55 protein-coding genes and 1 other RNA gene (2 of these 56 only partly in view) are annotated in these 56,715 nt (G+C 62.0%); 34 read left to right on the top strand and 22 right to left on the bottom strand.

Translation table 11 applies throughout. The features are described 5' to 3' along the window. The 9 genes from B5T_RS19475 to uraH form a co-directional block, all read right to left on the bottom strand. Window positions 1-401, bottom strand: the 5' portion of a protein-coding gene (locus tag B5T_RS19475) for an alpha/beta fold hydrolase (RefSeq protein ID WP_014996236.1). The gene continues 379 nt to the left of window position 1, outside the view; only the first 401 of its 780 coding nucleotides appear in the window; the start codon lies at window positions 399-401; its stop codon lies beyond the left edge, outside the window. A gap of 13 nt (window positions 402-414) precedes the next feature. Beyond that, on the bottom strand, window positions 415-1,392 hold the full coding sequence (locus tag B5T_RS19470; protein WP_014996235.1) for an isopenicillin N synthase family dioxygenase: 978 nt from the start codon (window positions 1,390-1,392) through the stop codon (window positions 415-417). Between the two features lie 114 nt (window positions 1,393-1,506). Beyond that, entirely contained in the window at window positions 1,507-2,460 is a 954-nt protein-coding gene (locus B5T_RS19465; protein ID WP_014996234.1) for a LysR family transcriptional regulator, read from the bottom strand. 41 nt (window positions 2,461-2,501) lie between these two features. Further along, window positions 2,502-3,866, bottom strand: coding sequence for an 8-oxoguanine deaminase (locus B5T_RS19460; RefSeq protein WP_014996233.1), 1,365 nt, complete (start codon window positions 3,864-3,866; stop codon window positions 2,502-2,504). Window positions 3,867-4,028: 162 nt separating this feature from the next. Then, window positions 4,029-4,778 (bottom strand): GntR family transcriptional regulator, encoded by a 750-nt coding sequence (locus tag B5T_RS19455; RefSeq protein WP_014996232.1) that lies wholly within the window; start codon window positions 4,776-4,778, stop codon window positions 4,029-4,031. A gap of 48 nt (window positions 4,779-4,826) precedes the next feature. Continuing rightward, complete coding sequence (locus tag B5T_RS19450) at window positions 4,827-5,327, bottom strand: ureidoglycolate lyase (protein ID WP_014996231.1); 501 nt, start codon at window positions 5,325-5,327, stop codon at window positions 4,827-4,829. After that, window positions 5,324-6,310, bottom strand: coding sequence for an allantoicase (alc, locus tag B5T_RS19445; protein ID WP_014996230.1), 987 nt, complete (start codon window positions 6,308-6,310; stop codon window positions 5,324-5,326). The genes B5T_RS19450 and alc overlap by 4 nt, the downstream gene beginning before the upstream one ends. A 31-nt stretch (window positions 6,311-6,341) precedes the next feature. Beyond that, window positions 6,342-7,556, bottom strand: coding sequence for a urate hydroxylase PuuD (locus tag B5T_RS19440; RefSeq protein ID WP_014996229.1), 1,215 nt, complete (start codon window positions 7,554-7,556; stop codon window positions 6,342-6,344). A gap of 13 nt (window positions 7,557-7,569) precedes the next feature. Then, a complete protein-coding gene (uraH, locus tag B5T_RS19435) occupies window positions 7,570-7,923 on the bottom strand; it encodes a hydroxyisourate hydrolase (protein WP_014996228.1) in 354 nt (117 codons plus the stop codon). A gap of 85 nt (window positions 7,924-8,008) precedes the next feature. On the opposite strand from uraH, the gene puuE reads away from it, so the two are divergent. After that, window positions 8,009-8,914 carry an allantoinase PuuE gene (gene puuE / locus B5T_RS19430; protein WP_014996227.1) on the top strand — a complete coding sequence of 302 codons (906 nt, stop codon included), beginning with the start codon at window positions 8,009-8,011 and terminating at the stop codon, window positions 8,912-8,914. Further along, window positions 8,907-9,437: a 2-oxo-4-hydroxy-4-carboxy-5-ureidoimidazoline decarboxylase gene (uraD, locus tag B5T_RS19425; RefSeq protein WP_014996226.1), complete on the top strand. Its 531-nt coding sequence runs from the start codon at window positions 8,907-8,909 to the stop codon at window positions 9,435-9,437. The genes puuE and uraD overlap by 8 nt, the downstream gene beginning before the upstream one ends. On the opposite strand, the gene B5T_RS19420 is transcribed toward uraD, so the two are convergent. Beyond that, window positions 9,417-10,658, bottom strand: coding sequence for an amidohydrolase family protein (locus B5T_RS19420; protein WP_014996225.1), 1,242 nt, complete (start codon window positions 10,656-10,658; stop codon window positions 9,417-9,419). The genes uraD and B5T_RS19420 overlap by 21 nt on opposite strands. A gap of 223 nt (window positions 10,659-10,881) precedes the next feature. On the opposite strand from B5T_RS19420, the gene wrbA reads away from it, so the two are divergent. The 16 genes from wrbA (at window position 10,882) to B5T_RS19340 (ending at window position 28,032) form a co-directional block, all read left to right on the top strand. Next, window positions 10,882-11,556, top strand: a complete 675-nt coding sequence (gene wrbA / locus B5T_RS19415; protein ID WP_014996224.1) for an NAD(P)H:quinone oxidoreductase — start codon at window positions 10,882-10,884, stop codon at window positions 11,554-11,556. Between the two features lie 107 nt (window positions 11,557-11,663). Next, window positions 11,664-12,671 (top strand): ABC transporter substrate-binding protein, encoded by a 1,008-nt coding sequence (locus B5T_RS19410; RefSeq protein ID WP_014996223.1) that lies wholly within the window; start codon window positions 11,664-11,666, stop codon window positions 12,669-12,671. A 35-nt stretch (window positions 12,672-12,706) separates the two neighbouring features. Continuing rightward, window positions 12,707-13,720 (top strand): ABC transporter substrate-binding protein, encoded by a 1,014-nt coding sequence (locus tag B5T_RS19405; RefSeq protein ID WP_148279304.1) that lies wholly within the window; start codon window positions 12,707-12,709, stop codon window positions 13,718-13,720. A 222-nt stretch (window positions 13,721-13,942) separates the two neighbouring features. Beyond that, window positions 13,943-14,989, top strand: coding sequence for an aromatic ring-hydroxylating dioxygenase subunit alpha (locus B5T_RS19400; protein WP_014996221.1), 1,047 nt, complete (start codon window positions 13,943-13,945; stop codon window positions 14,987-14,989). Further along, on the top strand, window positions 14,986-16,347 hold the full coding sequence (locus B5T_RS19395; protein ID WP_014996220.1) for an amidohydrolase family protein: 1,362 nt from the start codon (window positions 14,986-14,988) through the stop codon (window positions 16,345-16,347). The genes B5T_RS19400 and B5T_RS19395 overlap by 4 nt, the downstream gene beginning before the upstream one ends. After that, complete coding sequence (locus B5T_RS19390) at window positions 16,347-17,564, top strand: MFS transporter (protein ID WP_014996219.1); 1,218 nt, start codon at window positions 16,347-16,349, stop codon at window positions 17,562-17,564. The genes B5T_RS19395 and B5T_RS19390 overlap by 1 nt, the downstream gene beginning before the upstream one ends. A 5-nt stretch (window positions 17,565-17,569) precedes the next feature. Further along, a complete protein-coding gene (locus B5T_RS19385; protein ID WP_041717140.1) occupies window positions 17,570-18,553 on the top strand; it encodes a Rieske 2Fe-2S domain-containing protein in 984 nt (327 codons plus the stop codon). Window positions 18,554-19,112: 559 nt separating this feature from the next. After that, complete coding sequence (locus B5T_RS19380) at window positions 19,113-20,171, top strand: porin (protein WP_014996217.1); 1,059 nt, start codon at window positions 19,113-19,115, stop codon at window positions 20,169-20,171. Between the two features lie 93 nt (window positions 20,172-20,264). After that, a complete protein-coding gene (locus tag B5T_RS19375; RefSeq protein ID WP_014996216.1) occupies window positions 20,265-21,059 on the top strand; it encodes a cysteine hydrolase family protein in 795 nt (264 codons plus the stop codon). After that, complete coding sequence (locus B5T_RS19370) at window positions 21,056-21,481, top strand: cupin domain-containing protein (protein ID WP_014996215.1); 426 nt, start codon at window positions 21,056-21,058, stop codon at window positions 21,479-21,481. Before B5T_RS19375 ends, B5T_RS19370 begins: the two co-directional genes overlap by 4 nt. Further along, window positions 21,478-23,106 (top strand): CocE/NonD family hydrolase, encoded by a 1,629-nt coding sequence (locus B5T_RS19365; RefSeq protein WP_014996214.1) that lies wholly within the window; start codon window positions 21,478-21,480, stop codon window positions 23,104-23,106. Before B5T_RS19370 ends, B5T_RS19365 begins: the two co-directional genes overlap by 4 nt. A 19-nt stretch (window positions 23,107-23,125) precedes the next feature. Further along, on the top strand, window positions 23,126-23,998 hold the full coding sequence (locus B5T_RS19360; protein ID WP_014996213.1) for an ABC transporter ATP-binding protein: 873 nt from the start codon (window positions 23,126-23,128) through the stop codon (window positions 23,996-23,998). Continuing rightward, a complete protein-coding gene (locus B5T_RS19355) occupies window positions 23,998-24,801 on the top strand; it encodes an ABC transporter permease (RefSeq protein ID WP_014996212.1) in 804 nt (267 codons plus the stop codon). Before B5T_RS19360 ends, B5T_RS19355 begins: the two co-directional genes overlap by 1 nt. 23 nt (window positions 24,802-24,824) lie before the next feature. Further along, a complete protein-coding gene (locus B5T_RS19350; RefSeq protein WP_014996211.1) occupies window positions 24,825-26,177 on the top strand; it encodes an FAD-binding oxidoreductase in 1,353 nt (450 codons plus the stop codon). Next, window positions 26,174-26,989 carry a creatininase family protein gene (locus B5T_RS19345; protein WP_014996210.1) on the top strand — a complete coding sequence of 272 codons (816 nt, stop codon included), beginning with the start codon at window positions 26,174-26,176 and terminating at the stop codon, window positions 26,987-26,989. The genes B5T_RS19350 and B5T_RS19345 overlap by 4 nt, the downstream gene beginning before the upstream one ends. Window positions 26,990-27,003: 14 nt before the next feature. Beyond that, a complete protein-coding gene (locus B5T_RS19340) occupies window positions 27,004-28,032 on the top strand; it encodes an ABC transporter substrate-binding protein (protein ID WP_014996209.1) in 1,029 nt (342 codons plus the stop codon). On the opposite strand, the gene B5T_RS19335 is transcribed toward B5T_RS19340, so the two are convergent. The 5 genes from B5T_RS19335 to B5T_RS19315 form a co-directional block, all read right to left on the bottom strand. After that, on the bottom strand, window positions 28,017-28,721 hold the full coding sequence (locus B5T_RS19335) for a GntR family transcriptional regulator (RefSeq protein WP_014996208.1): 705 nt from the start codon (window positions 28,719-28,721) through the stop codon (window positions 28,017-28,019). The genes B5T_RS19340 and B5T_RS19335 overlap by 16 nt on opposite strands. A 5-nt stretch (window positions 28,722-28,726) precedes the next feature. After that, on the bottom strand, window positions 28,727-29,110 hold the full coding sequence (gene hpxZ / locus B5T_RS19330; RefSeq protein WP_014996207.1) for an oxalurate catabolism protein HpxZ: 384 nt from the start codon (window positions 29,108-29,110) through the stop codon (window positions 28,727-28,729). A 39-nt stretch (window positions 29,111-29,149) separates the two neighbouring features. After that, on the bottom strand, window positions 29,150-30,319 hold the full coding sequence (locus tag B5T_RS19325; RefSeq protein ID WP_014996206.1) for an amidase: 1,170 nt from the start codon (window positions 30,317-30,319) through the stop codon (window positions 29,150-29,152). Window positions 30,320-30,698: 379 nt separating this feature from the next. Beyond that, a complete protein-coding gene (locus B5T_RS19320; RefSeq protein ID WP_014996205.1) occupies window positions 30,699-32,291 on the bottom strand; it encodes a gamma-glutamyltransferase family protein in 1,593 nt (530 codons plus the stop codon). A gap of 24 nt (window positions 32,292-32,315) precedes the next feature. Next, a complete protein-coding gene (locus B5T_RS19315; protein WP_202803019.1) occupies window positions 32,316-33,155 on the bottom strand; it encodes a sulfite exporter TauE/SafE family protein in 840 nt (279 codons plus the stop codon). 338 nt (window positions 33,156-33,493) lie between these two features. Between B5T_RS19315 and B5T_RS19310 the strand changes: the two genes are divergently transcribed. Both B5T_RS19310 and B5T_RS19305 read left to right on the top strand, forming a co-directional pair. Then, window positions 33,494-33,874, top strand: coding sequence for a VOC family protein (locus B5T_RS19310; RefSeq protein WP_014996203.1), 381 nt, complete (start codon window positions 33,494-33,496; stop codon window positions 33,872-33,874). A gap of 91 nt (window positions 33,875-33,965) precedes the next feature. After that, the gene (locus B5T_RS19305; RefSeq protein WP_041717139.1) at window positions 33,966-34,511 is read left to right on the top strand and encodes a nucleotidyltransferase family protein; all 546 of its coding nucleotides are present in this window, start codon (window positions 33,966-33,968) and stop codon (window positions 34,509-34,511) included. A 65-nt stretch (window positions 34,512-34,576) separates the two neighbouring features. On the opposite strand, the gene B5T_RS19300 is transcribed toward B5T_RS19305, so the two are convergent. Both B5T_RS19300 and B5T_RS19295 read right to left on the bottom strand, forming a co-directional pair. Continuing rightward, window positions 34,577-35,539, bottom strand: a complete 963-nt coding sequence (locus B5T_RS19300) for an isopenicillin N synthase family dioxygenase (protein ID WP_014996201.1) — start codon at window positions 35,537-35,539, stop codon at window positions 34,577-34,579. A 121-nt stretch (window positions 35,540-35,660) separates the two neighbouring features. After that, window positions 35,661-36,569: a LysR family transcriptional regulator gene (locus B5T_RS19295; protein ID WP_014996200.1), complete on the bottom strand. Its 909-nt coding sequence runs from the start codon at window positions 36,567-36,569 to the stop codon at window positions 35,661-35,663. 125 nt (window positions 36,570-36,694) lie between these two features. Between B5T_RS19295 and B5T_RS19290 the strand changes: the two genes are divergently transcribed. Genes B5T_RS19290 through B5T_RS19280 form a run of 3 tightly spaced genes read left to right on the top strand, consistent with a single transcriptional unit; the run spans window position 36,695 to window position 39,763 of the window. Further along, window positions 36,695-37,489, top strand: coding sequence for an SDR family NAD(P)-dependent oxidoreductase (locus B5T_RS19290; RefSeq protein ID WP_014996199.1), 795 nt, complete (start codon window positions 36,695-36,697; stop codon window positions 37,487-37,489). A gap of 49 nt (window positions 37,490-37,538) precedes the next feature. Then, window positions 37,539-38,453, top strand: coding sequence for an aldo/keto reductase (locus B5T_RS19285; protein ID WP_014996198.1), 915 nt, complete (start codon window positions 37,539-37,541; stop codon window positions 38,451-38,453). Window positions 38,454-38,455: 2 nt separating this feature from the next. After that, complete coding sequence (locus B5T_RS19280) at window positions 38,456-39,763, top strand: NTP/NDP exchange transporter (RefSeq protein WP_014996197.1); 1,308 nt, start codon at window positions 38,456-38,458, stop codon at window positions 39,761-39,763. Here the strand turns inward: B5T_RS19280 and B5T_RS19275 are convergent. Both B5T_RS19275 and ssrA read right to left on the bottom strand, forming a co-directional pair. Then, window positions 39,760-40,866: a hypothetical protein gene (locus tag B5T_RS19275; protein ID WP_014996196.1), complete on the bottom strand. Its 1,107-nt coding sequence runs from the start codon at window positions 40,864-40,866 to the stop codon at window positions 39,760-39,762. The genes B5T_RS19280 and B5T_RS19275 overlap by 4 nt on opposite strands. Window positions 40,867-41,128: 262 nt before the next feature. Next, window positions 41,129-41,486, bottom strand: a transfer-messenger RNA (tmRNA) gene (gene ssrA / locus B5T_RS22845). Between the two features lie 300 nt (window positions 41,487-41,786). Here ssrA and B5T_RS19270 point away from each other — a divergent pair. Further along, window positions 41,787-42,071, top strand: a complete 285-nt coding sequence (locus B5T_RS19270) for a hypothetical protein (protein ID WP_014996195.1) — start codon at window positions 41,787-41,789, stop codon at window positions 42,069-42,071. A gap of 35 nt (window positions 42,072-42,106) precedes the next feature. Here the strand turns inward: B5T_RS19270 and smpB are convergent, their stop codons facing one another. After that, entirely contained in the window at window positions 42,107-42,583 is a 477-nt protein-coding gene (gene smpB, locus B5T_RS19265) for an SsrA-binding protein SmpB (RefSeq protein ID WP_014996194.1), read from the bottom strand. A gap of 140 nt (window positions 42,584-42,723) precedes the next feature. Here smpB and B5T_RS19260 point away from each other — a divergent pair, with 140 nt between their 5' ends. Then, a complete protein-coding gene (locus B5T_RS19260) occupies window positions 42,724-44,124 on the top strand; it encodes a sodium-dependent transporter (RefSeq protein WP_014996193.1) in 1,401 nt (466 codons plus the stop codon). Between the two features lie 4 nt (window positions 44,125-44,128). Further along, window positions 44,129-44,425, top strand: coding sequence for an RnfH family protein (locus tag B5T_RS19255; RefSeq protein ID WP_014996192.1), 297 nt, complete (start codon window positions 44,129-44,131; stop codon window positions 44,423-44,425). Window positions 44,426-44,432: 7 nt separating this feature from the next. Here B5T_RS19255 and B5T_RS19250 read toward each other — a convergent pair whose 3' ends face one another. Beyond that, entirely contained in the window at window positions 44,433-44,840 is a 408-nt protein-coding gene (locus tag B5T_RS19250) for an outer membrane protein assembly factor BamE (RefSeq protein WP_014996191.1), read from the bottom strand. 109 nt (window positions 44,841-44,949) lie between these two features. Here B5T_RS19250 and fur point away from each other — a divergent pair, with 109 nt between their 5' ends. Continuing rightward, window positions 44,950-45,354: a ferric iron uptake transcriptional regulator gene (gene fur / locus B5T_RS19245; protein WP_014996190.1), complete on the top strand. Its 405-nt coding sequence runs from the start codon at window positions 44,950-44,952 to the stop codon at window positions 45,352-45,354. A gap of 117 nt (window positions 45,355-45,471) precedes the next feature. On the opposite strand, the gene recN is transcribed toward fur, so the two are convergent. Then, window positions 45,472-47,142, bottom strand: coding sequence for a DNA repair protein RecN (gene recN / locus B5T_RS19240; RefSeq protein WP_014996189.1), 1,671 nt, complete (start codon window positions 47,140-47,142; stop codon window positions 45,472-45,474). A gap of 277 nt (window positions 47,143-47,419) precedes the next feature. Between recN and hrcA the strand changes: the two genes are divergently transcribed. From hrcA to carB, 7 genes are all read left to right on the top strand, one after another. Then, on the top strand, window positions 47,420-48,463 hold the full coding sequence (gene hrcA, locus B5T_RS19235; RefSeq protein ID WP_014996188.1) for a heat-inducible transcriptional repressor HrcA: 1,044 nt from the start codon (window positions 47,420-47,422) through the stop codon (window positions 48,461-48,463). 285 nt (window positions 48,464-48,748) lie between these two features. Beyond that, a complete protein-coding gene (gene grpE / locus B5T_RS19230; RefSeq protein WP_014996187.1) occupies window positions 48,749-49,342 on the top strand; it encodes a nucleotide exchange factor GrpE in 594 nt (197 codons plus the stop codon). A 113-nt stretch (window positions 49,343-49,455) separates the two neighbouring features. Then, entirely contained in the window at window positions 49,456-51,378 is a 1,923-nt protein-coding gene (dnaK, locus tag B5T_RS19225) for a molecular chaperone DnaK (protein ID WP_014996186.1), read from the top strand. A gap of 145 nt (window positions 51,379-51,523) precedes the next feature. After that, window positions 51,524-52,657, top strand: coding sequence for a molecular chaperone DnaJ (gene dnaJ, locus B5T_RS19220; RefSeq protein ID WP_014996185.1), 1,134 nt, complete (start codon window positions 51,524-51,526; stop codon window positions 52,655-52,657). A 31-nt stretch (window positions 52,658-52,688) separates the two neighbouring features. After that, window positions 52,689-53,516: a 4-hydroxy-tetrahydrodipicolinate reductase gene (gene dapB / locus B5T_RS19215; protein ID WP_014996184.1), complete on the top strand. Its 828-nt coding sequence runs from the start codon at window positions 52,689-52,691 to the stop codon at window positions 53,514-53,516. Between the two features lie 266 nt (window positions 53,517-53,782). Beyond that, window positions 53,783-54,913: a glutamine-hydrolyzing carbamoyl-phosphate synthase small subunit gene (gene carA / locus B5T_RS19210; RefSeq protein ID WP_041717137.1), complete on the top strand. Its 1,131-nt coding sequence runs from the start codon at window positions 53,783-53,785 to the stop codon at window positions 54,911-54,913. An 88-nt stretch (window positions 54,914-55,001) separates the two neighbouring features. Then, window positions 55,002-56,715, top strand: the 5' portion of a protein-coding gene (gene carB, locus B5T_RS19205; protein WP_014996182.1) for a carbamoyl-phosphate synthase large subunit. 1,502 nt of this gene lie beyond the right edge of the window; 1,714 of the gene's 3,216 nt are visible here — the first part of the coding sequence; its start codon is at window positions 55,002-55,004; its stop codon lies off the right edge, out of view.

The raw sequence follows: 56,715 nt of genomic DNA, 5'->3' as shown, positions 1-56,715 counted from the left end.
TCGTCCCAGATCAAGTGTGGGCCGATGCCGGCGGCGGCGGGATTCCGCTGGACCAGATGCCGGGTCAGGTCGGCGAACCCAGTGCCCGTGGGCAACATCATTCCGGCCACGTAGGCGACGCCGGCAATGCGGTCAGGGCGATTCTCCGCCGCCTGCGTGGCGATCACGCCACCGCCCGAGTGCGCCACCAGAAAGGTCGGGCCGTCGAGCTGATCGAGGGCCGTTTCCACACAGGCGACACAGTCCGCGAAATCGGCCTGCTCCGGAGTGCCGGTACCGTGGCCATTGCCGGGCAGATTCAGCGCGTGGGGGCGGAATCCTTGCCGGCGCAACAGTGGTGCCAGGGCGTCCCAAACCCAGGCACCGGCCCAGGCGCCGTGAATCAGAATGACATCGTTCATCGAGTTACTTGAGTTACTTATAGGTGCGTTGATACATGTCGATCATGTGTTGCTCGACAGTGACCGGCGGATACTTCGGCGAGGCGCCGGGGGCCAGACAACTGGGCAGGCATTGCACCTGATGATCCGGATTTCCGGAATGGAAGAACGGCACGGAGAAACGTTCCCGGCCGGACAGGTTGACCACGCGATGCAGGGTCGAGCGATAACGGTCATTGGTCCAGCGGGCGATCATGTCGCCCAGGTTCACCACATAGGTGCCGGGAACGGGATCGGCGTGAATCCAGCCCTGACTGGCCTGGTCCCAGACCTGCAGACCGGGATTGTCATCCTGCAGCAGCAAGGTGATGCCGCCAAAATCGGTGTGGGCGCCGCAGCCTTTTTCGCCGGGCTCGGGATTGCCCGGTTGCGGCGGGTAGTGCAACAAACGCAGGACCGCCATCGGCTCACGGCAAAAATCAGCAAAATAGTCTTCTGGCAAGGACAGTGATAGCGCCAACCCTTGCATGATTCGCGCACTCAGCGCGTTCATGGCTTCGAAGTAGGCTTCCATTGCTTCACGAAAGCCGGCCTGTCGTGGCCACTGGTTGGCGCCGTGGTTGAACTTACCGGCGCGTACCGCTGGATGGTCGTCGGGCAGGTCACGGCCAATATAGTAGCCTTCCTTGAGATCCGGTGGGGCATCCGCTTCCAGGGTCTGGCCGCGCAGTGGTTCATAGCCCCGGTTGGCTGGCGACAGCGCTTTGTCGACTTGCTTTTTCATCTCCGGTGGCTGTGCGAAGAACGCCTTGGCGGCAGCAAACACCTGGGCCTGCAGGCGCGCTTCGATACCATGGTTACGAATGTAGAAGAAGCCCTTGTCACGGCAGGCGGCGCTGAGTTGTTCGGCAACCGCCCGGCGTTGTTTCTCGTCGCCGTCGATCAAGGCCCCGATATCGATGATCGGCAGCGACTGTTGATTGACCTTTTGCGCTTGCAGGGTGCTCGTCATGGAACCTCTCTCGCTGGCGGACGATCCTCACCAACCAGTGTGCGCGGAGCCGCGGCGGTGCCAAAGAAGAGAATATCGACCGTGCTGATGCCGATCCGGCAGCGGTGCCGGTGATCAATCGGTCAATGGCTCGCCGATGTCTCTGGCCTCGCGGAGTTCCCGCTCCGCCAGTTCATCGGCCAGCAATCTTGCCACCGCGTCGGCCGCCACCGGCAGGGAACGGCCGGTACGGGTGTAGATGCCGAGGTCGCTGAAAACCGGGCCGTTGTCGTTGAGAGGGATATGCCGGAGTGTGCCAGCACTTAATTCCGCTTCCAGACCGATACGGGTCTGAAAGGTGACGCCAACACCGCGTCGTGCCAGCTCCTTGCCCAGCTCCACCGAGTTGGATTGCACCACCCCCTTGTCGCCGACACCGGCGCGTTCGATGGCCGGTTTGAGCAGGTGGTATACCGATAGATCGGTCTTCGCCAGGATCAGAGGGTACTCGGCACAGGTGGCGAAGCTGACTTCGCGCCGCTGTGCCAGGGGGTGTTCCGCCGGCACCAGGGCGCCGAGCCGGAACCGCCCCACCATGATCTGTCGCAGGCCGGTGCTGCGTTGCAGGGCGAAGGCCATGCCCAGGTCGGCGGCGCCGCTGGTTACCGCTTCGGGAATGTCGCGGGAGCCGAGGGTGACCACGCCCAGGGTCACTTTCGGGAAGTGCTCCCGGGCCCGTTCAATGATGGTGGGCATGAAATCCGAGGTGACCCCTTCCACGGTGGCGATTTCCACGTGACCGGTGCGCAGACCCTTGAGCGCGTCCAGCTCCGAGCGCGCCCGTTCCGCGTCCTGCAATACCACCAGGGCATGACGGGCGAAGATCTCACCGGCGGTGGTCAGCCTCAGTCCACCGGGCAGCCGCTCGAACAGCGGCGTACCCACTTCGTCCTCGAGTTTCAGGATCTGTCGGTTGACCGCGGAGGACGCCACGAACAGGCGTCGTGCCGCTTCACGTATGGAGCCGGCGCGGCGTACCGCGTCGAAGTACACCACCGCCGGAGAATGAACGCGCAACCGTGTGCTCATCGGGAGCCTCTCTAACCGTGGATCAATCACCGTCGATCAATCTAGCCGTCGATCAATATCCGCGACAACTGATTGTGCCGTTCCACCAGGCGTGGCAGTTCCACGGTGGTGAGTTGTCCGTCACGCACCACCGTCTTGCCATTGACGATACTCAGCGAAACTCGTCGGGGCGCACAGAACAACAGGGCCGCCAGCGGATCGGACAAGCCGCCGGCGAAGGCGATGTCGTCCAGTTTCCAGGCCACCAGATCAGCGCAGTAGCCGGCCTGAATACGCCCCAGATGATCACCGCGCCCCAGCACTTCGGCGCCGCCACGGGTGGCCAGCCGCAGGGCTTCGCGGGCCGACAGGGCTGCTGGATCTTCGTCACGGACCCGCGCCACCAGCATGGCCTGGCGGGCCTCTCCCAACAGATCGTTGCCGTCGTTGGAAGCGGAGCCGTCCACGCCCAGGCCGACACGGACACCGTTATCCAGCATGCGACGGATCGGGGCGTGGCCCGATGCCAGGCGCATATTGGAACAGGGGCAGTGGGCCACGCCGGTGCCGGTGCGGCCGAACAGCTGAATGCCGTGATCGTCCAGGTGCACACAGTGAGCGTGCCAGACGTCATCGCCGACCCAGTTCATTTCCTCGGCGAACTGTGCCGGTGTCATGCCATACCGCTGCTGGCTGAACGCCAGATCCTTGCCGTTTTCGGCGGTATGGGTATGCAGTCGCACGCCGAGATCGCGCGCCAGAACCGCGCTCTGGCGCATCAGATCCGGTGTTACCGTGAACGGCGACGATGGTCCCAGCGCTACCTGCAGCATGGCGTCGCTACTGGCGTCGTGGTGCGCTTCCACCACTCGCTGCATTTCCTTGAGTACCGCGTCCTCATTCTTCTCCACCACCAGATCCGGCGGCAGCCCGCCCTGGCTTTTGCCCAGCGTAATGGCGCCACGGACACCGTGATACCGCAGGCCCATGATCGAAGCCGCCTCGATGTTGTCCTCCAGGCGGCCGCCATTGACATAGAAGTAAGCGTGGTCGGCGGCGGTGGTGCACCCGGAAAGCATCAATTCCGCCATGGCGGTTTGCGCCGACACCGTCATCATTTCCGGAGTGATATTGGCCCAGACCGGAAACAGGGCGTCGAGCCAGTCGAACAGCTCGGCGTTCTGCGCCGCCGGTAAGGCCCGGGTCAGGCTCTGGAACATATGGTGATGGGTGTTGACCAGACCGGGTATCAGCACATGGCCACTGAGGTCGATGGTTTCGTCCGCCTCCCGGGACAGGGTGTGGCTCGGGCCCACCGCGCGAATGCGGTTGCCTTCGATCAGAACGGCGCCGTCACGGATCTCGGTACCGTGATCGTCCATGGTCGCCACGACCGTGGCGTTGTTCAGTAACAGAGTGCGGCTCATCGCCCGGGCTCCTTTTATCTAAAAAAACAGAAAAGCAAACGCGAAATAGCGCGACCCAAGGGCGGCGCGGAAGAACGTACACTGACCTGTATACCGCCACCGGTGGCGCACACTCAAACCCGGCCGAGAGGGCCGTCGCCAGGACCAGCGGTCCGTTTTACCTCAGGTGTAACGCAAGATGCTTGCCAGATCGATGTCGCCGGAGGGCTCATCCAGATCCAGCAGGCCTTCAAGGGTGTCCAGGTGTTCCCGCGCCAGTTGCGCGGCCTGGTCTGCCTCGCCCTTGATAATCAGATCGGCCAGGCGACCGTGATCATTACCAAGAAAGCAGGCGGTGATGCCCGGGGCTTTGTATAGCGCGATGACAATGGAGGTGCGCAATACCAGTTCCAGCATCATCTTGCCGAGCACCTGATTGGGGCACTGACGAGCCAGATACTGGTGAATTGCCATGGAGCAGTGCACGCGGTGTTGGTCCTGGCCACGCTCGTGGGCGCTCTTTTCTTCCTTGATCAGTTTGCGCAGGGTTTGTGCCTCGGATTTGCCCAGGGTGCCGGCCACCAGGCGGGTGACCTCCCCTTCCACCAGGCGGCGGGCGGCGAAAATTTGTCGGGTTTCCTCGATGCCGGGTCTGGCCACCACCGCCATTTGATTGGGGCTTTGTTCGGTGACGTGATCGGATGCCAACCGGGTCAGTGCCTTGCGCACGATGGACCGGCTCACTCCGAACAGTTCGCTTAACGCCACTTCCGGCAGCTTCGAACCGGGAGGCAGCCGCTGGGTCAGTACCGCCTGATAGATGGAATCGTAGATGGTCTGGTCGGTGGCTTTGCGCGAGCCCCGGCTGCCATTGGTGTGCATGGCGTCCAGCGACGCGGCGGTCTGTTTGTCCGTGCGGGGATCGACAGCCATGGGTACCGTTATTCCTTTTTTTGGGACTACCGGAATGTATACAGACCTTTATACGGGTGCAACCGGGAGGCGGATACCCTCCAGAAGATGTTCCTCGCAATTGCTGCCCGGGCCTTCCCGGTCCACTACCAGAAAGTCGCCGTCAGGCGAAAGGGCCAGCAGGGGATGATGCCAGGTGCCCGCGTGATAATTGACGCCGGTGCCATCGGTGATCAAAAAAGCGCGCAGGTCCGCCACCGCCGGCGGTGGTCCGGGAGGGGCGACCACCACGATGTAAGGCTGACCGGCCAGCGGCACGAACGCCTGGCTGCCGAGGGGGTGGCGTTCCATCAGCACCAGAGTGTGCGGTAGTGAGATCGGTCGCGGCCGGAACAGACTGAGAATGGCGCCGCCGTCGGTGCCGGTTTCCACTTTGGCCAGCCGGTGGTAACGCCGGCATTGGCCATCGTTGATCAGGAAGTAGTCCCGCTCATGGCTGTGGATGAGGTCGCCGAAGGGGGTGAACGCCTCCGCCGTCAACGGCTCCAGTGTCAGCTCTTGAGTGGTCATTGTATCTGGCCGAACACGCGGAAGCGGCTGATGCCGCCATCCGGGTGCATGTTAAGACGAACATGGGTCACCGCATCCAGGGTTTCCAACTGGTCCTGGAAATGGTGTATGGCATCCGGGCCCAGCGGTTGCGGTGTCAGCAGCGTCGGCCAGAACATACTGGAGGCACGCAGCAGGGCGGTGTCCGCATGGCCTTCCAGATTGGCCGCTTGCACCGATACCTGAGCCGGAAAGTTGCCTTTAAAAAAGGCCGTGTCCACTTCCAGTCCGGTGACACGGCCACGGTGGCCCAGACCGATCACGCACCAGTCGAAACCTGGTTCGCGGCGCCGCCGGGTTTCCCAGCCGTCCCCCATGTTAAGGCCCCGGCCGGGATAGAGCAGGGAGTGCGGCCAGCCGTAGTGGGCGTCGCTCAGAGCCAGGACCTGGCCGCCAAGCCGGGCCGCCGACAGTTCCACTTCCTGGTCCGCGTCAACGCCGGCCCAGTCCACTCGTGGGCGGCCCAGCACACGAAAGCGCGCGACGCCGCCGTCGGGATAGAGGTTCAGACGAACGTGGGTGGCATGGCGTGGGGCAGGCAAGGTGAAGCGGTGCGGATGGTCGCCTTGCAGAGCGGTCATGGTCAGCAGGGGCTGCCAGCGAGCGGAAGCCGGATCCTCGCCATCGTCGAGGACGCAGGCGTCCACGGAGGCGGCCATGGGGTAGTTGCCGGTGAAGTGAGCGGTATCGATTTCCAGTTGGTGGACGTCACCGGGGGCGCCCAGACGCACGATTGCGCTGTCGTGTCCGGGGCCGCGGCGGCGGCGGGTTTCCCAGCCATCCATCCATTTGCCGTGATCATCGAATTTGTCGGCGATGAATCGGGGGGGTGTCTCCGCCAACATGCGTTCGGCGCTGGCGAAGAACTGGTCGGTAACCGATACGATCTCGGTGCCCAGCCGGGCGGCGGCGAGATTAGGGTAGGCGATGATGGTGTCCGTCATTGGAGGCTCCATGGTTCCGGTCACTGCCGGTTTATTCCGTCTGACTGTTTTCCGAATTGTGTTCCGCGCCTTGTTGCAACCAGCGGGCCAGCAACGCGCGTTCGTCGTCGGTGATGCGGGTGATGTTGCCTGGCGGCATCACCGAAGTGGTCACGGCCAACTGGCCGATCTGGGTTTTGTGGGCGCGGATTTGCGCCGGCGTATCCAGCCGCACGCCCTTGGGTGGCGTGGCGAAGCCGGCGAAATCAGGGCGCGCCGCATGGCAGCCGGCACAGCGTTCCTGCACGATGCTTTCCACCTGGGAGAAGGGCACTGGTGGCAGGCCCGCCTCCGCCGGAGCCGGCCCGGCCGGCGTGGTGAATATGATCAACACGACCAGTCCGGCTGCGCCGGCCAGCGGCAATGCAATCTTGGCGGGTCGGGGCAGATGGCGGATGTTGAAGTAGTGACGAATCAATATGCTGGTCGCCATCAGGGTGGCCAGAATCAACCAGTTCCAGTGGCTGCCGTAGGTGCCGGGGAAATGGTTGCTGATCATGATGAACAGCACCGGCAGAGTCAGATAATTGTTGTGCCGGGAGCGTTGCGCTCCGGCCAGGCCCCTGGCGGCATCCGGTTCGCGACCGGCGGTCATGGCATCCACCATGGCGCGCTGGCCGGGAATGATCACGAAAAAGACGTTGGCGACCATGCAGGTGCCAATGGCGGCGCCGACATGAATATAGGCGCCACGGCCGCTGAAAATCTGGCTCAGTCCCCAGGCCAGAGCCACCAGCAAGATAAAGCCCACTGCCGCCAGCAGCGCAGGACGCCGGCCCAGTGGTGAGCGGCACAGTCCGTCGTACACCAGCCAGGAGAGAATCAGAACGCTAATGCCGATCAGACTGGCGGCAAGAGGGGATAACTCCGCCACCGAGGGATCGATCAGATTGGTTCCGGCATTCAGGTAATACACCACGAACAACAGCAGGAAGCCGCTCATCCAGGTGTAATAGGCTTCCCATTTGAACCAGTGCAGACGTTCGGGCAGTTGTTCCGGCGCCACCTGATATTTCTGCAGGTAGTAAAAGCCGCCACCGTGGATGGCCCAGAGAGTACCAGCGACGCCCGGTGGCTTATGGCCCTCTCGCTGCAGATGGTTCTCCAGCCAATTGAAATAGAAAGAAGCCCCTATCCAGGCTATGCCGACGGTGATGTGCAGCCAGCGGATCAGCAGGTTGGCCCATTCGTACAGATGCGCTTCCATCGTTTCTCCCCTGTTAACTGCCGCGGTAGGTGCTGTAACCGTAGGGAGAGACCAGCAGTGGAACGTGGTAATGCTGGTCGGGGGTGCTGATGCCGAACCGGACCACTACGTCATCCAGAAACGCCGGGGTTGATGAGGAAATGCCTTGGGCAAGGAAGTAGTCCCCCACCGCGAAGTTTAGTTGGTATACCCCGCTTACCATGGTGCCGCCGTCAAGTAGCGGCGCGTCACAACGTCCATCGGCATTGGTTTTGCATTCAGTCAACAGACGGGCCTGGTTTCCCTCTATTCGCCACAACTGGAGATCGAGGCCGGCGGCGGGACAGCCACTGCTGGTGTCCAGAACGTGGGTGGTCAATCGGCCCATGTGCGCTCCTGTGTCCATATTTAATGTCGACAATACTTATCAGTAAATGTATACATGCATGATTGATGCCAGAGTGGAGGCAAACATGAGCGATCCGTCTTATCCCCGTGACCTGATCGGCTATGGGGCCAGTCCACCGAATCCACACTGGCCCGATGGTGCCCGTGTGGCAGTGCAGTTCGTGCTTAATTACGAAGAAGGAGGGGAGAATTGCATCCTGCATGGTGATCCGGCTTCGGAGTCCTTCTTGTCGGAAATGGTCGGGGCCGACGCGCGCGAAGGCGTACGTCATATGAGCATGGAATCACTCTACGAATACGGCAGCCGGGTCGGGGTATGGCGTCTGTTGAAACTGTTTCAGCGCTATCGGATTCCGCTCACCGTGTTCGCCGTGGGCATGGCGGCGGAGCGGCATCCGGAAGTCATTCGCACCATGGTGGAGCAGGGCCACGAAATCTGCTGTCACGGCTATCGCTGGATTGACTATCAATATGTGCCGGAGGCGGTGGAGGCGGAGCATATCGGCCGCGCGGTGGAGGCGCTGACTCGCGCCGCCGGCACGCCACCGCTGGGCTGGTACACCGGCCGCACCAGTCCGAATACCCGGCGGCTGGTGGTGGAGCATGGCGGCTTTCTCTATGACGCCGACGACTACAGTGATGAGCTGCCGTTCTGGATGACCGTGTCCGGGCGCAAACATTTGGTGGTGCCCTACACACTGGATGCCAACGACATGCGTTTCGCCAGCCCTGGTGGCTTCAACAACGGTGATCAGTTTTTCACTTACCTGCGTGACGCTTTTGACACGCTGTATCAGGAGGGGGCGGAGCAGCCGCGTATGCTATCGGTGGGTTTGCATTGCCGGCTGGCGGGGCGTCCGGGCCGGGCCGCGGCACTGGAACGCTTCCTCAAATACCTGCGCGCCCATAACGGGGTGTGGTGCGCCCGGCGTATCGATATTGCCCGACACTGGATGGAGCACCATGGCTGAAACCATCGTCCGTCTCACACCACGCCCGAGCCGGCTCAGCGAGGCCGATTTCGTCGACCGGTTCGGCGATGTTTATGAACATTCTCCATGGATTGCCAAAGAGGCTTACCAGCTGGGGCTCGGCGAACCGCAGGACACCCCGCAAGGATTGGCGGAGGTGATGGCGAGAGTATTTTGCGCGGCGGATCCGGAGCGCCAACTGGGCGTGTTGAGAGCGCATCCGGATCTGGCCGGAAAAGCCGCACTGGCCGGTGAGCTGACCCGGGACTCCAGCGTCGAGCAGGCTTCCGCGGGCCTTGACCAATGCACGCCGGAACAATTCGCCCGCTTTCAAACGCTCAACGACGCTTATCAAAAGCGTTTCGGTTTCCCTTTCATTATCGCGGTAAAGGGATTGCACCGTGGCGACATTCTGGATGCCTTTGCCGCCCGTTTGGAGCACGACCTGGAACAGGAACGCAAGACCGCGGTGGACCAGGTGAATCGTATCGCGTTATTGCGTTTATGTGACCGGGTCGGGTGAGACCGGGGTGCCGCCGAGCCAGGTCTGTAATGGGCGCCGCTCCAGATCGGCGGCGTCTCCGCGCAGTAATTCCTCGAACCAGTCCTCGATGCCGGCTTTGCCCGCCGGGCGTGGCAGCAGAACGAAGTCCGCCCTTTTTCCCGCGGTCAGACTGCCGGCTTCACGGCCACGCCCAAGGCAGTCCGCACCGGCCTGGGTGGCCCGGTAGAGCGCTTCTTCCGGTGTTACCGGGACCCCGGCGGCACGATGCTGGTCCACAAAGCGCTGCATGACGTGCAGCATGCTGTGGCTAGGCCCCGCCCCCACATCCGAGGCCAGAGCAAACCGCAGCCGGTGCCGCCTTATCGCTTCCAGATTCATCCGGCCACTATCCAGGGCCTCGTTGCTTGAAGGGCAGTGCGCGATCCAACTGCGCCGCTGGGCAAGGGTGTGGTACTCACGTTGTGAAAGATGAATGCAGTGGCCGAGCACGGTGCGTGGGGTTAACAGCCCGGCCCGATCATAAACGTCGGTGTAGTCCCTGGCCTCGGGGAAGGCCTCGTGGACTTCCCGGATCTCCTGCGGGGACTCGGACAAATGCGTCTGTACAAAGGCACCGGTGCGTTGTGCCAGTTCTCCCAGTTCCCCCATCAGCCGGGCACTGCAATTGAGAGCGAAGCGCGGAGTAATGGCGTAGTGCGCGGTGCCCAGTTCCTCCAATAACGGTGCCACGGCGTCGGCGTTATCCGGACTGGCTCTGCGCAGCGGCTCCGGGGCGGATTTTTCCATGATGGCGTTGCCCAGGATCCAGTCGCCTCTGGCGTGTTCGGCGGCGATGCGCAGGGCGTCGTCGTGTGGGCTGGAATAGGCCATGCCCAGGGTGGTGCCGGCGCGGAGCGTGTCGCTGAAGAAAGCACGGGCATGACCATGGGCCAGCCCGGCGTGCTCGAAGCCGGCTTCTTCCGGCCAGATGTGTTCGCGCAACCATTCCATCAGGTCGGTCTGGAAGCGCCCGCGAACATGATGTTGCACCCAATGAATATGAACGTCCGCGAAGCCGGGCACCAGCAGGCCGTCCAGCTCCAGAGTGTTGCGGTCCCGGCCGTCGGCGAATTGTTCAATCCGGTCCACGTCGACGATGCGGCCGGCCTTGATCAAAAGGCCGCCGTCACTGATGTACTGCCAGCGGTTCGCGTCCAGTGGTGTCAGCAGGCTGGCTCGGATCAGCAAAGTCTTGGACATGGTCGGGCATCCCTAATGTATACATCAGGAGAGAACCATATCGCTTGATGCGAAGCGAGGGAAGCGCTTCCGTGAAGTGGACGAAAAGACTTAAAACAGTGATCAAAAAAGGGGCGAGCGCACAAATATAACGCATCAATTCGGCAAGGCTGTATCAGTATTCGGGGTGTTATCACCATGGCACGGGAGTTGCCTGTATACATTTTTTATTCAGGAATGTGCCATGACATCGATTGATTCGGACGGCGCCACTGTGTGTGTGATCTGCGACTCCCGCTACGGCAGTACCCTGGATCTGGCGCGGGAAATCGCCGAGGGAGCGGACAGCGGCGGTGCCCGGGTCCGGCTCTGCCGGGTGGAATTGAGTGAGCCGGAATTCAGTGTCGATAGTGAGCGAGCCGACTACCGGGAGACACAACGAATTTATCGTGAACTGCCCCGTGCCACGGCGGACGATCTGCGCTGGGCCAAGGGGATCGTCTGGGGATCGCCGACCCGCTACGGCCTGATGAGTACACCGTTACGCGCCTTTATCGACGAAGTGGCCCCGTTGTGGCGGGAAGGGGCGCTGATCGGCAAGGTTGGCGCCGCCTTTACTTCCACCGGTGGCATGCATTCCGGTAACGAGATGACATTGTTATCTCTGCTGCTCCCATTCATGCAGCACGGGATGATCATTGCCGGTGTGCCGCACAGTGTTCCCGCGCTGGTGCGCACACGTAAGGGCGGCTCTCCCTATGGCGCCTCGGCGGTCACTGGGTTCGATGGCACCTTGTCCGTGGACGATAACGAGAAGGCGATTGCCCGGGCGTTGGGGGCGCGGGTGGCGCGACTGGCCGCGCAGGTACGACCGGAGCCGGCATCGGTGGAGCTGGCCGCCGCTAACCGGGAGCCCTGAAACGGGGCATGCCTCATGCTCTTTTTTATTGCAGTAAAAGGCGGCACGAAGGTTGCTTGCATACAAAACTGAGGGCCGACCAACACTTTTTTGTGGAGTCTGAAATCATGTCATTCGGTTTTTTAAAGCATCTGTTCGGATATCGTCGCACTGGCCTGGGGGTGGTCATGGCGGCGATCGTGGGGAGTGTCGCGGGCGGTGTTCAAGCCGACGACAAGGTCACCATAGGCACCAGCTGGTACGCGCAGGCGGAGCACGGCGGATTTTATCAGGCCAAGGCCGCGGGGATTTACAAAAAGTACGGTCTCGACGTGAACATCAAAATGGGTGGGCCCCAGGTGAATGGCCTGCAACTGCTGGTGGCCGGGCAGTACGACTTCACCATGGGGTATCCGATCCGCAATATCAATGCGGTGAAGGAAGGGCTCCCGGTGGTGACCGTGGCGGCGACCTTCCAAAAAGACCCCCAGGGGCTGATCGCCCATCCGCAGGTGGCATCGCTGGAAGACGTCAAGGGGCACACCGTGCTGATATCCACTTCGGCGCGCACCACCTACTGGCCCTGGCTGAAAGCCGAATACGGTTTCACCGACGATCAGGCCAAGCCCTATACCTTCAGTCTGGGCCCCTTCCTGGCCGACAAAGAGTTGGTGCAGCAGGCGTATATCAGTTCCGAGCCTTTCGCCGCGGAAAAGGGCGGCGTCAAACCGAACATCTTCCTGTTCGCGGACCATGGTTATCCGCCCTACGCGGCGACACTGGAAACGCGTAGGGATCTGGTCGAGGAAAAACCGGATGTGGTGCGCCGATTTGTCCAGGCCACTCTGGAAGGGTGGAAGAGTTACCTGCAAGACCCGCAACGCGGTAATGCCCTGATCAAGAAAGACAATCCGCAAATGACCGATGAACAGCTGGCTTTCGGCATCGAGAAGCTGAAGGAATTCGGCATCGTCACCGGCGGGGACGCAGGGGAAAAGGGCATTGGCTACATGAGCGATGAACGCTGGGAGAAGACGTTCGACTTCATGGTGGCAGCGGGTCTGGTCGATGCCGACGTGGATTACCACAAGGCTTACACCCTGGAGTTCCTGCCGCAAACGCCGGTGCTTCCCTAGGACGCCGGCCCCAGTTGGTGAAAAGGAGAACGATGATGAGATTTTCTCTTAAGGCCTGGACGGGTTTCCCGGGTGAACGTTTGCGCGGGTTGTTGCTGTGCTGTGCTTTATTGATCCCTGCTCTGGCGACGGCGCAGCAGCCACTGACCAAGATCACTTTTGGCACCAACTGGTTCGCCCAGGCGGAACATGGCGGCTTCTATCAGGCCAAGGCCACCGGGATCTATGAGAAGTATGGACTGGATGTGACCATCACAATGGGCGGGCCGCAGGTGAACAATCTGCAGCTTCTGCTCGCCGGGCGGCAGGATTTCACCATGGGCTATCCGATCCGCAACCTCAATTCGGTGAATCAGAACATGCCCGTGGTGACCGTGGCGGCGCCTTTCCAAAGCGATCCACAGGCTTTGTTGGCGCACCCTCACGTGAAGTCGCTGGAGGAGATAAAGGGGCAGCCGGTGTATGTTTTCTCCGGCGCGCAACAGACATTCTGGCCCTGGTTGAAGCAACGTTTCGGCTTTTCCGACGATATGATCCGCCCCTATACCTTCAGTGTCGCGCCGTTCCTGGCGGATAAGAGCGTGGTGCAACAGGGCTATGTCACCTCCGAGCCGTTTGCCATGGAGCAGGGCGGCGTCAAGCCATCCATCTTCCTGTTCGCCGACTACGGCTATCCCCCCTACGCCCAGACCATCGAAACCACCCGGGAAATGATCGAGGACAATCCGGAGGTGGTGCGTAAGTTCGTGCAGGCGTCCATGGAGGGCTGGATAAGCTACTTTGAAAATCCGGCGCCGGCCAATGCCCTGATCAAGCAGGATAACCCGGGAATGACCGATGCTCAGATCGCGTTTGGCATTGGCAAGATCAAGGAATATGGCCTGGTGGCCGGTGGTGACGCCGCCACCAAAGGGCTCGGGGTGATGACCGATGAACGCTGGAAGGCCACCTTCGACTTCATGGCGAAGGCCGGTCTGGTGCCGGAGGATATGGACTATAAACAGGCCTACAGCCTGGAATTCCTGCCCAACCCGCCGGTGATGCCCTAACCGGCGGTTCCGATGGCACGGTAACTGCATACATTCTGTTCCATAATGGTATACCGCTTTGTGTCCATGGTGGCGAGGCGCAAAGCGGTGCACGACCCTCGCCACCCTGATCTGAGGACAAGCCGGCCCTGGGGTAATGGGCGGGGGCTGCCTCGCCTGGGCCCGCTGCCGTTGTGGCAGTGCTACCGGACGTGGAGCGGGCCCCAACTGGAGAGACTGGCCATGCTTGCAACTCAACAACCCGTACTGCGTCGCTTCTGGTATCCGGTGATGCCACTGGAACAACTTGGCGATGGTCCCCAGCCCTTCCGGCTGATGAACGAAGAGCTGGTGCTGTGGCTCGATTCCGAAGGCAAGCCGCACGCCGCCGAGGACCGCTGCGCGCACCGTACCGCGCGTTTGTCCCTGGGCTGGGTGGAGGGCGACAACATTGTTTGCCCCTATCACGGCTGGACCTATGACGGCGGTGGCGGCTGTGTCCGTATTCCGCAGACGCCTGATCGCTCGGCGGGCCGCGCCAAGGTCCGTGCCTTCAATGCCGAGGCTCGTTACGGCTACGTGTGGGTGTGTCTCGGTGATCCGCTAACCGATATTCCTCACATGCCGGAAGCCGACGAACCCGGTTACCGGGTGATCCATCAGTTTTATGAAGTCTGGCGCACCGCCGGCCTGCGTCTGATGGAGAACTCCTTCGATAACGCTCACTTCAGCTTCGTGCATCGGGAAAGCTTTGGCCAGTTCGACAAGCCGATCCCGGCCAAGCTCAACATCGTCGAGGAAGACTTTGGCTTTCGATTCGAAACCGTGGCGCCGGTGAACAACCCGCCGTTGCAGAAAAAGCTGTTGAAGATGGACAGCGATACCACCGAGCGGCACATGACCAGCAACTGGTTCATGCCGTTCGGCCGCAAGCTCAACATCCGGTACCCCAATGGGCTGGTGCACGCGATCATCACCTACGCCACGCCGATCGATGATGAGCATTCCATGATCTGTCAGTGGGCTTACCGCAGCGACTCCGAGGAGGACGCGCCGGCGGAACAGATCATCGCTTTTGATCGTCAGGTGACCGAAGAGGACAAAAGGGTTCTGGAAAGTACCGATTACGATGCGCCTCTGGATACCGCCAGCGGCGAGGAACGTCATATGCCTTCCGATCAGCCGGGCATGGTGATGCGCAAGATGCTGTTGGCGTTGCTGGCCCGCTTTGGCGAGGAAGAGGCCCGTATCTCCGGCGCCCGCATCCCGATGAAGGAAAAGGCGTCATGAGCGACCTGCTGATTCGTGGCGCCGAAGCGGTGATGACCGGTCTGCCCGGGGAGCAGGCCCGGGCGGGGGCGGTGGATCTGCGTATCCGTGATGGTGTGATTCACGAGATGGCGGCGGGGTTGATCCCCGCCGCTGATGAACGGGTAATCGAAGCGCGCGGCTGCGTGGTCTACCCCGGTTGGATCAACACCCACCACCATCTGTTCCAGAGTCTGCTGAAAGCGGTGCCGGAAGGTATCAACGAACCGCTGTTCGGCTGGCTCGGCGCGGTGCCTTACCCGCGCCTTACCCGCATCCGTGACCGTCATCTGGAAACCGCGGCGATGGTCGGGTTGGCCGAACTGTTGCTCTCTGGCACGTCCACTTGTGCCGACCATCATTACATCTACTACGCCGGCCTCGACAGTGAGATGGGCGATGTGCTGTTCGAGGTGGCGGACCGTTTGGGGTTGCGATTCGTATTGTGCCGTGGCGGCGCCACGGAGAAAGGGCGGCACCCGGGCTATCCCAATAATCTGGAATCGGAGCGTGTCGACGACATCATCAACGATGTGCAACGGCTGCGCGAACGCTATCACCAGGTGGGGCCCAACCCCATGCGGCAGGTGGTGATGGCGCCGACCACGCCGACCTTTTCGGTGAATCCCGCGGTGCTCAGGGAACTGGCCCGGGCCGCCCGATCCATGGGGGTTCGGCTGCACAGTCATCTGTCGGAGACGCGCGACTACGTTACCTACTGCCGGGAAGTGCACGGCATGACGCCGGTGCAATTCTGTGCCGAGAACGAATGGCTTGGAGACGACGTCTGGTTTGCCCACATGGTTCATGTGGCGGACGACGAGCTGCCTTTGCTGCTGCAAACCGGCACCGGGATCGCCCATTGCCCGCAAAGTAACTGCCGGCTGGGCAGCGGCATTGCCCGCGCTCCGGAGATGTCGCGCCTGGGTATTCCGGTATCGCTGGCGGTGGACGGCGCCGCCTCCAACGAGGCCGCCGACATGATTCAGGAAGCGCATCTGGCCTGGATGGTGCACCGTGCCCATGGCGGCGCCGACGCCGTCACCGCCGAAGAAGTGATCGAATGGGGCACGCGAGGCGGGGCCCGGGTATTGGGACTGGACGGCATCGGCACTTTGAGTGTCGGCAGTGCCGCGGATCTGGCGATCTACGATCTGGATCAGCCCCGCTACTTCGGCGCGCATGATGTGGCGGTGGCTCCGGTGTGCGCCGGGGGAACCGCGTCGTTGCGCTGCCTGTTGGTGAACGGCAAACCGGTGGTGGAGAACGGGGCCATTCCGGGGCTGGATATGGAAGCGTTGCGAGAGCAGGCCGCCAGGGCCACGGCGGAGTTGCATTGATGAAGCGGACGCCGGACGTGCCCTTGATAAAGGCTCCGGCGCTGTGGTGGCTGGTGCTGATGGTGCTGCTGGCGGGCCTCAATCTGCGTCCATTGCTGACCACGCTCGGTACCAATCTGGAATTGATCCGCGTGGACCTGGGACTGTCCAGCACTCTGGTCGGGGCCCTGGCGGCGATCCCCACCCTTTGCATGGGGTTGGTCTCTCTGGCCGGTGGCTGGCTGATTGCCCGGCTCGGTGTTGGCGCCGGTATGCGCCTGGCGTTGTTGTTGATCGCGGTGGGCTGTGCCCTGCGCTGGGCCGGTGACTGGCTGCCAATGCTGGCTTTGGCGACGGCACTGGCCGGATTGGGGATTGCCTGTGGTCAGGTACTGATTCCGGTGGTGATCAAGCGGTATTTTCCTTCCCGGGCGGCGCTGATGATGGGGGGCTACACCACAGCGATGAATCTGGGCGCGGCCCTGGGGGCTCTCGCCGCGCCACTGGCGATCAGCACCCTGGGTTCCTGGCAGGCATCGCTGGCGATCTGGGCGTTGCCAGCCTTGCTGGCGGCGCTGTTGTGGCCTGGCCGCCTGCGGGTATTCACGGATGACGGGCCGATGGGGCTGCCCTGGCGCAGTGCCCTTGGCTGGCGGATGGCGTTGTTTCTGGGAACCGGCTCGCTGGCCTACATGACGTTACTGGCGTGGCTGGTGCCGTTCTATATGGCTCTTGGTCTGACTCAGGAGCAGGGCGGAGCCATGCTGGTGGCCTATACCGCGGCGCAGATCGCCGGCGCTTTGCTGGTGCCGCCGGTGGCGCAACTGCAACCGGACCGGCGGCCGGCCCTGGCGCTGACTTTGGTGCTGCTGTCGCTGGGGCTGGCCGGTCTGTGCTGGGCGCCAACCTGGGGCGGCGCCAGTTGGGTGGTGCTGGCCGGGTTCGGCCTGGGCGGCTCCTTTCCCCTGGCCCTGACATTGCCGCTGGATTACGCCCACACGCCGACGGAAGCCGGTCGGCTTTCCGCCATGGTGCTGGGATTCGGCATGCTGATGGGATCGTGTGGCCCCTTGTTGTTCGGGGTGTTGCGGGATGGCTTCGGCTTTTCCGCGGCGCTGGTTTTTTTACTGTTGGCCACGGTGGCTTCGTTCCTGCTCGGCCTGACGTTCCGTCCGCCGAACAGGAATCGGAGCGGTACCGGCCCACTGACCGTTGATATAAAGGAGATATCCCCGTGAATGTTATGGAGCACGCGGTGTTTCGCCGGTTCTGGTACCCGGTTATGCCGATGTCGGAACTGAAACAGCGACCGCAACGGTTCGAGTTGCTCGGCCAGGCGTTGGCGTTGTTTCTGGATGACGACGGCGTTCCGGCGGCGCTGGAGGACCGTTGCTGTCATCGCACCGCCCGTTTGTCCCTTGGCGAAGTTTGTGACAATGCCATTGCCTGTCCGTATCACGGCTGGCGCTACAACCGGGAGGGTCAGTGCGTACTGGTGCCGCAGATGCCGGATCGTGATCCGGGGCCCAAACGACGGGTCAAAGCGTTCTCCTGCCGGGAAAAGTACGGCTACGCCTGGGTGGCCTTGGAGCAGCCGTTGTTCGACATCCCCGATTTCCCCGAGGCGGCGGACGATAGCTTTGTCCTGATCCACGAGTTCTATGAGGAGTGGCGGGTTTCCGGCCTGCGGGTGATGGAGAATGAGCTGGATATGGCCCATCCCAGCTACGTGCATCTGGGCACCTTTGGCAGCCCTGAACATCTGGTGGCCGAGGACGCGAAAATCGAAGAGTTTCCCGGGGGCTTTCACTATACCGGCAGACTGGGGGTCAAGCAGGCCCATCACGCCCAGGATCGCAACAATGAACGATTCCTGGACTGCAGTTGGTATGCCCCCTTTATTTGCCGGCTGCGTATCAACTACGCCGACGGCCCTGCTCACGTGATCATCAATTGCCAGGTGCCGCTGGCCAATAACCGTTCCCAGGTGGTGCAGTTTTGCTTCCAGGAAGACGATGGCAATGGCATCGATGAAGCCGCGATCCTGGCGTTTGACCGCAAGGTGACCCTGGAGGATAAGCACGTGCTTGAAAGCACCGACGCGGATGTGCCTCTGGATCCCCGTGACGAACGGCACATGGTGTCGGATAAGCCGGGGTTGGTGATGCGACGCATGATTCAGGCCTTGATAGAGGATCACGAAACCCAGGCGGTTACGGTTCAGTAGCCTCTTCTCCGCTTTATCTCTTTTAACCGGGGTATACCCCGGTTTTTTTTGGCCTGCGAAAATATCTGCAAAGTTCATGGCGCGGAGCTGGGGAGTGGCAGAAATAATGATGCCTTTTTGTATGCACGGCGAACTAAAAAAGGTATCGGTTGTGGGGGCTAATGGAAAAGAAAAAGCCCTATGGTGGGGCGAAATAATCGATGCTTTGCCCTTTTAAAGCGCGTCTTTGGTTTTTCCCGCCAGGTTAACAAAAAAAGAAAAAACAGAAAGTGAATAAGCTGTTGTTTTTCCTCGTTAAATCCTTGTGGCATGCATTTTGAAAGGTTTCCGGTGTTCTGTATGCAAGATCGATTTGGTTGCGCATGCGAACGGGGTTCGGCGCCGTTGTATTGAGGGGCCGGCACATTGCTCTAGGGGAACGAAGAGCATTTTAGGTATCGGACACCGGCCATAGGGAGGCAGGTGCGGTTACGGGAACGGTGAAACCTTCGGGATCACCGGATGCCCACCGGCCTCATGAGTGGCGGGTATGTCCTGGCTGATTTGACGAGGAATAGACGTGAAACTGAAGAAGCAAGCTGCAATCGTTCTGGGTGCCGCCGCGCTGATGTCCGCCGCCGGGCCCGTGTCCGCCGAGGCGAAAGTCTCGTTCTACGGTCTGCTCGATCTCTGGGCGGGTAGCGCGGGTAACAAAACCACGGGGGATGACACTCTCAAGATGGACGCGGGGGGCATGGCTACCTCGTTCCTGGGTTTCAAAGCCAGTATGGATTTGACACCGGGGATTACCGGTATTGCCGCCGCCGAGATGTTTTTCCGTCCGGATAACGCGGAAGACGGACGCTATGGTGGTGACGAGTTCTTCGCTCGCAGTGCCTACATAGGGGCCACTGGTGATTTCGGTACCATCAAAGCAGGCCGTAACACCTCACCCTATTATTTGCCGGTGGTGTTCAGCAACTCGCTGGGGGGCTCCTTCACCTTTTCACCCTCCATCCTGCATTCCTTCCAGGGTGGTAACTACGGACCGATCATGGGGGACTCCGGCTGGAGTAACTCCCTGGCCTACACCACGCCGGAGATGGGCGGTCTGACCGCTACTCTTATGTATGCCTTCGGTGAAGAAGAAGACGAGCATGGCGAGAACAAAGTCGGCGGTAACGCGGTTTACCGCAATGGCAAGTTCATGGCCACCGTGGCCGCGCACAGCATCAAACAGGGTGCCCTTGCCGTCGGTGATGTCAGTGCCGGCGAGTACGGCGCCATTCCGGACGCCACCGATCAGGACGCGGTGATGGTCGGGGTCGCTTACGACTTCGACATCATCAAAGTGTTTGCCCAGTACCAGAACCTGGCCACCGATACCCTCAATGGTGACGTGGACACCGATACCTATGTCTTCAGCTTCGCGGTGCCGGCGGGCCGTGGTTCGGTGCTGGGTTCCTACGGTTACTCCGATTTCACCGGAGCCTGGGAGACGGAGCGCGACACCTGGTCCATGGCTTACAGCTATCCGCTGGCCAAGCAGTTGGACTTGTATGCCGTGTTCATGCACGACGACGTCGAGATCGTTGGCGATGCCGATAGCTACGGCGTGGGGGCCCAGTTCCGCTTCTGATCGCCTTGAGCGTCTCGCCGCGGGGTTTCGGTGCCCCTCTGCACCGCGACCCCAAGGCGAGCTCTTTTTCAACTGCGAATACGAGGTCGTGTCATGACTCAATCGGATGCCCTTTATCCTCTGCCGACAGGGCGCAAGCCCTGGAACCGCTGGCGGGTGAGTGATGATCACGCGGATCTGAGCCGCGCGGGTCATCGTGTACGCCCGCTGACGATAGCGGCACGGCCCAAGAACCTTACTCTGGATGTGTCCCGGACCGCGTTGCTGGTGGTGGACATGCAGAACGATTTTTGTAGCGCCGGTGGCTGGCTGGATCACATCGGCGTGGACTACCGGCCGGCGCGGGCGCCGATCGAACCGTTGCGAGCGGCGCTGCCTTGTTTCCGGCGGGCGGGTATGCCGGTGATCTGGGTCAACTGGGGCAATCGCCCCGATCTCGGCAACATAAGCCCGGCTTTATTGCACGTTTACAACGGCTCCGGTAATGGCGTCGGGCTGGGCGAGCCGGTTCCGACCACGGGCGCCGCGGTGCTGCAATCCGGAAGCTGGGGCGCCGCTGTCGTCGATGAACTGGCCGTGGATCAAGCCGACATCCAGGTGGCCAAGTTCCGCATGAGCGGATTCTGGGACACGCCGCTGGATTCGATCCTGCGCAACCTGGGCATCACTACCTGCCTGTTCGCCGGCGTCAACGCTGACCAGTGTGTATTGCATACCCTGGCGGACGCCAACTTTCTCGGCTACGACACGCTTTTCCTGGAAGACTGCTGCGCCACCACCTCGCCGGCGTTCTGTTGGGACGCCACCTTGTACAACGCGCGGCAAATATTTGGATTTACCGCCCTGGCCAGCGACGTCTGCCGGGCTTTGGAGGAAACACAACCATGATGCCGCTGTTCAAGCATCCCGAGCAGTTTGAAGCCTTTCGTATCAAGGAAGGGGAGAGCAACCGGCTGGTGGTGATCTGCGATGGGCCCGGCGACGGTCTGGGCTTCATTGCCTGCGTGGAAATTTTTGACGAGGGCGGCACCACACCGCCAAACACCCATAAGGAAGCGGACGAATTCTTTTTCGTACTGGAAGGTGAAGGGCGCGCCCGTTGCGATGACCAATGGGTGAGATTGAAAAAAGGGGACGCTCTGGTGGTGCGTGCCGGCTCCGAGCACGTGGTGGAAAATGCCGGCAAGGGCCGTTTTTATACACTTACCGTGATGGTGCCGGACGAGAACTTTTCCAGATTGATACGCTCCGGTGTCCCCGACGTGCTCGATGACGACGACATGCGTGTGCTCAAAGGGGCGTCGTCATGAGCGCCATTCTGCCCACGGTAATGAGCATGCGCACCCGTGACGGGGTTCGCCTGGACGCCGATGTCTACAGCCCGGATGGGCCGGGTCCCTTCCCGGTGTTGCTAATGCGCCAACCGTACGGCCGCCGCATCGCCTCCACGGTGACCTATGCCCACCCGAGCTGGTACGCCGCCCGGGGCTATTTGGTGGTGATTCAGGACGTGCGTGGCAGGGGCACATCCGAAGGGGAGTTCGAGCCGTTCATCCACGAGCGGGACGATGGCGAGGACACCCTGGAATGGGTATCACAACTGCCCGGCGGTAATGGGTGCGTGGGCATGTACGGGTTTTCCTACCAGGGCACCACCCAACTGTTCGCCGCCGCCAGCCGGCACCCGGCACTGAAAGTGATGGCGCCGGCCATGTGTGCTTTTCATCTGGACCGGGACTGGGCCTATGAAGGCGGTGCGTTGCGACTGTACAACACCCTGAGCTGGGCGGCGCAACTGGGCGCCGAGAGCGCCCGGCGGCGGGGCGATGCCGACGGCTTCAGCGCCTGTTATGGCATTGGACATGCGCCTTCCCCGGTACAACTGATTGATCCGGCGGCACCGGCCTTGCGCGAAACGCTTGCCGATACGTTCTACGGCGATTGGCTGGATCAAGCTCCGGGCGGTGATTACTGGCGGCAACGTTCACCGGGCACCATGCTCGACGACGTTGATATTCCAGCCCTGCATGTGGGGGGCTGGTACGACAGCTTCCTCACCGGCACTCTCTCCGCCTATCGGCATTTCCAAAAAGGCCGGCAGCCGCAACGGCTGTTGGTGGGCCCTTGGGGGCATCTGCCCTGGATCCCCCAGGTGGGGCAGCGTTGGTTGGGCGACAGCGCCTGCTCGCCAGTGGACGATCTGCAATTGCGCTGGTTCGACTTTTTCCTCAAAGGCGAGAACAACGGGGTGACGGCGGAACCGCCGATTTCCCTGTATGACCTGGGCGAGAGCGACTGGAAGGATTTTTCGGCCTGGCCATGCCGGCAAGCGGAAAAATGGTATCTGGCCAGCAATGGCCGGGCGGGTATTGATCCGCACGGCGGCTTGCTCCGCGCCAGGCCCGATGTGGGGGAACCGGTGGAAGACGTTTGGGTGCACGATCCCTGGCGACCGGTGCCGACACAGGGAGGGCATTTGCCGCCGTCTCCGGGCATTCAGGAGCGTACCGCGCTGGACGCCCGCCCGGATGTGCTTACCTATACCACCGCGGCCCTGACCGAAACGCTGGCTCTGACCGGCGAGGTGCGCGTGGTGCTGTCGTGCGCCGCCGATGTGGACAGCTTTGATCTGTGCGCGGTGCTCGGCGTGGTGGACCCCGAAGGTCGCAGCCACAACCTGACCCAGGGTTACGCACGCGTTGCTGGCGGGGTGGTGACCGTATCCTTACGCGCGGTATGCGCCACCGTCGCCGCCGGCCAGTGTTTGCGCCTGAGCATCAGCGGCGCCAGTTATCCCGGTTATGCGCTCAATGACGGCTCCGGCCGGGTTCAGGGCGATATCCGTTGCAGTGATTACCCGATCATGACTTTGCGGCTCGATGTCAGCGAAAGCTGGCTGGAGCTGCCCGTGGTATCCGCCACGGACAATGGCTGACGAATCCGGAGGGAAACTCATGGTGAAACAACTCAAGGCGATTCGTGATGAGGTGGTGGTGTCAATGACGGCATCGACGAAGACGGACGATCCGGCGCGGGCGTTTGGTGGCCGCCCGGTGGTGGAGGTCGCCGGCGTGGACAAGGTCTACGGCAACGGCACCGTGGCATTGAAGGAAGTGGATCTGACCGTCGGAGAAGGGGAATTCGTCAGCCTGCTGGGCCCCAGTGGTTGTGGTAAATCCACGTTGTTGCGGGTGATGGCCGGCCTCGGCGAGGCCTCTTCCGGCACGGTGAAGTGGTGGGAACAGGATTACCAGGTGGTGGGAGGCAAGGGGCGCAAACTGGCGTTTGTATTCCAGAACGCCACGCTGATGCCGTGGGCGCGGGTGCGCAAGAACGTGCGCTTGCCACTGGATCTGGCCCATGAACATGGTGAGGACGCGGAAGCCCGCATTGATCAGGCTCTGGAAATGGTGGGGTTGAGCAAGTTCGGCAACGCTTACCCGAGGGAGCTGTCCGGGGGGATGCAGATGCGGGCTTCCATCGCCCGCGCCATGGTCACCGAGCCGAACCTGCTGCTGATGGATGAGCCGTTCGGCGCCCTCGACGAGATGACCCGCAACCGGCTCAACGATGATGTTTTGCGTCTGTGGAAAGAGAAAGGCTGGACCGTGGTGTTCGTGACGCACAGCGTTTACGAGGCGGTGTATCTCTCCAACCGGGTGGTGGTAATGGCGGCGCGTCCGGGCCGGGTGGTGGAGGACGTCAGGATCGACGCACCTTATCCCCGTGGCGCCGAGTTCCGCGTGTCCACCGAGTTCGCCGATTACTGCCGGCGGGTGTCCCTGGCGTTGGAAAAAGCCAGTGCTCAAGGTGAGGAGGACCACTGATGAAACAGCCCCTATTGCAGAATGAACGGTTCGTCCAGATCGCCGCGCCTTTATTCGTGGGTGTGGTGTTCCTGTGTTTCTGGGAGCTGGCGGTGCGCGCCGCCGAGTTGCCGGTGTACATCCTGCCCGGACCGGTGGCCATCGCCAAATCCTTCGTCACGGACTGGGCGGTGTTGTTTCACAGCCTGATGATGACATTGAAGGTGACGTTGCTGGCATTCGTGATCGCCGTGGTGCTTGGCACCGCCGCTTCCCTGCTGTTCGTGCAGAGCCGCTGGATCGAGGTGAGTCTGTTCCCCTATGCGGTGCTGATGCAGGTGACACCGATCGTCGCCATCGCGCCGCTGATCATTATCTGGGTCAAGGACACCACCTGGGCACTCACCGTGTGTGCGGTGATCATCGCGATCTTTCCGATCATTTCCAATACCACGCTGGGGCTGCGCAGCGTGGATCCCAATCTGATGAGTATGTTTCGCATGTATCGGACCGGACGCTGGCAGCAGCTGATCCGCCTGCGCATACCCAGTGCCCTGCCGTATTTTTTTGGTGGCATGCGTATCAGTACCGGTCTGGCGTTGATCGGCGCGGTGGTGGCGGAGTTCGTGGCCGGCACCGGCGGCAACCAGGCCGGGCTCGCCTATCTGATCCTGCAGGCCGGTTACAACCTGAACATTCCTCGCATGTTCGCCGCTCTGGGCCTGATCACCGTCACCGGCATTCTGTTGTTCGCGCTGATGGTGTGGCTGTCCGACCGGGTACTGCGCAACTGGCATGAAAGCGCTCTCAAGGTAGAGCAATGACCGATTCCACAGGGAGCCATGCAATGGATCAAAACACGATGCAGCGGCTGGCGGCGGATCTGGGTGATCTGGAACTGATCACCGACAGTACCGCCTTGCAGCGCTACTCCAAAGACTTCTCCTGGTTCAGCCCGGTCCTGACCGAGGCGTTGGAGGGCAAACGGGCGGACGCCATTGTTCGCCCCACCAGCGAAGAGCAAGTGCGCCGGGTGGCCGCGGCCTGCTATCGCCACCGGGTGCCCCTGACACTGCGCGGCAGCGGTACCGGCAACTACGGTCAGTGCACGCCGTTACGTGGCGGTGTGCTGATGGACATGAGTGGACTTAATAAAGTGCTGTGGATCGCCGACGGCGTGGCCCGGGTCCAGGCCGGAGCCCGGCTGGTGGATATCGACAACGCGGCTAGGGAAAAAGGCTGGGAACTGCGCTTGCTGCCGTCCACCTATAGGCTGGCCACCGCCGGCGGTTTCTTTTGCGGCGGCTTTGGCGGCATCGGCTCGATCACCTACGGTTCCATCGGCGATCCGGGGAATGTACTGGGAGTGCGGGCCATGAGTCTGGCCGAGCAACCGGAAGTCGCCGAGTTCCGATCCGCCGAGGCTCGTGACCTGTACCACGCCTATGGTGTCAACGGGGTGATCACCGAGCTGGAATTCGCGCTGACGCCGGCAATGAACTGGCAGGAGGCCGTGCTCAGCTTCCCCTCCTTCATGGAGGGTGTGCGTTTTTGTCAGACACTGGGGCGGGCCACCGGCGTCATCAAAAAGCTGTTGACCCTGCTGGCGGATCCGCTGCCGCAAATGTGTGGTCTGGGCAAGGATGTGGGTGAAGGGCGCGCCGCCGTATTGTGTCTGGTGAACCGTGCCGCCCTGGAAGCGGTGGAGGAAATCGCCGCGAACTTCAATGGCCGCATCGAGCGTCAGCAGGATAACGCCGAGGTCTACGGCACCGCCAAAAGTCTGGTGGAGCACACCTGGAATCACACCACGCTGCACATCCTGCGCAAGCACAAGGATATCACTTACCTGCAGAGCGGCTTCCGGCCCTGGGAGAACGTGGAAAAAGTGGAGCAGATGTACCGGCACTTCGGTGACGAGGTGATGATGCATCTGGAATTCCTCAAGGCGGATGGGGCGGTCACCTGTAGCGGTTTGCAGGTGATCCGTTACACCACCGAGGAGCGGCTTAACCAGATCATTCAGTATCACCGGGATAACGGTGTCCATGTCAGCAACCCGCACACCTATATTCTCGAGGATGGCGGCAAGCTCAGTGTGGATCCGGGACAGCTGGCGATGAAACAGCGGCTGGATCCGGCCGGACTGCTGAACCCGGGCAAGATGCGCAGCTGGGATGAAAAAGGAGCGGCGGCATGAGTCAACTGAACGGCTGCGTGCCACCCCACCGTTTTTTGCCGTACTTGACCGCGCCGGAGATCGAGGCACTGCCGGACAAGGCCAACACCGTGATCGTATTGCCGATTGGCGCCATTGAGCAGCACGGTCCGCATCTGCCTATTTGCACCGACACCGCCATTGCCACCGAGGTAAGCGGCAAGGCGTTGGCGGCCTTGCCGGAGTCGGTGCCGGCGTTCGCGTTACCGCCGGTATGGTGCGGTAAATCCAATGAGCACATTCAATTCTCGGGAACGGTGATTCTCAAGGCCGATACCTTGCTGCGGGTGCTTTGGGATATCGGTGAGAGCGTGTACCGCATGGGGTTCCGCAAGCTGGTTCTGGTCAACGGACACGGCGGTCAGCCTCAGGTGGTGGAAATAGTGGCCCGTGATCTGCGCGCCGAATATCCGGATTTTTGTTTGTTTCCCGTGTTCACCTGGGGCGTGCCGAATCGGGCCGGGGAGTTTCTTTCCGAGCGTGAAAAGGCCGAAGGCATTCATGCCGGTCGCGCGGAAACCAGTCTGATGCTGGCGTTGACGCCGGATCATGTGCATCTGGACCGGGCGGTGGGGGAGTATCCCTGCCCGCATCATGGCCTGCTCACTCCGGAAGGGCGTTTTCGTTTCGCCTGGCTGACCCACGACCTCAGCGCCAGCGGCGTGGTCGGGGACCCGCAGGGCTCCAGCCGTGAAGAGGGGGAGACGGTCCTGGCCTCTCTGGTGGAAGGCTGGGTTGCCGCGCTGGAGGAGATTCACCGATTCCGCATGCCTGTACCGGGCTCGAACGATTAAATGAGGGTAATAGCATGTCGACGCTGAAACGACGGACCCTGAAACAGCCGATATTGAAACGACGATGGTGGCTCGATGCTGCTCTGGCGCTGGCGGGCTTGTGCCTGTCAGTGACGGCGGTGGCGGAGGAACTGACGCCGGTGACAGTATCCACCACCTGGTATGCCCAGGCTGAGCACGGTGGTCTCTACGCCGCCAAGGCCATGGGGTTGTACCAAAAGCACGGCCTGGATGTGACCATAAAAATGGGCGGTCCGCAGGTCAACAATGTGCAACTGCTGGTCGGTGGCGTCACCGATTTCAGCATGGGCTACAGTCTGCAATCCTTCAATGCGGTGAAGCAGGGATTGCCGCTGGTGACGGTGGCCGCGTTTTTCCAGAAGGATCCGCAATCGCTGATGGTGCATGAAGGGCAGGGTTACCACACTATCGCCGATCTGAAAGGCGCGGGGCTTCGCATTCCCACCGCCGGCCGGGTGGCCTACTGGCCCTGGCTCAAGGCCAAGTACGGTTTCACCGACGATCAACTGCGGCCCTACGACTACACCATCGGGCCGTTCATTACGGATCCGAAGGTCGCGCAGCAGGGCTACATTACCAACGACGGCTACTTTCTGCGGAAAGAAAACGTGGCGGCAAAAAGTTTGTTGCTGGCGGACGCCGGTTGGGAAGCCTACTCGGCGACCCTGGATACCACCCGCGAGATGATCGAGAAGCATCCCGAAGTGGTACAGGCCATGGTGGCGGCCACCGCGGAAGGCTGGAAAGCCTACTTCGAGGATCCGCGGCCGGCGAACAGCTTGATCAAGGCGGATAACCCACAGATGGAAGACGCGCTGATCGCTTACAGCATCGATAAAATGCAAAGCGAGGGGATCCTGCTGTCCGGTGATGCCGAGGGCGGCCGGTACGGCATCATGAGCGACCGGCGCTGGCGGGAGTTTTATCGGCAGATGGTCGATGCCGGCACTTTGCCGGATGACCTGGATTATCAGAAAGCCTACGACCTGCGTTTCGTGCGGGCGCTTTATCCGGAGGATTGATTTTCCGTACCGCCACGGGTATCCAGATAATCCTGTGAAGTACGGTGGGCGTGCAGAACATGATCCCGGATCAACTGCGCGGCCCGCTCGCTTTCGCCGCGAACGATGGCCATGACAATGTCGCTGTGCTCGGTGAAGGACGCGGCCAGGCGTTCCCCCACTCTGAATTGCGCGCGGCGGTAAGCCAGCACCCGGGAACGGGCGGCCATGGCGGTTTCATATAAGTAGCTGTTATGGCAGCCGCGAAACAGCTTCTCATGGAAGCTCAGGTTGGCCGCGTCGTAGGCGTCCACGTTGCCGTCGGCCACATGGGCATGGCTGTCCAGGTGGCTGGCAAGCAAGTCCTCCCGTTCCGCGCGGGTCATATTGAGCGCCGCCATGCGCGCGCAGGCCGCTTCCATTTCCGCCGCGTATTCGAACATTTCGCTGAGCCGCTGCTCCGGCACTTCGATGACGAACACGCCGCGCCGGTGCTGGTGTTCGACCAGGCCGGCGGAGGCCATTTCCCGCAAGGCCTCGCGTACCGGAGTCCGTGAAACGTTGAAGCGGCGAGCCAGGGCGATCTCGTCCAGACGCGTGCCCGGCGGCAGCAGGCCGCCGAGAATCTCATCGGACAGCGCGCGCCGGACCTGCTCCGCCAATGGACGGTCGTCCTCGCCGGCGGCACTGAGCACAGTCTGTTGTGTCATGACGCTTACTCCTCCATGAACGACACATGGGCGGCCACGACCCGCCATCCCTCCGGGCGGCGGGCCCAGACCTGACTCTGGCGGCCGATACGCGGGTTCCCCGGGCGGCGGAACTCGGTCCAGGCGGTGGCCAGATCGTCGCCATGGGCGGTGATCACGGTGTTATGTAATTCGCGTTGCAGTCCCTTGGACGGCCGCTGCGCGCGGAAGGCGGCAATCTGCCGGTAGCCGTAGAGATTCTCGCCGGCACCGTAGCGCACCACACGCTCGTCGTTCCAGAACAATTCGTCCAGGACCGTCACATCATTTTCGACCAGCGCTTTCTCATAGCGCAGGAACGCGGCTTTGACTTCCGCCACTACGTCCGGGCGGTCCAATTCCAGGGCCATTATTATCACTCCACATTATTACTCTTCGGGGCCGGGGCGTCAGGTATTGATGAATTCAGGCAGGCGGGCCGCCAGATCCAGCAGCTGTTGATCGCTGCTCGCCGGGCCGATCAATGACAGGCCCACCGGGCCATCACGGTCATGCAACAGCGGCAAACTCAGTTGCGGCAGCCCGGTGGTGCCGGCCAGGGCCGTCATCCGCAGGGTGCGGCCGCGAATGTCTTCCACCCTGGCCTCGTCGGCTTGCAAGGGCAGGGCCGAGGTCGGCGTGGTGGGCAGGCAAAGCAGGGTATCCTCGCCGAGCAGGGCGCGGATCCGGGTCCGCAAAGCCTGGCATTGTTCACGGGCGTCCTCGGCTTCGGCGGCGCTAATGCGGGACGCTGCTTCGAAGCGTTCCTTCACGCCGGGGCCGAATACCGGTTGCTCGGTTTCGATCCAGGAGCCGAAGCGGGCCCAGGCCTCGTAAGCTTGCAGTGGCCGGAACGCGTTGAAGTAGGTGTCCAGGTTGCCAACACTGATGCTGCCGCCAAAGGTCACGCCGGGCAGGCCGTTGCCGACCCGCGCTTCCAGTTGCGACACCACGTCGGCATCGGATTGCGCCAGTGCCTCTTCCACCAGCAGCAAACGGCGCGGCGCGGGCCGGTCGCCGGCGGGCAGCAGAATCCGGCCAATCCGGGCCATGAGCCGGGCGTCCCGGGCGAACCAGCCAAGGGTATCGAAACTCTTCGCCAGATGGGCGCAGTGACGGTAGTCCACCACGCCATGGGTGGGACGCAGGCCATGGATGCCGCAGTAACTAGCGGGCACCCGCACCGAACCGCCGGTGTCGCTGCCTAGCGCGAAGTCCACCAGCGCGGCGGCCACCACCGAGGCGGAGCCGCTGGAGGAGCCGCCCGGTACCGCGCCCGGCACTGCCGGATTGGGCGGTGTGCCGTAGTGCGCGTTCTGGCCCGCCAGGCTGTAAGTCAGCTCGTCGGTGTGGGTCTTGCCGACCAGTTCCGCGCCCGCCGCCAGCAGGGTTTCGATCATCGGAGAGGTGTGTCGCGCTGGCGGCTGGCTGGCGCGCCAGCTCGGCTGGCCGACGCCGGTAACGGTGCCGGCTATGTCGAACACGTCCTTGACGGCGAAAGTCAGGCCTTGCAGCGGGCCCTCTCCGGTGGCGTCGAGGTGCACCGGGTCGAAATCGAGAAAGCCGTTTTCCAGTATCACCGCCGGCCCCTCCAATGTTGGCGGCTGGGAAGGTTTTGCATGGGTGTGCTCCTTGAGAACCTTGGGACGTCCAAAGCAGACGGAGCAGTGTTCGTGCCAACCTTCGGTGCTGGAAAAATGCGGATTTGCGAGGCAGTGGGGAGAAGTGGGGCCCCGTAAAGGGGCAGAGGGGCGTGGATGTATACAGAAATGGGGCAAGCGGGCCTGGTGTGGGCCTTTTGCTTCCATCGTGGACAGCGAAGCAGCGTTACGCTTTTGCGGGAACGCCGTGAATACATCCCCGTACAGATCCGCGTCTCTGATGGAGGCACCCCAAACCGTGATGATCAAAAAAAGGGCGCCTGGCGGCGCCCGAGAGGGTTACAAAAAGGGATGGCGTTCAGAGCGTCGCGACGATGCCGTCGCTGCGCGGGTCGGCGGCGCCTTCGAGCAGGCCGTTGGGGTGGCGTACCACGGCGCCGGCGTGGCCCATGGTGTCGCTGAAGTCTTGGTCCAGCACTTCCACCTGGTGGCCGGCGTCGCGCAGTTGTTGCACCAGGGCGGGGTCAAAGCGCGCTTCCAGTTTCAGGCTGGTGCTTTGTTCCCCCCAGGTTCGACCGAGCAGCCAGCGCGGCGCGGTCACGGCCTGCTGCAAAGGTTGATCGAACAGGGCGTAGCGGCTGAATACCGCCGCCTGGGTCTGCGGTTGGCCCTCGCCGCCCATGGTGCCGTACACCATGGTGCGGCCGTCGTCGAAGCGGGCCATGGCCGGGTTCAGGGTATGGAACGGTTTGCGGCCCGGTTTCAGGGTATGCAGAGCGGCGTCATCCAGGGAGAAACTGATACCCCGGTTTTGCCACAGCACGCCCGTGGCGGGCAGCACGATGCCGGCACCAAACTCCCAGTAAATGCTCTGGATGAAACTGGCGCAGCGGCCTTCGCGGTCGATACAGCCCATCCAGATGGTATCGCCGGGTTGCGCCGGGTGAGGCCAGGGCAGAGCGCTCTGCCGGTCGATGCGTTGCACCCGCTCGGCCAGATCCGATTCGCTGAGGAAGCGAGCCGGATCCTCGCTCATATAGGCCGGGTCGGTGCAATACTGGTCGCGTACCAGGAACGCCTGTTTGGTGGCCTCCACCAGTCCGTGCAGGTGATCGAAACTTTCACCGTCCGTTACCCCGAGCCGGTCGAACAGGCCGAGAATCATCAACGAGGCCATGCCCTGAGTGGGCGGCGGCTGGTTATACAGGGTGCTGCCCCGCAGGCGCACCGACAGCGGCGGTAACGTCCGCGCCTGATAGCCTGCCAGATCCTCGCGGGTGAGCGGACTGCCGGCCCGGGCCAGATCCTCGGCCATGGCGGTGGCCAGCTCGCCCCGGTAAAAATCCTCGGTGCCGGCCCGCCCGATACGTTCCAGGGTGTCGGCCAGTTGCGGCTGCCGCAGAATGGCGCCTTCCACCGGCACCTGACCCTGATCAAGGAAGGTGTCGGCGAAGCCGGAAACGGAAGCCAGCTCCGGCAGCTTCTGCCGGGTCAGTTGTTCCTGACTGCGGGTCACCGCCACGCCGTCCCGGGCATGCCGTTGGCCGTCTTCCAGCAAGCGTGTGAGCGGCAGCTTACCTCCCCATTGGCGCGCCACGTTCATGGCCTGGCCCCAGCCGCCAACGGTGCCGGCCACGGTCAGCGCCGCCAACGGGCCACGGCTGGGGATGCTGTCGTGGCCGCGTTCCCGGTAGTAGTCGACATCCGCGGCTGCCGCGGCGGTTCCGCAGGCTTCGATCGCCACAGGCTCCTCGCCGGGGGCGCCCAGGATCCAGAAACCGTCGCCGCCGATGGCGTTCATGTGCGGGTACACCACGGCGATGGCCGCCGCCGCCGCTACCATGGCTTCGGCGGCGTTACCGCCTTCGCGAAGCACGTCCCGGCCGGCTTGGGCGGCCAGATGATGGGGCGCCACCATGACACCGCCGAGCGCGCGTTTGGTCGTCAACATGTCGTGTTCTCCAGGCCGTGGCGGTTACAGCAAACCGTACAGCATGCGTAGTGAAGTCAGGAAAAGGAAAAAAGCGAAAACCTGCCGTAACCGGTTGGCGTTCACCGCGTGGGCAATGCGCGCGCCGATTGGCGCCATCATCATGGTCATTGGCACGATCAGCGCCAGGCCGGCCAGATTGATGTAGCCGAGGCTCAGCGGCGGGCGATTGGGCACGCCCAGACCATTGATCAGAAAACCAATAGCGCCGGGCAGGCTGATCACCATGCCGATGGCGGCGGCGGTGCCCACCGCGCGGTGGATGGGATAACCGAAGGCGGTCAGCAGCGGTACGCTCAGCGTGCCACCGCCGATCCCCATGAGAGTGGAGAAACCGCCCACCAGGGTGCCGATGATCTGCTTGAACGGGGTCGGCGGCAGGTCGTCGGTCAGCGCCAGACCCTTGCCGCGGAACGCCATGTTGGCGGCCACCAGCAGAGCGACCACGGCGAAGATCGCGGTCAGGGTGGTGCCACGCAGATAGCCGCTGATGGCGATGCCGATCAGTACGCCCACCAACAAGGCAGGTCCCCAGCTACGTAGCAGGGAGACGTCCAGATTGCCCTTCTTGGCATGGGCCCGGGACGACATGATCGAGGCCGGGATAATGGTGGCCAGGGAGGTGCCCACCGCCACGTGCATTTTTACCGACTCGTCCACGCCCAGCAGCGTGAAAAGATGGTACAGCACCGGCACCACCACGATGCCGCCGCCCACCCCCAACAGACCGGCCAGCAGGCCGGCGATGATGCCGGTGGCCAGCAGGGCCACCACCAGCCCGGCCAGCCATCCGACACTGTGACCACTCAAAAGCTCCACGATCATCCCCAGACGATTTGATCTGCGCCGGCCGGGTCGCTTCCCGGGCGCGGCTCCGGATTCCCCCTAGAGGAAATTCTGGCTAGGATGCCATTTTTGTATACAAGAATAAAGCGCTGATTTATAGGGATTTTTAGGACTTTTATGGGCTATTTTGGGGCGCATTTATAGTTGTGCACCAATTTGATGCAATGATATTCAGGGTTTGGTTCCGCGTGGCGGCTACGATGCGCCTTTTTTGTGGCAACAGAACCGGGACAGATTTCAGGTCAAAGTTTGTAACTGGTTGACTTTTCTGGTTTTGTTGGCTTTTTCGGAGTCGGAAAATGTAAATGGAGTCATCCATGTTTGAAGTAAAAGCCACCCAGCATGTTTTGGCGGTCAAGGATCTTGAGAAGACGGAACGCTACTTTCTCGACAAACTGGGGTTTTCCGCCCGGTTCCGTGTGGACGGTTGGTCGTTCTTGAGTCTTGGTGGTTTTCACGTGATGTTGGGGCACTGCCCGGACGAGCTTCCAGCCAGTGATACGCATGAGCACTCGTACTTCGCCTATGTAAACTGTGAGGGCATAGACGAGATTTACCGAGACTACCAGCAGCGTGGTGCCGAAATTTTCCAGGTAATATCCGATAAGCCCTGGGGGTTGCGTGAGTTCGGCGTGGCGACGCCCGAGGGGCATCGAATCATGTTTGGTGAAGACATTGAGCCATCAGAGAACTCATAACCCGTTGCTGAAGTACGTTCCCTGCCTTGCGGCCGTCCACCGGAACGCCCTTTTCAGGGCGCTGCTTTAGCTTTTTTCGTTAGGCAACTTGATGAACTCTGAAGCCAGAATCAAACAGTGGATAGCAAACGATCCCGTGCGGATGAGAGCGCTTTTCGCTGCTGCGAGTCTGGGACTCTCGGATTGGTGTCTTGCCGCGGGATTCGTACGGAATCTTGTATGGGACAAGGTTCATGGATTTTCACAGGCCACGGACCTGAACGATATTGATCTGGTTCATTTCGATCCAGTAGATATATCCGAGAGCAGAGATCGAAAGCTTGAACGGGAGCTTGTCAGCGTTCTGGATGTTCCTTGGTCGGTGAAGAATCAGGCGCGGATGCACAAGCGGAACCGCGACAGGCCCTACACGTCAACGTCAGATGCAATGAGTTACTGGGTTGAGGTTGAAACAGCGGTCGGCGCCGCCTTGAGCAATACCGGAGATATTCTGTTGGTGTCCCCTTTTGGCTTTGACACCTTGTTCGACTTTACCGTAACGATTAATACAAAAAGACCAAAACCCCAGGACTTCAATGATCGCATAGTCACCAAACAGTGGCTGGAAATCTGGCCAAGGCTGGTGGTAAATGCCTAAGGAACCTCTGAAAAACGTCATGCCGGACTCGATCGGCATGACGTTTTTCAGAGGTTCCTTAATAGCTAACGATTGGCCTGGCGCGGTTCGGCGCGGAAGTCGTAGGTGGAGTTGAGTCGCTGCGCCAGGTAGTCGCTACAGCTGACCGGTGGGTAGTGTGGCTCCTGGTGGGGGAACAGATCGCGAGGATCGACCATGGCGTCCGGGTCCGCTTCCATGAAAAACGCCACGGAGTAGCGCTCGGCTTCCGGTGTGCGTACCCGATGAGGGGTGGACTGGTAGAGGTCGTTGCTCCAGCGCATCAGGCAGTCGCCGATGTTGCAGACGAAGGCGCCGGGAAGGCTGGGGGCATCGATCCATTGGCCGTCCTTGGTGCGCACTTCCAGACCGGGGACGCGGTCGGTTTTCAATAGAGTGACGTTACCGTAGTCGGTGTGAGTGCCGGCGGCGCCGTCCGCCCTTTGCGGGTCACCCTGGGCGGCCGGGTAGCGCAGCATGCGCAGGGTGGCGATGGGCTCGATCAGGCGGGACTCGAAGAAATCTTCAGGGGCGCCCATATCCAGGGCGAAGCCGCGGTGCAGGGTGCGGGCCACGTTCAGGCAGCGGTGGTAATAATTCAGGGTGCGCTCACGCCAGCCAGGAAGATCCGGCCAGTAATTCACTCCGCAGAAGGGTTTATTATTGAGCACGTCGGGGTGATCCGCCGGCAGGTCATGGCCGATGTTGAACGCTTCCTTGCTGTCGGCGCCGGAAACCGGGTTGAGTTTTTCGTCCTGGATCGCCACGTAGCCGCGATTATGCGGGGAGCGTTTGATGGAGAGCGCTTCCTTGCGGTCGGACGGCAGTGAGAAGAAAGCCGAGGCGTCCTCGAACAATGCCTCGAACACGGAGTCCGGAATCCCATGATCCACCAGGTAGAAAAAACCGATATCCCGGCAGGCGCGCCCCAGTTCGTTGGCCGTGGCCTGACGCTCCGCCGGTTGCTCGCTCAACAACCCCGCCATGGAAATGATCGGTAAGGATTCCATCTTCGTGTCCTTGATTCACCGCTCGCCCGAAATCGGATCCTTGATCATGGTGGTCCGGCTTGCGCGGGGTCAACGGTTTCACGGGCAATTGATGATGCCGATTTTCGCGCGGGGTGAGCGCCTATTTAGCGCGGGTGCTCTGGGGATGGGCATGCAGATACTGTTTGAGGAAATCCAGGAACAGGGTAACCCGTGGGGCCAGATGGCGGCCGTGCAGGTAGAGGGCATTCAAGGGCGCGGCGGCGGGAGCGTGGCGGGGCAGTACCTGGATCAGACGGCCGCGGTGCAGGTCCTCGCCCACGTCCCAGATGGACTTCAGTACGATGCCGGCGCCTTGCAGGGCCAGGGCGTGGGCGGCCTCGCCGTCGTTGCAGCAGAAGGCGCCGGTGATGCGCACGGCGCTTTCACGTTGCCCACGACCGAAATACCAGTCCGCCTGTGGTTGCTGACCGATCAGAATGCAGGCGTGATCAGCCAAGTCCGCCAGTTTGCGCGGGGCGCCCTTGCGTTGCAGGTAGTCGGGGCTGGCGCACAGCACCCGGCGGTTGGGGGCCAGGCGGCGCGCCACCATGCGCGAATCCAAGGGTTCGCCGTAGCGGATCGCCAGATCGAACCCGCCCTTGGCCAGGTCTTCCACCGTGTCGGTCAGGGCCAGTTGTACTCGCAGCTCCGGGTATTCGTGGGTGAAACGTGACAGTGCCGGCACCAAGTGGCGGCGCCCGAAACCGGTGGGGGCGGTCAGGTGCAGGGTGCCGGTGACACTGCCATGGTGATGCAGCAGGGCCGCTTCCGCCTCGTCCACCTGGGACAGCAGGCGCAGACAATGTTGATGAAGAATGTCGCCTTCCTCGGTGAGCGAGAGCCGGCGGGTGGTCCGGTGCAACAGCCGCGCATCCAGCTGCCGTTCCAGTTCTCCCAGACGTTTGCTCACCACCGCCAGGGACAGGCCCAGTTCACGTGCGGCGGCGGAGAGGCTGCCCCGTGCCACGATGCGTTCGAAGATGCGCAGGTCGTTGATGTCCTTGAGCATGATTATTCTCAACGATTTGGAAACAATCCTTATCCGATTCCGGTGATTGTGCAACGCCTTTTGAATGCGCACATTATCTGTTCATGACGGTTTGCAGGTTTGAACCCGAAATCGGAAGGCTGAGTATGAATATTGATTTATCCGGTAAGACCGCGCTGGTCACCGCTTCCACTGGCGGTATTGGTTATGCCATTGCCGTGGGCCTGGCGGCTTCCGGCGCGGAGGTGATTCTCAATGGCCGCGGTGATGAGTCGGTGGCCCGGGCCAGGGACAGGCTGGCCGCGGACGTGCCGGGCGTGAATTCACGGGGTGTGGCGGCGGATCTCGCCGACCTGTCCGGTTGCAAGGCGCTGCTGGCGCAAATCCCGGCGGTGGATATTCTGGTCAACAATGTCGGCATCTATGGGCCCAAGGATTTCTACGATACTGACGACGATACCTGGGATGACTACTGGGAAACCAACGTCATGTCCGGGGTGCGGCTTTCCCGGGCTTATCTGCCGGGTATGGTGGAGAAAAGCTGGGGCCGGGTGGTGTTCATTTCATCGGAGTCGGCCCGCAATATTCCCGCCGACATGATTCACTATGGCGTCTCCAAAACCGCGCAGTTGGCCTTGTCGCGTGGCCTTGCCAAACATGTGGCCGGCAGCGGCGTCACCGTTAATTCGGTCTTGCCCGGGCCGACGCTTTCGGATGGCTTCCGCGCCATGATGCAGGACGAGATGGCGCGCACCGGCAAGTCGGTGGAGACGTTGGGCCGGGAATTTGTCATGGCGGAGCGTCCGAGCTCGGTGATTCAGCGTCCCGCCAGTGTCGAGGAAGTGGCGAACATGGTGGTCTATGTCTGCTCCACCCAGGCGTCCGCCACCAGTGGTGCGGCGTTGCGCGTGGACGGCGGCGTGGTGGACGATATCTGCTGACCCGGTTTTCGATACGAAGCGGTCGATATAAGGATAAGGAGGTGCTCTCATGCTGTCCCGACGTACTCTGTTGAAAGCCGGCGCGGCTTCCGCCGCCGGCCTGGCGTTGTCGCCGCTTTGGGCGGCCAGCGAAAAGGACGCTGCCATGGCGATGCGGACCATTCCTTCCAGCGGTGAAGCGATTCCGGTTATTGGCATGGGCTCGTCCGGCAGTTTCGAGGTGGGCACCTCTGACCAGGAGCGCGATCCCCTGCGTGAAGTGCTTCGGCGTTTTTTCGCCGGTGGCGGACGCTTGATCGATACCGCGCCCAGCTATGGTTCGGCGGAAACGGTGATCGGTGACCTGTTGAGTCAGCTGGGACTGCGGGAAAAAACGTTTCTGGCCACGAAAATTTCCAGCACTGGCAGAGAGGCCGGCAAGGCCCAGTTTGAAAACTCGCTGCGCCGCCTGAAAACCGACAAAGTGGAACTGCTGCAGGTGCACAACATGCAGGACTGGCAAACCCAGATGGCGCTGATCAACGACCTCAAGAAAGAAGGCAAGGTGCGTTACAGCGGCGTGACGCACTGGCTTGATAGTGGTCAGGATCAGTTGGCCGAGGTGGTGGAAGCCAGCAAGCCGGATTTCCTGCAGATCAACTATTCGGTGATTTCCACCAAGGCGGAAGAGCGACTGTTTCCGCTGGCCCGGGATTTGGGCGTGGCGGTGTTGATCAATCGGGCCTTTGATGATGGCCGCCTGTTCCGCCAGGTGGCGGATCGGCCGCTGCCGGAATGGGCGCCGGAAGCCGGGATCGATTCCTGGGCCCAGGCGTTCCTGAAGTTTTCCATCAGTCATCCGGCGGTGACCGCGGTCATTCCCGCCACCGGGAAGCCCCATCGCCAGAGCGATAATCTGCAGGCCGGTTACGGGCCGATGTTGACCGAACGGCAGCGCCGCGATTTGCGCGCCCTATTCTCCTGACCATGGCGCCCGCCCACCCGGTGTCGCGGCTGGTGGTCCGGCTGTTCAATGTTCGCCCTGTGGAGGCCCCGGCGGTGGTGGCGGGGCTGCTGATGTTTTTCTCTCTGTTCACCGGCTATTTCATGCTGCGGCCGGTGCGCGAAACCATGGGCGTGGCCGGCGGTGTGGACAACCTGCAATGGCTGTTCACCGCCACCTTCGTGGCTACCCTGGTGGCGCTGCCAGCGTTCGGTTGGGTAGCGTCGCGGGTATCCCGGCGCCATATTCTGCCCTGGGTTTACGGCTTCTTCGTTACCAATCTGCTGGGTTTCGCCGCCGCCATGGTCTGGCTGCCGGGCGACGTCTGGGCCGGGCGGGTGTTCTATGTCTGGCTTTCGGTGTTCAACCTGCTGGCTATTTCTCTTGCCTGGAGTGTGCTGGCGGATGTGTTCGTCAGCGCCGAAGCCAAGCGCCTGTTCGCCTTGATTGCCGGTGGCGCCAGCCTGGGGGGACTTACCGGGCCGGTGTTGGGCACGGTATTGGTGGCGCCCATCGGCCATGCCGGGTTGCTGCTGCTGGCGGCCGGTCTGCTTGCCGCCAGCGCGGTCGCGGCGGGCTGGTTGCATCGCTGGCGGGACCGCCACCGGGAGCCGGATCGCGAGCGGGCCGGTGACGGGCACCGCGAACGCGCTTTGGGCGGCAATCCCCTGGCCGGTATCGGCGAGGTGTTCGGCTCTCCTTATCTGATCGCCATCGCGGTTTTCGTGCTGTTGCTGGCCAGTGTCAGCACCTTTCTCTATTTCGAGCAGGCCAGGCTGGTGGCCGAGACGTTCCCTGACCGCACCCGGCAAACCCAGGTGTTTGGGTTGATCGACACAGTGGTGCAGGCGCTGGCGATTCTGACCCAGGTGTTCCTGACCGGCCGCATTGCCCAGCGCCTTGGTGTGGGGGTTCTGCTCACGGCGGTGCCTTTGGTGATCACCGCGGGCTTTCTCTGGCTCGCTCTGGCGCCCACGTTCGCGGTCTTCGTTGTCGTCATGATTGCCCGGCGTGCCGGCGAGTACGCGCTGGTTCGTCCCGGCCGCGAGATGCTCTACACCGTGGTCCCCGCCGAACAGAAATACAAAGCCAAGAACGCCATCGACACGGTGGTCTACCGGGGTGGCGATGCGCTGAGTGGCTGGGTGAAAAGCGGGCTGGATCTGATGGCCTCCGTCCCCGCGCTGCCGATGGTGATCGGCGCGGGGATCGCTGTGGCCTGGGCCGGCGTGGGGGCCGGCCTGGGCAGGGCGCAGAAGCGAAAGGAAACCGGGGCGGACGGTGGGCGTTAGTCCAGATTCAAGTAGTAGGTTTGTCCCCAGGCTTCATCGACCTCACCCGGTTTGGCGGAAAAGCGCACTTGTCGATACGTGGCGGAAGACAATAACTTGGCCAGTGTCTCGCTGGGAACGCTGTAGTTCCGGGAAGTCAGGTTCAATTGGCGTGCCCGCCGGTTGGGGCTCAATGCCGGTTCGGACAGCCCCTGGCGGAAGGCGTCCATGGAAGGCCGGAGCCGTTGCATGGTGAAGCCTCTCAGCTCGCACTGCAGTATGCCGGCGACCGAGCTTTCGACACAGGCGTCGTCCACGAACCAGTTGTTGGGCGGTTTGGCGAAGACACCGTCGATCATCACTACCTCGCCCGCGCTCAGGTCAAAGGCGGCGAAGTCGCGATCCAATACCGTGGCCACGTCGACGGCGGGCTTGGCTACCTCCTTCACCGTGGTGTGATAGCCGGCTTCCCGCATCACCCGTTTGCGGGATTCCATCACGTTATGGGGGATGCAATGGCCGCCCATCGTGGGGGTGCAATAGGTCTTGAGGCGAGGGCGGTCATTCCAGGAGATCTCGTCTTGCCACTCCTGGGTCCATTCATGGCCTTTGTAGGAGCCGCTGCTCAGATAGGTGACTCCGAGGCCTCGTGAAGCGACCGGTTTGTCGGCCCGTTTCATGCCGTCGAGGTTGGCGTCCCTGGCCTGATAATTGACCACTTTGAGGCTGTAGCGGCCCGGCTCTTCCACTGAGACCAGATAATCCCGGCCGTCGACCCGGATCTGGGTGGCTCGCAGCCAGGTAAGAGAATAACTGCCGCCGGCCTGATTGGGGTTCTCCCAAAGCACATCCAGGCCGTCCTCGCCACGGAAGCCCTGGTGGTAGGCGTCCTTGGTGAAAATGGGAGAAATCACCACGGACTTGCCGGCGGCAAGAGCGGTTTCGAGCTGCCTTGCCAGATCGTCCATCCGTGCCTTTTCTTTTTCCGGATCGACCCCGGCCAGTTCGGGCGGGATGGGGAGCAGATCCGGCGCATTGTGGGACTTATAGGCGTTGTAGACGCCGCAGCCGGAGCTCAATGCCATGCTCATCAGCAGCATCAATAGCAAACCGATTCTGATCATGATGTTATTCCTGTCCCTTTCCCGGGTGTCTCTGAGGATGCTGGTCCGGTGAGAGTGATCACCGGAGCGCCACGGATCCCGCGTGCGCGTCTGATGGATCAAAAGAGTATCGCGGTCCGTGGGCCGCTCCTACCCTACGGTGGTTGGGTCTGTCGAGGGGGGGGGGGCGTCCTCACCGGATCAACGGCCAGAACGAAAAAGGGGCGCCCCGAATGGAGCGCCCCTTTTCTTTCATCGGTCTTTCATCGGTGGAGCTTTAAATTGGTGGAGCCGGCGGGAATCGAACCCGCGTCCGTCAGCAATCCGCCTGCAGATCTACATGCTTAGCCGTGTCTATTGATTTAGGCCCTTTCAGCCCGACGGGCAGGACGAAAGAGCCGAGCCCCTTTAAGTTTTAACAGCGCGGCCCGGGGCGGACTTTGCTGCGAGCCTGTGTAGCGATGCCGGTCGCGCTTCCCCACAGGCTGGGTCGCTTGACCGTAGGCAGGCCTTAGGCCGCCAGTGCGTAAGTATCGTCGTTTGCGATTACTTTAAAGATGCCACAAATGTTTTACGAGACTCGTGACCTTCTCGGCATGCACCACAGAGTTCAATACCGGCGTCGAAACCTTGTCGGCCCCAGGGTGGCGTAGTGTACGAGATGGGGGCAAAGAAGTCGAAAACAAGTGGTGGGAAGGTGTGTTACGGAGCTTTACATAAATTGTCGGACAATCGTACATATTGTCAGGGTTGTGTCGTCGGGCGGGCGCATTATGGGCTCGTCGCACGGGGTGCGGCTGGGTGTGTCGACGGTCCTGGCGCCAAAAGCGAAGGACAGCGGGGACACCCATGTGATCCACACGATGACTTACAGCGAGCCCCCAATCAGACTGAGAAAGTGGCCGTTGATCAAGGCATCGTCGTTCATTGAGGAGAAAACGATGAAGACGATCTTTCGGTCAGCTAAAGAGGGCGCCACCTATTTGCTGGCTCCAGTAACCGCGCGGCCCTTGCTGGCCCGCAGCCTGCAGTTGCTGCTGGTGCTCTGTGCCTATGGCGCGGGTGTGCTGCTGGTGGAACGGGTTTCCGGAGACGCCCGGGTGCCGGTGATCCTGTTCGCGGTGTACTTCCTGCCGGCGGTGCTGCGCTCCTGGTTGCTGTTCTACTGGTGTGTCCGCGACGAGGTAAAGGCGCTGGTGGCTAGCCATCGCCACACCGCCTCCTGACCCCGGCATTGCCTGATCTGCGCGCTTCTGCGTCGCTAGTTGCGGCGCAGGAGGCGTTGCTTCTGGCGATTCCAGTCGCGTTCCCGCTCGGTGGCGCGCTTGTCGAACTTCTGCTTCCCTTTGGCCAGGGCGATGTCCAGCTTGGCCAGTCCGCGCTTCCAGTACAGACTCACCGGCACACAGGTGTAGCCGTCCTTCTGCACGCCACTGAAGATGCGGGCCAGCTCGCGCCGGTGCAGGAGCAGCTTGCGGCTGCGCAGCGGGTCCGGAGTGATGTGGGTGCTGGCGGTGGGGAGTGGTTCGATGCGGGCGCCGAACAGGTAGGCCTCCCCGTCACGGAGCAGGATGTAGGCCTCCGACAGGTTGGCTTTCCCTTCACGCAGGGATTTCACTTCCCAGCCTTCCAGCGCCAGCCCGGCCTCGAAGTGTTCTTCCAGGTGATAGTCGAAGCGCGCCTTGCGGTTCTGCGCCACGGTGCTGGATGGTGTTTTCGCTTTTTTCGCTTTGCCCATGGGGGCGCGATTATAGAGACAGCCCGGTGCTTTAGCGAGCGTCATTGGCATGACGGCATGGACGGTCGGCGGTTTTGCGGCTTGAGCGCCTGTCGCAAAATCAACACAATGATCGCATTTCACCAAGGGGTAAGGTTTGCATGAAGCAAGGTGACAAGCCGGTCCACGGCATGTGGACCAGCCGGTGGGCGTTTATTCTCGCGGCCACCGGATCCGCCGTCGGGCTCGGTAACATCTGGAAATTCCCGTATTTCGCCGGGGAGTATGGCGGTGGCGCCTTCGTGCTGGTCTACCTGCTGTGTATTGCTCTGGTTGGCGTGCCGATCATGGTGGCGGAGGTGATGCTCGGCCGCAAAGGCGGCATGAGCCCGGTGCATACGATGAAAAAGCTGGCAGCGGAGAGCAAGGTGAGCCGCCGCTGGGCCGGGATCGGTTACCTGGGGGCTCTGGCCGGGTTTCTGATTCTGTCATTCTATTCGGTGATCGCCGGCTGGACGCTCTATTACATCTGGGACATGGCCCAGGGCGGGTTCCAGGGTATCTCCGCCGCCGGCTCTCTGGCCCATTTCGAGGGGATGCAGGCGAACGCCTGGTTGATGCTGGGCTGCCACACCGCCTTTATGATCCTGACCATGTGGGTGGTGGCTCGTGGCGTCAGCAGGGGCTTGGAAAAAGCGGTGCAGGTGCTGATGCCGCTGCTGTTCGTGCTGCTGATCGGACTGGTGGTCTACGCCAGTACCACGCCGGGGTTCGCCCAGGGCGTGAATTTCATGTTCCACTTCGACTTCTCCAAGCTCTCCGGCAAGGCGGTAATGGCCGCTCTGGGACAGGCGTTTTTCACCCTGAGCCTGGGGATGGGCGCGATCATGGTGTACGGCGCCTATATGCCTCGTGAGGTCAAGGATCGCCGTAGCGGCAAGACCCGGCGGGTGTCGATCGTCTCCACCGTGGGGATCATTGCGTTACTGGACACGCTGGTGGCTCTGGGGGCCGGTCTGGTGATTTTTCCGGTGGTGTTCAGCAATGGCCTGGAGCCTTCCCAGGGACCGGGGCTGCTGTTCGTGACCCTGCCGTTGGCGTTCGGCCAGATGCCCGCCGGCGTCATTGTCGGGACGGTGTTCTTCGTGCTGGTGATGTGCTCGGCGTTGAGCTCCTCCATTTCCCTGGGTGAGCCGATGGTGGCCTGGCTGGTGGAACGGGGGCTGGGACGGCCACTGGCGGCCCTGGCCGTGGGCCTGACCGCCTGGGTGATTGGTATCGGTACGGTGCTGTCCTTCAATTACTGGAAGGATGTGACCTTCCTGGTGGGCACCTTCTTCCAGAACATCGATTTCCTCGCTTCCAGCCTGATGTTGCCCTTGGGTGGCCTGTTGATCGCCATTTTCGCCGGCTGGGTCATGAAGGAAACGCAGGCCCGTAAGGAGTTGGCGATGAAGAGCTTCGGGCTGTACATGATATGGCGGGCGGTGGTGCGCCTTGTGGCGCCACTGGCGGTGGCCGCGGTGTTCCTCAATGCCCTGATCGGCGCGCTGGGAGGTTAGGCCCATGGCCGGGACTATTCGCGTCGAGGTGGTTTATGCCTTGCCGGAGAAGCAGAAGCTGATTGCGGTGGAGGTGCCGGAGGGCGCTTCCATGCTGGAGGCCGTGACCGCTTCGGGCATTGCCGAGCATTTCGAAGGGCTGGACCCGGCCGGGGTCAGCATGGGGGTGTTTGGCAAGGTGGAGCCGAATCCGGCGGGGCGGACACTGGCGGAAGGGGAACGGGTGGAACTCTACCGGCCGCTCAAGGCGGACCCGAAATCAGCACGCCGGGCCAGGGCCCGGCGTGCCAGCCAGGACTGAGATGGGATCAGTTGGCGGCTTCCTGGCGCCGGTCCTCGGCGCGCCGCAGTAATTCCTGGTCCTGGTGGCCGGAGGTGCGCTCGCGCAGGTCGCTGGTGACCTGACCGTCGTAATGGCTGTAGTGTCCCTGGTCGAAATGCACCACGATCTGCTGTTCCACCATCTCACCGTTACCGGGCTGGTACTGCAGCAGGTAGAACCAGGTATTGGGGGTGAACGGGTCGGTCAGCGTGGGCGGACCGAGCACGAAGCGAACCTGCTCGGGAGTCATGCCTGGCTGCAGACCAGACAGCATATCCTCGGTGACCACATTCCCCTGGGGAATGTCGATGCGGTAGACCCCGGGGAAGCGCAGGGAGCTGCAGCCGGCCAGCAGGGTGGTCAATATGGCAAAAAGGGCGATGATCCTTGGCATGGGTTTTCGACTTGGCATAATGTTCGGGCGATAATACAGACTTGAACGGGGGGAACAAGGTTCCCTGAAAGTCAGGCGATCCCCAAAAGGCGGCTACGGAGCAAGTACATTGGATAATCAGGATCTTAGAAAAGCGGGACTCAAGGTGACCTTGCCGAGGGTGAAAATCCTTCAGCAACTGGAATCCTCCGATTCCCGGCATCTCAGCGCGGAAGACATCTACAAGGCATTGATGGAAGCCGGCGAGGATGTGGGGCTGGCCACCGTCTACCGGGTGCTCACTCAATTCGAGCAGGCGGGCATTGTATTGCGCCACAACTTCGAGGGTGGTTCCGCCGTATTCGAGCTGGCCGATGAGGGCCACCATGATCATATGGTCTGCACCGAGACCGGTGAGGTGATCGAGTTCGTCGATGAGGAAATCGAGAAGCGTCAGAAGATGATCGCCGACAAGCACGGCTACGACATCGTCGACCACGCCCTGGTGCTGTACGTTAAGCCGAAGCGCAAATAACCGATCGGTCCAGGCCCCCACCGCCAGCCAGCCCAACGCCGCATCGCGGCGCCACGCCCGCAAGCTTCCTCTCCGACCCAATCTCCCGTGCCCCAGGGTACGGGCGGAGGGGGTTTGTCAGGCCACTTCCTGGCCTTTCTCGAGCATTTCCCGGGCGTGGGCCAGGGTGGAGTCGGTGATCTCCACGCCACCCAGCATCCGCGCCAGTTCCTCCACCCGGGCGTCCGGGGCGAGGGGCTGGATGCGGGTGCGGGTGGTGTTCTTGCTCTGAATCTTGTGCACTTGCCAGTGCTGGTGCCCCTGGCTGGCCACTTGCGCCTGGTGGGTGATGCACAGCACCTGGGCGTGCTCGCCCAGTTCCCGCAGCAAGCGGCCGACGATTTCGGCCACCCCGCCACCGACCCCCACATCCACCTCATCGAACACCAGGCTGGGCACCGTCAGGTTGCGCGCGCAGATCACCTGGATCGCCAGACTGACCCGGGACAGCTCGCCACCGGAGGCAACCTTGGCCAGCGGCCGTAACGGTTGGCCGGGGTTGGCGGAAAAGCGGAATTCCACCAGATCCAGACCTTCGGCGCCGGGGCTGTCGTCTTCCACCACGGTTTCCAGTCTGGCGGCTTTCATGCCCAGGGCCTTGAGCTGGGTGGCGATTTGACGAGTGAGTGTGGCGGCGGCGGTCTTGCGGGCCTTGCTGAGCTTGCGGGCTGTGCTCATGTAATGCTCCCGGGCGTCTTCCTCCGCTTTGGCCAGGGTCTCCAGGTGCTCGTCGAAGTGTTCCAGGGTGTCTACTTCGCGCGCCAGTTGCTGGTGATGCTCCACCAGTTCTTCCGGGCGCACCCGGTGTTTACGGGCCAGGCTGTAGGCTTGGCCCAGGCGCTCTTCCACCTGCGCCAGCCGCTCCGGATCCAGATCCAGGCGGTCCAGGTAGTGGCGCAGAGACTCGGCGGCCGCTTCCACCTGCAGGCGTGCGGACTCCACCGTGTCCAAAGCTTCCGACAAAGCGTTGTCGTGGTCGCGGGCTTCTTCCAGCCAGTGGCGGATCTGGCCCAACTGATCGTTACAGGTGCCTTCCTCGCCGTCGTACAGTGCCGCCACCGATTGCTGGCACAGGCGGATCAGGGCGTCGGCGTGGCCCAGGCGTTGTTGTTCCTGATCCAGTTCCGCCAATTCGCCTTCGGCCAGGGCCAGGGCGTCCAGTTCGTCCAGTTGGAAGCGCAGCAACTCCTGGCGTTCGCTCTGTTCGCGGGCACCGGTGAGGGCCTGGTCGTGCACCTGGCGGGCCTGTTGCCACTGCCGCCAGGCGTTCCGCACGGAGGCCGCCAGGTCGCCGGTGCCGGCGAAGTTGTCAAGCAGTTGACGGTGAGTGTCCCGACGCAGCAAGGCCTGATGTTCATGCTGGCTGTGAATGCTGATCAGCAGTTCGCCGAGCTGGCGTACATCGGCCAGGGGGGCCGGCGTGCCGTTGATATAGGCGCGGGAGCGGCCATCGGCGCGGACCGTGCGGCGCAGCAGGCAGTCATCGCCGTTGTCCAGTTCCCGCTCTTCCAGCCAGGCTCTGGCCTGGGCGTGGTCGGCCACGGTGAAGCTGGCCAGTACTTCCGCCCGTTCGCAGCCCGGTCGAACCACGGCGGAATCCGCCCGTTCTCCCAGGGTCAGGGAAAGGGCATCGATCAATACGGATTTGCCGGCGCCGGTTTCGCCGCTGATGACGGTGAGGCCGGATTCCGGTTCCAGCTCGAGTTGATCGACGGTGGCGAAATGGCGAACGCTCAAGTGAGTGAGCATGTACGGAACCCCCGTGTTTCCTGGTTTGGGCGTTTGCAGCGGATGGCGCGGTGGTGTTCGTCGCGCAGCTCGGACAACTGTTATTCTGGCCAGTGCCCCGTTGATGTTAGGCGATTCCGGCCGTCAGCGTAAGGGCTTGTTTAAGGTCTTAAAAGTCCGCCGTTTGCAAGGCGAAGAGGAGTAACACTGGACGGCGGCGGTTTCGCTGGCAACAATCGGTAGTGGGTTGGGCGCTCCGCCCATCCCGATTGGCAGTAGTGGGTGACGAAAGGCAGCTGTGGAACTCAACGAACGCAAGCAACGGTTACTCATGGCCCTGGTGGAACGTCACATCCGTGACGGTCAGCCAGTGGGCTCGAAAACCCTGGCCCAGGGGGGCGGCCTGGCGGTAAGCCCGGCAACCATCCGCAATATCATGGCGGAACTGGAGGATCTGGGGTTATTGATCAGTCCCCACACTTCGGCGGGCCGGGTGCCCACCGAGCGGGGCTACCGCCTTTATGTGGATACGCTGCTGGCCTCGAGCGCCATGCGCAGCCCGGATCACCAGCAGTTGCGTGACGAATTGCGCCAGTTGCTGGCGCCGGATCAATCGCCGCAGGAGTTGGTGTCCCAGGCGTCCCGCACTCTGGCGGAACTGACCCGCATGGCCGGTCTGGTGGCGGCGCCAAGGCGCCAGGTCAGCACGCTGCGGCAGGTGGAGTTCCTGCCGCTGTCCGGTCAACGCGTGCTGGTGATTCTGGTGGTGAACCGTTCCGAGGTGCAGAACCGTATCATCCATACCGCCCGCGAGTACGATGAGAGTGAATTGCGCCAGGCCGCCAACTACATCAATTACACCTACGGCGGTTGTGACCTGGACGCCATCTGTGACGGCCTGTTGAGCACCATGGCGGCGGATCGGGCGCAGATGGACGCACTGATGCAGACCACCCTCGACGTGGCCGGTCAGGCCTTGAGGCAGTCCGGGGACGAAGAGTCCGATTACGTGGTGTCCGGGGAATCCAATCTGCTGGATTCCGCCGAGGCCGACAGCATCGACAAGCTGCGCGATCTGTTCAATGCCTTCAACCACAAGCGCGATATCCTGCACTTGCTGGAGCGCAGCATGAAAGCCGATGGCGTGCAGATCTTCATTGGCAGGGAGTCCGGCTACCAGCCGTTCGAGGAGTATTCGCTGGTGTCGGCGCCGTATCGGCTGGAAAACGGCCCGGTGGGCGTGCTGGCCGTGGTCGGTCCCACCCGCATGGACTATGAAAAAGTCATCCCCACCGTCGATATCACCGCCCGCATCCTGTCCGCCGCCCTCAATCAACTGTAGAAAGGCAGTTGACAGTTGATAGTTGACAGCGGCGCGAGACACGTTGGCCTATCCTTATAGCGAAGAGGCCGCACCCATAGGTTACGTCAGCCCCTTAAGCAAAAGAACGGTCTGCGGATGCGCAAATGGTCTTTGCGTCCCCGCAATATCTTTGCTTTTCGCTGTCAACTGTCCACTATCAACTGTCAACTGACTCTTTTTTGCCCTTGAATCCGCTCAACCTGTTCCCATATCTTTGCCCGCTTTCCCGAGATGGATCCCGCATTCGGGTATTTTGGAGTGGATATGAGCGATCAGGACAAACAGAAACCCCAAGATGAGGCGGTGACCCAGGATTCCGAACTGGAGAACCTCCAACCTGCCGCCGAGGTGGCTGACGAAGAGGCCGGCGCGGAGCCGGATGCGGCCCGGCAGCTGGCTGAAGCGCAGGAGCAGGTGCAGCGCCTGGAGAAAGCGTTGGCCGAAGCGGACCTGCGTGCCCAGGCGGAAATCCAGAACGTGCGCCGCCGGGCCGAGCGCGAGGTGGAGAACGCCCATAAGTTCGCCCTGGAGAAGTTCGCCGGTGATCTGCTGTCCGTGGCGGACAGTCTGGAGCGAGGGCTGTCGACCCTGGATGCTGACGATGAGGCGCTCAAGCCCGCCCGTGAGGGGCTGGAACTGACGCTGAAAGTGCTGATGGACGCGTTCGGACGGCACAATCTGGAGCAGGTGGACCCCCACGGCGAGCCCTTCAATCCGGAGCGCCACGAAGCGATGACAATGATTCCGGCCCCCGGGGCGGAGCCCAACACCGTGATCGACGTACTGGAAAAGGGCTACCTGCTCAACGGTCGCCTGATCCGTCCGGCACGGGTGGTGGTCAGCAAGGCGGAAGGTTGATCCGGCTCCCTTGAAAAGACCCGGGGCGCCGCCATATAGCTGGCAAGTTCATTGAGGTTCAACTGTCCGGGTGGCCTTTGGCATCCGGACCGTGTGAAGGAGAAACAGACGTTATGGGTAAGATTATTGGTATCGACCTTGGCACCACCAACAGCTGTGTGGCTGTGATGGAAGGTGACAAGACCAAGGTGATCGAAAACGCCGAGGGCGCGCGTACCACGCCGTCCATCATCGCCTACACCGAGGACAACGAGGTGCTGGTGGGTCAGGCCGCCAAACGGCAGGCGGTGACCAACCCGCAAAACACCGTGTACGCGGTGAAGCGCCTGATCGGTCGTCGTTTTGAAGACGAGGTGGTGCAGAAGGACATCAAGATGGTGCCCTACAAAATCACCAAGGCCGACAATGGCGACGCCTGGGTCGACGTGAAGGGCGAAAAAATGGCGCCCCCGCAGATTTCCGCCCAGGTGCTGAAGAAAATGAAGAAGACCGCGGAGGACTATCTGGGTGAGCCGGTGACCGAGGCCGTCATCACCGTGCCCGCGTACTTCAACGATTCTCAGCGTCAGGCCACCAAGGACGCCGGCCGCATAGCCGGTCTGGACGTGAAGCGGATCATCAACGAGCCCACCGCCGCGGCCCTGGCCTATGGTCTGGACAAGAAGGGCGGTGATCGCACCATCGCGGTGTATGACCTGGGTGGTGGTACCTTCGACCTGTCCATCATCGAGATCGCCGAAGTGGACGGCGAGCACCAATTCGAGGTGCTGGCCACCAATGGTGATACCTTCCTGGGTGGTGAGGATTTCGACTTGGCGCTGATCAACTTCCTGGCGGATCAGTTCAAGGCGGACTCCGGCATTGACCTGGGCGGCGACCCGCTGGCCATGCAGCGCCTCAAGGAAGCCGCCGAGAAGGCCAAGATCGAGCTGTCCTCCGCCGAGCAGACGGAAGTGAATCTGCCCTACATCACCGCGGATTCCACCGGTCCCAAGCACCTGGTGGTGAAAGTGACCCGGGCCAAACTGGAATCCCTGGTGGAGGGGCTGGTGAGCCGCTCCCTGGAACCCTGCAAGATCGCGCTCAACGATGCCGGCGTGAAAGCGTCCGACATCACCGACGTGATCCTGGTGGGTGGTCAGACGCGGATGCCGCTGGTACAGAAAAAAGTGGCCGAGTTCTTCGGTAAGGACGCTCGCAAGGACGTCAACCCGGATGAGGCCGTGGCCATTGGTGCCGCCATTCAGGGTGCGGTGCTCAGCGGTGACGTGAAAGACGTGCTGCTGCTGGACGTCACCCCGCTGACCCTGGGTATCGAGACCATGGGCGGCGTGATGACGCCGATCATCGAGAAGAACACCACCATCCCGACCAACGCGTCGCAGGTGTTCTCCACGGCGGACGATAACCAGACCGCGGTGACCGTGCACGTGCTGCAGGGCGAGCGTAAGCAGGCGGCGCAGAACAAGTCTCTGGGACAGTTCAACCTGGAAGACATTCCGCCGGCGCCGCGCGGCGTGCCGCAGATCGAGGTGACCTTCGATATCGACGCCAACGGTATTCTGCACGTGGGCGCCAAGGACAAGGCCACCGGCAAGGAGCAGACGATCCAGATCAAGGCCTCTTCCGGCCTGTCCGATGACGAGGTCGACAAGATGGTGCGCGACGCCGAGGCTCATGCCGACGAGGATCGCAAGTTCGAGGAACTGGTGCAGACCCGCAATCAGGCGGATCACCTGGTCCACGCGACTCGCAAGACCCTCGAGGAAGCCGGCGACAAGGCCACCGAGGAGGAGAAAGAGGCGATCAATAAAGCCATCTCCGATCTGGAAGCCGCGCTCAAGGGCAACGACAAGGACGATATCGAGGCCAAGACCAAGGCGCTTACCGAGGCGTCCGGTTCCCTGGCACAGAAACTGTATGCGGAGGCGCAGCAGGCCCAGGGCGGCAACGCCGGTGATGGACAAGGCAAGCAGGCCGGAGACGATGTGGTCGATGCCGAGTTCGAAGAAGTGGATGACGACAAGAAGAAATAAAGCCGGCACGCTGGCACGCACCACGCTTACACGCTGACGTGGTGCGTGCCGGAACGTCAACCGCGCTTCTCGCGGGCATGGCCTATATTTTGCGTGTAGGCGTGCAAGCGTGAAGCGTGTTTGCGTTTTATAAGCAGGAACTCTTATGTCCAAACGCGATTATTACGAAGTGCTGGGGGTGTCCAAGGACGCCAGTCAGCAGGATCTGAAAAAGGCTTATCGACGCCTGGCGATGAAATACCATCCGGACCGTAATCCGGATGACACCGAGGCGGTGGCCAAATTCAAGGAAGCCAAGGAGGCCTACGAGGTCCTGTCCGACGAGGACAAGCGCGCCGCTTACGATCGCTTCGGCCATGCCGGAGTGGAAGGGCAGGGCGGCTTCGGCGGAGCCGGTGCCGGAGGTTTCGCTGGTGGTGGCTTCGGCGACATCTTCGGCGATATTTTTGGCGACATCTTCGGTGGCGGCGGCCGTGGTGGTCGCGGGCCGGCCCGTGGCGCGGATCTGCGTTATACCCTGGAACTCAGCCTGGAACAGGCGGTGCGCGGCTGCGAGGAGAAGATCCGTATTCCCTCCTGGGACAGCTGTGAGGTGTGCCACGGCACCGGCGCCGAAGCCGGCGAGGAGCCGGTGACTTGTCCCACCTGTAACGGTATCGGGCAGGTGCGCATGCAGCAGGGCTTCTTCACCGTGCAGCAGACCTGTCCGGCCTGTCACGGCGAAGGCCGGATCGTCAAGAATCCGTGCCGCAACTGTGGCGGCCAGGGTCGGGTGCAGAATACCAAGACGCTGTCCGTGAAGATCCCGCCGGGAGTGGATACCGGTGACCGTATCCGTCTGGCCGGTGAGGGTGAGGCGGGCATGCACGGGGCGCCTGCCGGCGACCTGTATGTGCAGGTGGCGGTGCGCGAGCATGAGATTTTCAAGCGCGACGGCAGCGATCTGCACTGCGAGGTGCCGGTGAGCTTCGTGGACGCCGCTCTGGGCGGTGAACAGGATGTGCCGACTTTGAACGGCAAGGTCAAACTCAAGGTGCCGCCGGAGACGCAGACCGGTAAGCTGTTCCGGTTGCGCGGCAAAGGGGTGACCCCGGTGCGAGGTGGCCCGCCGGGCGACCTGATCTGCAAGGTGGTGGTGGAAACCCCGGTCAAGCTGAGTAGCGAGCAGAAAGATCTGCTGCGCAAACTCCAGTCCTCCCTGGACAAGGGCGGTGACCGACACAATCCTCGCCGAACCAGCTGGTTCGAAGGCGTGAAACGCTTTTTCGACGGGCTTTAAGGGCAACCCTCTGATCCAACGGATGAATACCATGAAAGTAGGCATCATCGGCGCCGCCGGGCGCATGGGGCGCATGCTCATCGAAGCGACGCTGGCCAATCCGGAAACCGAACTGGCGGCGGCGGTGGACGTGCCGGGTTCTTCCCTGATCGGGGTCGACGCCGGTGAACTGGTGGGCGCCGGCAAGCTGGGCGTCACCGTGGGCGATGACCTTGCCGCAGTGGCGGGTCAGGCCGATGTGTTCATCGATTTCACCGTCCCGGAAGCGACGGCGCGCAACATCGAGACCTGTCGCCAGGCCGGCAGCCGGCTGGTCATTGGCACCACCGGTCTGAACGATGAACAGAAGGCGCGGTTACGCGCCGCCAGCGAGGAGGTGGCGATCTGCTTCGCGCCGAACTACTCGGTGGGGGTGAATCTGTGCTTCAAGCTGCTGGAAACCGCCGCTGCCGTGCTCGGCGATGACGTCGACATAGAGATTATCGAGGCGCATCACCGCCATAAGATCGATGCGCCGTCCGGTACGGCTTTGCGCATGGGTGAAGTGGTGGCCCAGACTCTGGGGCGGGATCTCAATGAATGCGCGGTGTATGGCCGCGAGGGCCGTACCGGTGAGCGTGACCGTCAGACCATCGGTTTCGAGACCATCCGTGGCGGTGACATTGTTGGTGATCACACCGTCCTGTTCGCCGCCGAGGGCGAGCGGGTGGAGATTACCCACAAGGCATCCAGTCGCATGGCCTTTGCTCGCGGAGCGGTACGTGCCGCTCTGTGGCTGGGTGCTCAGCCCAAGGGGCTGTTCGATATGCAGGATGTACTTGGGCTGGCGGGAGAGAGCGCCGGCTGGGGCGCCCGCTGAGATTGGTCGCCACGGTGCCGAGGGCGGGCTTCCGCCCGTGACACTGGCGGCCGAAAGCACTAGAATAGGCCAAGCCTGAGGGCGCGTGGGGCGCATGAATCGCTGAATAACATGAAAAAGCGAGGTGGAGGAATCCACCTCGCTTTTTTGCGACCGGCCCCCGTCCCCGAATCTTCCAAGGGTTTGTCCGCTGTAAACGGTGTCTCGCCCGCCCGCCACGGCGTCCACGCGGACAACCCGGAACCCTATCAGCCTTGGAGGTTGCGTTGACGGTACCCGCCATACTCGCATTAGAAGACGGCAGTCTCTTTCGGGGTGTTGCCATTGGCGCCACGGGTGAGACCGTGGGTGAGGTGGTGTTCAACACCGCGATGACCGGATATCAGGAAATCCTCACGGACCCGTCCTATGCCAAGCAGATCGTCACGCTGACGTATCCGCACATTGGCAACACCGGGGTCAATGAGGAGGACGAAGAGTCCTCCCGGGTGTGGGCCGCCGGCCTGATAATCCGGGATCTGACCCTGACGGTAAGCAGCTGGCGTGCCGAGCAGTCCCTGCCGGAGTACCTGCAACAGCGAAACATCGTGGCCATCGCCGATATCGACACCCGCCGCCTGACCCGCATCCTGCGGGAAAAAGGGGCTCAGAACGGCTGTATCGTCGCCGGTGACGATATCGATGAGGAAAAAGCCCTGGCCGCCGCGCGCGCCTTCCCCGGTCTCAAGGGGATGGATCTGGCCAAGGAGGTCAGCGTCAGCGAGTCCTATACCTGGACCGAGGGCACCTGGGTTCGCGGCGAAGGCCACCGGGCTCAGGCGGAGGCCCTGTTTAACGTGGTCGCCTACGATTTCGGCTGCAAGCGCAATATCTTCCGGATGCTGGCGGACCGCGGCTGCAAGCTGACCGTGGTGCCGGCCCAGACCCCGGCGTCCGAGGTGCTGGCGATGAACCCGGACGGCGTCTTCCTGGCCAACGGCCCCGGTGATCCGGAGCCTTGTGATTACGCTATCGAGGCGATCCGCGAGATTCTGGAACGCAAGCTGCCGCTGTTCGGCATCTGTCTGGGGCATCAACTGCTCGGTCTGGCCAGCGGCGCCCGCACCATGAAGATGAAGAACGGCCACCACGGCGCCAACCACCCGGTGAAAAACGTGGAAGACGGCACGGTGATGATCACCAGCCAGAACCACGGTTTCGCGGTGGACGCGGAGACCCTGCCGGACAATCTCAAAGTGACTCATGTGTCGCTGTTCGACGGTACGCTGCAGGGCGTGCATCGCACTGATGTGCCGGCGTTCAGTTTCCAGGGGCACCCGGAGGCCAGTCCCGGCCCCCATGACTGTGCGCCCCTGTTTGATCACTTCATCGAGTTGATGGAGGCGCACCGCGCCTGAGACGCGCCGGACGCCACGCACCCCGACGTCCGGCCCGGCAATGAATTAACCCGGTAACGAATTAACCAGAGTCCGACGGTCAGCAAAAATGCCCAAGAGAACAGACATCAAAAGCATCCTCATCATCGGCGCCGGTCCCATCGTGATCGGCCAGGCCTGTGAGTTCGATTACTCCGGTGCCCAGGCCTGCAAGGCGCTGCGAGAGGAAGGCTACCGGGTGATCCTGGTGAACTCGAACCCGGCCACCATCATGACCGATCCGGCCATGGCCGACGCCACCTATATCGAGCCCATTACCTGGGAGACGGTGGCCAAGATCATCGAGAAGGAGCGCCCGGACGCGCTGCTGCCCACCATGGGTGGCCAGACCGCGTTGAATTGCGCCCTGGATCTGGAGCGCCATGGCGTGCTTGAGAAGTTCGCCGTGGAAATGATCGGCGCCAACGCCGACACCATCGACAAGGCGGAGAACCGCGACCGCTTCGACAAGGCGATGAAGAACATCGGCCTGGAATGTCCGCGCGCGCGGGTCGCCCACACCATGGACGAAGCCTGGGAGATTCAGGCGGAGCTGGGCTTTCCTTCGATCATCCGGCCTTCCTTCACCATGGGCGGCTCCGGCGGCGGGGTGGCCTACAACAAGGAAGAATTCGAGGAAATCTGTACCCGCGGTTTCGAACTGTCTCCCACCCACGAACTGCTCATCGATGAGTCGCTGCTGGGGTGGAAGGAATACGAGATGGAGGTCGTGCGTGACCGCAACGATAACTGCATCATCGTCTGTGCCATCGAGAACTTCGACCCGATGGGTGTGCACACCGGCGACTCCATCACCGTGGCGCCGGCACAGACCCTGACCGACAAGGAATACCAGGTCATGCGCGATGCCTCCCTGGCGGTATTGCGTGAGATCGGCGTGGAAACCGGCGGGTCCAACGTCCAGTTCGGCATGTGCCCGGATACCGGTCGCATGGTGGTGATCGAGATGAACCCGCGGGTGTCGCGGTCCTCCGCGCTCGCTTCCAAGGCCACCGGCTTCCCGATCGCCAAGGTGGCGGCCAAGCTGGCGGTGGGCTACACCCTGGATGAGCTGCAGAACGATATTACCGGTGGCGCGACCCCGGCCTCCTTCGAGCCGTCCATTGATTATGTCGTCACCAAGATTCCGCGTTTCAACTTCGAGAAGTTCGCCGACGCGGATCCGGTGCTGACCACGCAAATGAAGTCCGTGGGCGAAGTCATGGCCATCGGTCGTAATTTCCAGGAGTCCCTGCACAAGGCGCTGCGCGGACTGGAAGTGGACTCCGTGGGCTTCGATCCGAAAGTGGATCTGGATGCGCCGGACGCCGCCGAGCGTATCGCCCAGCAGCTGTCGACGCCGGGGCCGGAGCGCATCTGGGTGATTGGTGATGCGTTCCGTAGCGGTCTCGGTGTGGACGACGTGTACGCGCTGACCAAGATCGACCGCTGGTTCCTGGTGCAGGTGGCCGACCTGATCGCCGAGGAAAGCCGGTTGGTGGATTTCACGTTCACTGATCTGAGCCGTGACACGCTGTACCGTCTCAAGCGTAAGGGGTTCTCCGATGCCCGCCTGGCCCAACTGCTGGGCGTGCGGGAGGCGGATGTGCGCAGCAAGCGCCATGACCTGGGCGTGCGGCCGGTGTTCAAACGGGTGGATACCTGCGCCGCCGAGTTCCCCACCAGTACCGCTTATATGTACTCCAGCTATGACGAGGAGTGCGAATCGAACCCCTCCGACCGTGACAAGATCATGGTGATCGGCGGCGGTCCGAACCGGATCG

It is taken from the genome of Alloalcanivorax dieselolei B5 (genome assembly GCF_000300005.1).
In the GTDB taxonomy this organism is placed as follows: Bacteria; Pseudomonadota; Gammaproteobacteria; order Pseudomonadales; family Alcanivoracaceae; genus Alloalcanivorax; species Alloalcanivorax dieselolei.
Note: the sequence above shows the minus strand (reverse complement) of the source record. Positions and strands in the feature narration are given on the sequence as shown.

Bases quoted from the DNA above. Each gene is read 5' to 3' on its own strand.
- B5T_RS19470 (WP_014996235.1), bottom strand. From the start codon at position 1,392: ATGACGAGCACCCTGCAAGCGCAAAAGGTCAATCAACAGTCGCTGCCG.
- B5T_RS19465 (WP_014996234.1), bottom strand. From the start codon at position 2,460: ATGAGCACACGGTTGCGCGTTCATTCTCCGGCGGTGGTGTACTTCGAC.
- B5T_RS19460 (WP_014996233.1), bottom strand. From the start codon at position 3,866: ATGAGCCGCACTCTGTTACTGAACAACGCCACGGTCGTGGCGACCATG.
- B5T_RS19455 (WP_014996232.1), bottom strand. From the start codon at position 4,778: ATGGCTGTCGATCCCCGCACGGACAAACAGACCGCCGCGTCGCTGGAC.
- B5T_RS19450 (WP_014996231.1), bottom strand. From the start codon at position 5,327: ATGACCACTCAAGAGCTGACACTGGAGCCGTTGACGGCGGAGGCGTTC.
- alc (WP_014996230.1), bottom strand. From the start codon at position 6,310: ATGACGGACACCATCATCGCCTACCCTAATCTCGCCGCCGCCCGGCTG.
- B5T_RS19440 (WP_014996229.1), bottom strand. From the start codon at position 7,556: ATGGAAGCGCATCTGTACGAATGGGCCAACCTGCTGATCCGCTGGCTG.
- uraH (WP_014996228.1), bottom strand. From the start codon at position 7,923: ATGGGCCGATTGACCACCCACGTTCTGGACACCAGCAGTGGCTGTCCC.
- puuE (WP_014996227.1), top strand. From the start codon at position 8,009: ATGAGCGATCCGTCTTATCCCCGTGACCTGATCGGCTATGGGGCCAGT.
- uraD (WP_014996226.1), top strand. From the start codon at position 8,907: ATGGCTGAAACCATCGTCCGTCTCACACCACGCCCGAGCCGGCTCAGC.
- B5T_RS19420 (WP_014996225.1), bottom strand. From the start codon at position 10,658: ATGTCCAAGACTTTGCTGATCCGAGCCAGCCTGCTGACACCACTGGAC.
- wrbA (WP_014996224.1), top strand. From the start codon at position 10,882: ATGACATCGATTGATTCGGACGGCGCCACTGTGTGTGTGATCTGCGAC.
- B5T_RS19410 (WP_014996223.1), top strand. From the start codon at position 11,664: ATGTCATTCGGTTTTTTAAAGCATCTGTTCGGATATCGTCGCACTGGC.
- B5T_RS19405 (WP_148279304.1), top strand. From the start codon at position 12,707: ATGAGATTTTCTCTTAAGGCCTGGACGGGTTTCCCGGGTGAACGTTTG.
- B5T_RS19400 (WP_014996221.1), top strand. From the start codon at position 13,943: ATGCTTGCAACTCAACAACCCGTACTGCGTCGCTTCTGGTATCCGGTG.
- B5T_RS19395 (WP_014996220.1), top strand. From the start codon at position 14,986: ATGAGCGACCTGCTGATTCGTGGCGCCGAAGCGGTGATGACCGGTCTG.
- B5T_RS19390 (WP_014996219.1), top strand. From the start codon at position 16,347: ATGAAGCGGACGCCGGACGTGCCCTTGATAAAGGCTCCGGCGCTGTGG.
- B5T_RS19385 (WP_041717140.1), top strand. From the start codon at position 17,570: ATGGAGCACGCGGTGTTTCGCCGGTTCTGGTACCCGGTTATGCCGATG.
- B5T_RS19375 (WP_014996216.1), top strand. From the start codon at position 20,265: ATGACTCAATCGGATGCCCTTTATCCTCTGCCGACAGGGCGCAAGCCC.
- B5T_RS19370 (WP_014996215.1), top strand. From the start codon at position 21,056: ATGATGCCGCTGTTCAAGCATCCCGAGCAGTTTGAAGCCTTTCGTATC.
- B5T_RS19365 (WP_014996214.1), top strand. From the start codon at position 21,478: ATGAGCGCCATTCTGCCCACGGTAATGAGCATGCGCACCCGTGACGGG.
- B5T_RS19360 (WP_014996213.1), top strand. From the start codon at position 23,126: ATGGTGAAACAACTCAAGGCGATTCGTGATGAGGTGGTGGTGTCAATG.
- B5T_RS19355 (WP_014996212.1), top strand. From the start codon at position 23,998: ATGAAACAGCCCCTATTGCAGAATGAACGGTTCGTCCAGATCGCCGCG.
- B5T_RS19350 (WP_014996211.1), top strand. From the start codon at position 24,825: ATGGATCAAAACACGATGCAGCGGCTGGCGGCGGATCTGGGTGATCTG.
- B5T_RS19345 (WP_014996210.1), top strand. From the start codon at position 26,174: ATGAGTCAACTGAACGGCTGCGTGCCACCCCACCGTTTTTTGCCGTAC.
- B5T_RS19340 (WP_014996209.1), top strand. From the start codon at position 27,004: ATGTCGACGCTGAAACGACGGACCCTGAAACAGCCGATATTGAAACGA.
- B5T_RS19335 (WP_014996208.1), bottom strand. From the start codon at position 28,721: ATGACACAACAGACTGTGCTCAGTGCCGCCGGCGAGGACGACCGTCCA.
- hpxZ (WP_014996207.1), bottom strand. From the start codon at position 29,110: ATGGCCCTGGAATTGGACCGCCCGGACGTAGTGGCGGAAGTCAAAGCC.
- B5T_RS19320 (WP_014996205.1), bottom strand. From the start codon at position 32,291: ATGTTGACGACCAAACGCGCGCTCGGCGGTGTCATGGTGGCGCCCCAT.
- B5T_RS19315 (WP_202803019.1), bottom strand. From the start codon at position 33,155: ATGATCGTGGAGCTTTTGAGTGGTCACAGTGTCGGATGGCTGGCCGGG.
- B5T_RS19310 (WP_014996203.1), top strand. From the start codon at position 33,494: ATGTTTGAAGTAAAAGCCACCCAGCATGTTTTGGCGGTCAAGGATCTT.
- B5T_RS19305 (WP_041717139.1), top strand. From the start codon at position 33,966: ATGAACTCTGAAGCCAGAATCAAACAGTGGATAGCAAACGATCCCGTG.
- B5T_RS19300 (WP_014996201.1), bottom strand. From the start codon at position 35,539: ATGGAATCCTTACCGATCATTTCCATGGCGGGGTTGTTGAGCGAGCAA.
- B5T_RS19295 (WP_014996200.1), bottom strand. From the start codon at position 36,569: ATGCTCAAGGACATCAACGACCTGCGCATCTTCGAACGCATCGTGGCA.
- B5T_RS19290 (WP_014996199.1), top strand. From the start codon at position 36,695: ATGAATATTGATTTATCCGGTAAGACCGCGCTGGTCACCGCTTCCACT.
- B5T_RS19285 (WP_014996198.1), top strand. From the start codon at position 37,539: ATGCTGTCCCGACGTACTCTGTTGAAAGCCGGCGCGGCTTCCGCCGCC.
- B5T_RS19280 (WP_014996197.1), top strand. From the start codon at position 38,456: ATGGCGCCCGCCCACCCGGTGTCGCGGCTGGTGGTCCGGCTGTTCAAT.
- B5T_RS19275 (WP_014996196.1), bottom strand. From the start codon at position 40,866: ATGATCAGAATCGGTTTGCTATTGATGCTGCTGATGAGCATGGCATTG.
- B5T_RS19270 (WP_014996195.1), top strand. From the start codon at position 41,787: ATGAAGACGATCTTTCGGTCAGCTAAAGAGGGCGCCACCTATTTGCTG.
- smpB (WP_014996194.1), bottom strand. From the start codon at position 42,583: ATGGGCAAAGCGAAAAAAGCGAAAACACCATCCAGCACCGTGGCGCAG.
- B5T_RS19260 (WP_014996193.1), top strand. From the start codon at position 42,724: ATGAAGCAAGGTGACAAGCCGGTCCACGGCATGTGGACCAGCCGGTGG.
- B5T_RS19255 (WP_014996192.1), top strand. From the start codon at position 44,129: ATGGCCGGGACTATTCGCGTCGAGGTGGTTTATGCCTTGCCGGAGAAG.
- B5T_RS19250 (WP_014996191.1), bottom strand. From the start codon at position 44,840: ATGCCAAGGATCATCGCCCTTTTTGCCATATTGACCACCCTGCTGGCC.
- recN (WP_014996189.1), bottom strand. From the start codon at position 47,142: ATGCTCACTCACTTGAGCGTTCGCCATTTCGCCACCGTCGATCAACTC.
- grpE (WP_014996187.1), top strand. From the start codon at position 48,749: ATGAGCGATCAGGACAAACAGAAACCCCAAGATGAGGCGGTGACCCAG.
- dnaK (WP_014996186.1), top strand. From the start codon at position 49,456: ATGGGTAAGATTATTGGTATCGACCTTGGCACCACCAACAGCTGTGTG.
- dnaJ (WP_014996185.1), top strand. From the start codon at position 51,524: ATGTCCAAACGCGATTATTACGAAGTGCTGGGGGTGTCCAAGGACGCC.
- dapB (WP_014996184.1), top strand. From the start codon at position 52,689: ATGAAAGTAGGCATCATCGGCGCCGCCGGGCGCATGGGGCGCATGCTC.